We start from the raw sequence: 56885 nt of genomic DNA, 5'->3' as shown, positions 1-56885 counted from the left end.
AGACCAGGCCGACGCTGATGGTGCCCTGCTTGAGGCCGGTCTTGGTGAGCGGGCCGCCAGCGTCGAGCGAGCTGAACTTGCCCGCCTCGAACTTGTAGGTCTCGACGAGGCCCTGCTGGCACTTGGGCCGCTGCGGGCACTCCGGCGGGCCACCGAGGACGGTCGCCGCACCCGAGCACTTGGCCGCGAGGTCGGACAGGGTCTTGACGCCGTACTTGGTGGAGAAGGCCTCCGTGGTGGCGAAGGCGTTCTGGTCCTGCGCCGTGGAGGGCTTGCCGAAGACCAGGCCGACCTTGTCGCCGAGGGCGGTCAGGTTGGTCATCGTGGTGTCGAGCTGCGGCGAGGACGGGTCCTTGGCGTTCTTGCCGTCGACCTTGCCGGACAGGAACGTCGCCAGGGTGGCCGCGTACTCCGGGACGACGTCGATGTCGCCCTTCTCCAGGGCCGGCTCGTACAGCTCGCGGTTGCCGATCTGCTGGACCTTGACCTTGTAGCCCGCGGCCGTCAGCGCGATGTTGTAGAGCTCGCCGAGGGTCGCGTTCTCGCTGAAGTTGGCCGCGCCGACCGTCAGGTCGCCGCCGGGGCCCTTCTCGATGCCGGTGGTGATGGAGTTGGCCGTGGCGAACTCCTCGGCGGCCGCCTTGGACGACTTGCGGTCGATGTCGACGGCCTTGTTGAGCTCGATCAGCTTGGTCGTGTCGAGCGCCGCGGAGACCTTGTCGAGGGCGGCGATGAGCTGCGGCGACGAGGACTTCTTGTTGATCGCGGGGACGATGTTGTCGGTGTTCTGCAGGTTTTTGTCGTCGGTGAGGACGACCAGCTTGTCGCCGGCGACGGGGGCGCAGCCGTTGCCCGCGGCGGAGCTCGCCGGGGCCTCCGTGCCGGAGGAGCCGGACTCGCCGCAGCCGGCGAGGATGACGGCGGCGGTCATGAGGGTGCCGGCCGTCAAGAGCAGGTGTCGACGCATACTGCCGCCTTCTGTGTCCCGGCACGGCCAGGGGCCGCGCCGCGTGTCCGACGGGCAGTCGGTGTCCGATGCCCGTGTGTTTTCAGTTTGTCGGGCCCGCTGAGCGGCCCACGTTCATTCCTACTCGCAGGGTGTGACAAGTTTCGTAACGATGCGAGACCATTACCCGGCCGGGGCCGCCGCGGTGGGCCGGCGGCGCCGATCCGTCCGGAGCGCGGCCGGTGTCACCAGCCGTTGTACGCCTGCGAGCACCGCTTCCACCAGCAATGCGAGCAGCGCCACAGCGATGCCGCCCGCCACGATCTGCCCGCCGCCGCCGTTGCTCATCCCGATCCCGAAGCCCGCGGAGATGATCTCGCCGAGCCCGCCGCCGTTGACGAACGCGGCCAGCGCTGCGGTCGCCACGACCTGCACGGCCGCGGTGCGCAGCCCGGCCGCCAGGTACGGCACCGACAACGGCAGCTCCACCCTCCGCAGGACCTGCCCGCCGGAGAGCCCCATCCCGCGCGCCGCCTCCCGGGTCTCCGGGTCGATCTGGCGCAGCCCCGTGTACGCGTTCGCCAGCAGCGGCGGCACCGCGAAGACGGCCAGCGCGACGACCACCGGGGGCTGGCCGAAGCCGAGCGGGGTCAGCGGCAGGATGGTGAGCAGGGCCAGGGTGGGTATGGCCAGCGTCAGGTTGGCGAAGGTGAGCACCGCCCCGCCGCCCCGGCCGCGGTGGCCGAGCCAGATGCCCAGCGGCCAGCCGATGACGCAGCCCAGCAGCACCGCCCACAGGCTGATCAGCAGGTGTTCCTGGAGGCGGTCGAACAGGCCGCCGGGGTTGGTCCAGTTGAGCGGGTCGTTGAGCCAGACGAAGCCCTCTTGGAAATAGTTCACGAGCTGCGCTCCCGCGCCCACGGGGTGAGCAGCCGGCCCACTCCGGCCAGGGCCAGGTCGAGGACCAGCGCCAGGCCGACGCAGAGCAGCGTCCCGGTCATGATCTCGGCTTTGTAGAAGTTGTTCCGGAAGCCGCCGAGGATCATCTCGCCGAGGCCGCCCTTGCCGATCAGCGAGCCGACTGTGACCAGGGCCACGGTGGAGACGGTGGCCAGGCGCAGGCCGGTGAGGATGCCGGGCAGCGCCAGCGGCAGCTCTATGCGCCACAGCCGGCCGAAGCGCCCGTAGCCCATGCCGGCCGCCGCGTCGCGGACTTCGGCCGGGACCTGCGTGAGCCCGGCCAGCGAGTTGCGGGTGAGCACCAGCAGCGCGTACAGGACGAGGGCGATCAGCACCGACGTGTCGCTGGTCGTGCCGACCGCCGGCGCGACCAGGGCGAGAAGTGCCAGCGACGGGATCGTGTAGAGGACGCCCGAGAGTGCAAGAATCGGGCCGGTCAGTGGTCGCCACCAGTAGGAGACGACCGCGAGCGGCAACGCGACGATCAGCGCGATGATCACCGCACGGGCGGTGAGACCCGCGTGGAACTGCAGTGCGGACAGGATCTCGGCGGCGTTGTCGTGGACATAGCGCCACGAGAACCACGGATTTCCCGGCCCGTCATCGGCGGGGGCGGCCAGCTCCCGGGGAGCAGCGAGGGGCCACGCAGGCACCGGGGCCCTCGACAGGAAGGACATACGTGGACGCTACCGCGATCAACGACTCCGGCGCTGGCCGGACCGCGGCGTCTATCACGCTCGAGAACGTCGGGAAGGTCTATCCGGACGGGACCGTGGCGGTCGGCGACATCAGCCTGGAGGTGCGGGCGGGCGAGCTCGCCGTGCTGATCGGGCCGTCCGGGTGCGGCAAGTCCACCGTGCTCCGCATGATCAACAGGCTGATCGAGCCGTCCAAGGGCCGCATCCTGATCGACGGCGCGGACGTCTCGCAGCAGGATCCGGTCGAGCTGCGCCGGCAGATCGGCTACGTGATCCAGAACGTCGGGCTGTTCCCGCACCAGAGCATCCGCACCAACATCGGCACGGTGCCGCGGCTGCTGGGCTGGAACCGCAAGCGGATCAAGGACCGCGCGGAGGAGCTGCTCGAGCTGGTCGGGCTCGACCCGAAGCGCTACGGCGGCCGCTATCCGCACGAGCTCTCCGGCGGTCAGCGCCAGCGGGTGGGCGTGGCCCGGGCCCTGGCGGCCGACCCGCTGGTGCTGCTGATGGACGAGCCGTTCTCGGCGGTCGACCCGATCGTGCGCGGCCGGCTGCAGGAGGAGTTCCTCCGGCTCCAGGAGGCGGTCCGCAAGACCATCGTGCTGGTCACCCACGACATCGATGAAGCCGTACGGCTGGGCGACCGGATCGCGGTGCTGGCCGAGGGCGGCCGGCTCATGCAGTACGCGACCCCGGCCGACCTGCTCAGCAAGCCCGCGTCGGCGACGGTGAGCGAGTTCGTCGGCACCGACCGGGGAGTACGGCGGCTGGCGGTGACCCCGGTGCGCGACGCGATGCGCCCGGTCGGGCAGATCGAGGAGATCGAGCGCCTGCCCACGGTCGACGTCTCGGGCACCCTCTACGACGCGCTCGCCGTGATGCTGACCAGCGACTCGCTCAACGTCGTGGTGGTCTCCGACGGCAAGCCGGTGGGTGCGGTGTCCCGCTCGGCCCTCTTCGACGCGCCGAACGCGCAAGCAACGGCCCCGGCCTGACCGCGAGCCGCGGCCTGACAGCGGCAGCGCCGGCCTGACAGCGAGCCGCGGCGTGACCGGAGGACGGGGGATCGTCCGGTCACGCCGCGGGGTGTCGCGGCGGTGCGGTGCCCGCGGGGGCGGCGGTCACCTGGTGCCGCGGCGGGCCGGGGTCGTACGGCGGCGCGGGACGCCGAACGGCCGGGCCGGAACGAGGCTCTAGCGGGTGCCGCGCCGGCCGCCGAGGGTGGCGAGTCCGATGATCCAGCCGATGAAGAGGCCGTAGGTGGCGCCCTCTCCGGCCGTACGGAACGCGCCCAGCAGCGACGGGTTGGCCAGGAACAGCGTGGTCAGCAGGGCGGCGAAGCCACCGGCGAAGATGTAGGACGCCCAGCCGGCGAAGAACTGGCTGATCGTGCCGCGGGCCCGGGCCAGCTGCGAGCCGGGCAGCAGGTAGAGGAAGACCAGCGTCAGCACGACCACCAGAATCGCCTTGAGGTCGCCGATGATGATCGAGCGCAGCGAGTCGTCGGAGTCGAAACGCCAGTGCGGCCAGGCCAGCAGGCGCAGCCACCAGCCACCGGCGGTCTCCGGGTTGGTGTTGTCCTGGGCCCAGTCGGCGTACCACGGGCTGCCGAAGACCAGGACGAGTATCAGCGCGGCTATCGTGCCCGCGCCGGGCGCAGTTTTGTAGCGGTTGGTGAGAGCCATGGACCCGCTATTTCCCTGCGGATTCCGCTCGCCAAACGCGCCGGAACTGATATCCGTGAATGTGTGCCTTGCGGTGGTGTCAGTGCTTTTGCAGGTAATCGATGAAGGCTGCCCGAAGCAGCGGCTCCTGCTCCCCGTACCCGTGTCCGGTCAGTTCACGCCACAGCGCGACCGCTTCTTCGATCGTCGGGCCCACCGTGTTCGGCGCGCCGTCCAGCGACGCCGCCTCGTCCGCGTCGGGCAGGTGCTTGAACACGGACCAGAAGAAGCTCAGGTCGCGGCGCTCCCGGGCCTTCGCGAAGGCCCGCTCACGCAGCTCCTCGGTGGGCAGGGCGTCCAGTTCGGCGAAGGTCGAGTCGGTCATGACTGCCAGCATAGGGCGCAACGGCGCGCCCTCAACGGGCACTGCCCCAGGGCCCCTCGTCCCAGCGCAGGGGCTTGCTGTCCGGCGGTTCGGGCGAGGTGGACCAGGTCTGCGGCATGTCCGGGGTCCACGTGGTGCCGGCCGAGGCCGCGGCGTTCCAGTCCGCCGCCGCGGGCACCAGCAGCGGGCGCCCGTACGTCTCGACCAGCCGGGTCACGATCAGGCCGCCGCCGACCGCGCAGGCCGCGATCGCGAACAGCGCGATGTCGAAGTCGCGGCGGGCCGCGTAGTCCAGGAAGAGCGTCAGCCCGGCCACCGCCAGCAGGGTGCCGAAGATGCCGCCGCGCCGGCCGTACGCGCTGGTGCCGGCGAGCAGGGCCGCGCCGAAGGCGAGGCCGGTCCACTCCAGGCCGGTGCCGGGCGCGATGGGCGCGGTGGACTGGGCCGCCATGAGGATGCCCGCACCGACCGCGAAGACCGAGGACAGCACCAGCGCGGCGGTCACCGGGAACGCCGCGGCCACCCCGCGCCGCTGAGCCGGGTCGCCGGCCGGTCGCTGCCGGCCGACCAGCCGCCGGATCGGCATCACGGTGCCCAGCGCGCCGCCGATGACGGCCAGCAGGGCGAAGCCGCCGAAGAGGTAGAACGCCTGGTTGGCCGGGTCGTAGCCGGCCTGGACGGTGACCGGCGCGGTGCGCAGCTGGTCGTAGACGATGACGCCCATGGCCCCGCCGAGCGTCGCGGCCCAGCCGGGCACGTGCAGCACGAGCACGAAGACGGCCACGATCAGACCACCGGCGGCGGCCACGATCAGCGCCGGCACGGCTGCCTGGACCAGGCCCTCGTCGCCGTTCTCAGCGAAGTGCAATGCGGCGCCCAGGGCGATCGGGCCGACCGCGAGATTGGGCACGCCGGCGCGCAGCGTCAGGCCGGCGCCGAGGGCGAGCAGGCCGATCGAGGCACCGGTGATGAGCAGCGTGTCCAGCGCCGGGCGGCGCAGGCTGGCCGGGTCGAGCCGATAGAGCAGGTACGCGATCGCGGCGACCGCCAGCAGCAGCACGATCTCCCAGCCGATGTGGATGCCCAGCCGGTCGCGCCCGTCGTCGAAGTCCCCGCCGCGGCGACCGGTGTCACCGGCCGGCTCGACGAGCTGCACACCCTCGCCCTCGTCGGGATCGAGGTCGCGCCGCCGGGCCCGGAAGTCGGTGGCCGCGATGCCGGCCCGGTACGCCGCCGGGTCACTTTCGCCCTGGTCACCGGCATTACGCCGATATGTGGTCTCGTCGTAGGCCATCTCGCACACCTCCTTCGCCGCCGGCACAGCATACGGAAACGAGGGGCCCTCAGTTCAAGTCCCGGATCGGACTCGATCAGGACCGTCCGGCCTGCCGTCCCGGGCCGCCGCTGTCCTTCTCTTCGGGTTTCTCCGGCACCCGGCAGGAGCGTTCCAGCCACAGCGCCGCGCCGACGAGCGCGAGCGCCGCGACCACCCCGGCGATAGCGGCCGGGACGTCGTCGCGGGCAGCTCTGGTCGGCTCCAGCGCCAGCCAGGCCAGCAGCCCGGCGGAGAAGCCCCCGAACAGCGCACCGGCCAGCGACGACGCCTTGGCCAGCACGGCGTACCGGGCGACGGCCAGCGGGTCGACGCGGGGCGCGCCGGGCTTGCGCTGGATCCGGGCCGCGGTGTTCTGCGCGAGGGTCGCCTCGACGACGGCCAGCGTGCCGAGCACGATGATCGGCAGCCAGGGCAGCCGGGGCATCTGCGAATACAGGGCGCTCAGCAGCAGCCAGCCGACCGCGGCGGCGGCCAGCCCGGCGACCACCAGGACGGACAGGCTGGTCGGCCGCATCGACGGATCGGGTGCGCCACCGCCGGGGTTACTGCTCACTCTTGTGACTCTAACGGCAGATCGGGCCGCGGGGTCAGTGCGTTCGCGTCGGCGGTGAGCTCCGGGGCGTTCAGCAGATCGGTGACCCAGCCGTGCCCGGGCAGCTGGGCGTAGGGCTGCAGATCGAGCCAGGGTTTGAGCACGAACGCCCGCTGGTGGGCCCGGGGATGCGGCAGGGTCAGCTCGGGGTCGTCACTGAGCACGGGCGTGCCGTCGTCCTGCCACACCGCGATCACGTCCACGTCCAGCGTGCGGGGGCCGAAGCGCCGCTGCGGGTCCCGGATGCGGTCCGCCGCCTGCTCGGCCGCGCGGACCCGGGTGAGCCAGCCGGCCGGATCCGCCGCCGGGTCCACGGCCAGGACCACGGCATTCAGGTACGCCGGCTGGTCGACGTCACCCCAGGGCGGCGTCTCGTAGACCCCCGAGACCAGGACGACGCTCTCGCCGAGCCGCTCCACCGCACTTTTGAGGTACGCGTACCGGTCGCCGAGGTTGCTGCCCAGCGAGAGGATCGCCCGGGTCATCGGGCCCGCCGGACGGTGACCGCCACGTCGGCGAACTCGAGAGGGATCGGTGCCTGCGGCTTGTGCACGGTGACCGTGGCCGCAGTGACCCGGGCGTCGGCCAGGCAGACCGTCGCGAGCCGCTCGGCCAGCGTCTCGATCAGGTTGACCGGCTCGCCGGCGATCACCTCGGCCAGCCGGCCGGCCAGCTCGCCGTAGTGGACGGTGTCGGTGACGTCGTCGCTGGCCGCCGCCCTGGTGAGGTCGAGTTCCAGCTCGACGTCGACCACGAAGTCCTGGCCGTCGCGCCGTTCGAAGTCGAAGACCCCGTGGTGGCCCCGGACGCGCAGGCCCTGCAGGGAGATGCGGTCGCTCACGGCGTACCCCCGGTTGATCGTGAAATGCGCGGGCTGCCGGTGGCGCGCCACACGGCCAGGGCGTCGACGGTCGCGCGTACGTCATGGACCCGGACGCCCCAGGCGCCGGCCGCGACCGCGAGCACCGACGTGGCGATCGTCGCCGCTTCGCGGCCGTCCACGGGCCGGGGCTCGCCGTCCGGCCCGGCGAGCAGCCGGCCGAGGTAGGTCTTGCGGCTGGCCGCGAAGAGCACCGGATGACCGAGAGCGATCAGCTCGTCCAGGTGCGCGCTGAGCGCCCAGTTGTGTTCGGCGCGCTTGGCGAAGCCGATACCGGGATCGAGGATCAGCCGCCCGCGGTCGACGCCCGCGGCGACCGCGGCGTCCACCCGCTCCAGCAGCTCGGCGCGGACCTCGGCCACGACGTCGTCGTAGTGCGCGAGGTCGAGCATCCGGCGGGAGTGCCCGCGCCAGTGCATGAGGATCCACGGGCAGCCGGCGTCGGCCACCACGGCGGCCATGCTGGGGTCGGCCAGCCCACCCGAGACGTCGTTGACCACCACAGCTCCGGCGGCCAGGGCCGCGGCAGCCACCTCGGCCCGGGTGGTGTCGATGCTCAGCGGTACGCCGGCGCCGGCCAGCGCCTTGATCACGGGCAGCACCCGCGCGGTCTCGGTCGGACCGTCCACCCGATCGGCGCCCGGCCGGGTGGATTCGCCGCCGATGTCGATGATGTCGGCTCCGTCCCGGCGCAGCGCAACGGCGTGCTTGACAGCGGCGTCGACATCGGCATACCGCCCGCCGTCGGAGAAGGAATCCGGGGTCACGTTGAGCACGCCCATCACGACCGGGTGATCTTGCTGCAGCAGCGGATCGCCGCTGACCTGCGCGGTCGTTGCGATACCGGTCGGATCAGTCACGGGAAGAAGGTACCGGGCCTGAGGTTTTAGAACATGTGTACGATGCCACGTGACTCATCTTCAGTCATGTCTTTACCTTGGGTAACGAATCAGGCAGCTTGTAGGTAAGAAGTACGGCCCGTACTCTTCGGAACTGGGCATCATTGAAGGACCGAAGAGAGCAGACGGGCTTTGGGTAGGACAGGAGCGCCCTGAACAGCTCACTCGACGCGGTGAGCTGGAAGTAGCACCATATGGGCGTTGCCGTCAGCGAGGCTTTACAACTGCAGTGTGCTCGGCGCCCTCACGCCGGGCACCCGGGAGGTTTACCGATGATCGCCACAGAGTTCGCCACGCAGGTCGTAGCGGCCCTGCAGCAGGGCACCCTGGCCGCCCCCGAGCCCAAGGGCATCAACACCGAGGGCGTCGTCACCTTCTTCGCCAGCAACATCGCGCCGATCCTGCTCGCCGTCCTGGGCATCATCTTCATCGGACGGGCCAGCCGCGGCGAGATCTCGAAGGTGCTCACCAGCTCCGCGATCGCCATCGTCGGCCTCGCGTTCATCGCCGGCGCCGCGACGTTGTTCTTCGTCGGCGACTACCTCATCAGCCTCATCTTCGCCTGAGGCCGCGGGCGGACACATGCGGCTGCGCACCGATGACGACATCTACCGGGCACGCCTTGTCTATCTGGGCCCGCCCGGCTACACGCTGCCCATGCATCTGCCGTATGCGCAGTATGGGATGTTCGTCCTACTAGTGCCTTTGTTCGTGTTTCTGCACTACCTCATCACGTTCGAGATCGACGCCTTCCCCGCCTGGGAGATCGCGCTGGCCATGGTCACCACCTCCTACGTGTTCCGGCACGTCGACCCCGATCGGCCGGCCCGGATGGTCATCCGCACCGCGCTGACCGACTGGCGCCGCACCCGCGAGCCGGCCGTCGAACAGCGCGACCCGAGACTTGTCGCCACGCGCATCAGGGTTCGGGAGGAGTTGGTATGACCAGTTTCGCCAATCTCGTCGCATGCCCGAACGGGGCCCGTTCATGACCGCTACCCCACCGCCCGGGCATTCCCGCGCGGAATCGTCCCTCCCGGGCAGGCAGAGTAACGCTGTGCGACCGGACAACCACTCTCCGGATGAGAGCGCTGATCAGGTGCCGGGTCCGGGCCACGGCGCAGTCGCGGTCTTCCAGGCCCCGCAGCCGGTACGCCCCCGCGCCAACGGCGCTCCGCCGGTCGACCCGATGGACATCGATTCGCCGTTCCTCGATCTCTTCGGGGGCACGCCGGCCCAGCCGGCGGCGCCGGCCGCCGAGCCGGAGCCGCCCGCCGACGACCCGGATGTCGATTTCGACTTCGGATTCGATTTCGACGGCGCGGACGCGAGCAAGCAGACCTCCGGGGCACCGGCGTCCCCGGCAGCTCCTGCTTCCCCCGAACCCGAGCCGGCGCCCACAGAGCCCACCACCGTTCCTGGCGCGTTTGTGGCGGCTTCCAACGGCTCTGTTTCGGCTCTGGCGGGACCGGAGGCGAGCGCCCAGAACGCCGCGTCGGGTCCTGAGGCGAGCGCACCGGCATTCACCGAGCCGTCCTCCCGGATCAACGGGCAGCCTTCCGGGATCAACGGGCAGCCGTCCGGCCTCGCTGCGGACTCGGCGATCGCGCTGCCGTCCGTACCGTCGTCGAACGGTGCCGGGCCCGGCACCACGCCGGCCGACGCACCGGTCTCGCCCTTCATGCGGGCGCCGGCCGGGCCGCAGGCCGATTTCTACGACGAGCGCGAAGCGCCGGAGTCCGACTTCGAGGACTGGCCCGACGACGTCCATCCCGGAATTGCCCCGGCCACGGCACCGCAGCCGGTCCAGAGCGCACCGCTGTGGCAGAACGCCGCGGCGCCCGGGGTGACTCCGGTGGCGGCCGTCGAGGCGTACCACCCGGGCGCGCCGGCCGAGGCCGATGCCCGCACCGACCTGCCCGCGCCGATGCCGGAGAAGGTGCCCGCCAAGCGCCGCGGCCGCCGCAAGGAGCCGGCCAACCTGCCGGCCGTGCGGCCGAAGAAGAACGAGGTCAAGGCGGCGCCGCTGCGCCCGCACAAGCTCAAGTTCAGCGACCGCGACCCCAGCATCGAGCTGGAGATCAGCGAGATCGCCGGGCACCTGACGTTCACCCAGAGCACGGTGACCGCGTGGTATTCGCTGCCTGAGGTCCGCTGGGCGTTCCGCCCCGACGCCGAGCGCGAGGCGCTGCTCTCCGCCATCTCCGAGCAGTACGCGGGCCTGGCCGGCTTCCGGCTGCACCTGCGGCGCACCAACCGGCCGTTCCCCGCCGACGAGTGGGCCCGCACGGTCGACTCGCACACGGCCAAGCCGCTGCCCGACGTCGCGGGCGCCACCTCCTGGTCGGACCACCTCGTGGCAGCGCAGCGGCACCTGCTGTCGGTGAACCACGCCGAGGGCCAGACCTACCTGGGCGTGACGTTCGCCCGGCGCTCGCTCGGCGACACCTTCTCCGAGCGCATCCTGCGGATGTTCGGCAAGGGCACCTCCGACGGGGAACGACGCAAGCTCGGCCGTACGGTCGAGCAGTTCGACGAGGTGCTGAACGCGTTCGGTATGCGCGGCCGGCGGGTCACCCCGCAGGAGCTGGAATGGCTGCTGTTCCGTTCCGTCGCGCTCTGCATGTCCCCGCCCGGCCCGCTGTCGCCGATCTCGAACGGCCACTGGGAGCGCGGTGACCTGCTCGCGCTGACCGAGCAGGTGGAGCGCTACCGCACCCCGTACGGCTCGACGGTCAAGCTGGTCAACCGGATGACCGGCGAGGAACGGCACGTGGCCGTGCTGTCCGTGGGCCGGATGGAGCCGCTGGAGATCCCGGAGAAGCACGAGCCGTGGATGCACTTCCACGAGCGGCTGCCGTGGCCGATGGAGCTCTCCTCGCGCATCGACATCCTCGGCTCGAACAGCTCGTTCAAGAACCTCGAGCACCGGCTCCGGATGATCCGCTCGCAGCAGCTGGACTACGCCGAGCACGGCATCGACGCCCCGCCCGAGCTGGAGCGTCTGGCCAAGCGCGCGCTGGTCATCGGCGACGAGATGACCACCGGCCTGCCGGTCGAGTCGGCCCGCGCGCACGGCTGGCACCGGATCGCCGTCGGTGGCCGCACCCGCGAGGAGTGCCTGGAACGGGCCCGCCGCCTGATCCAGCTCTACTCCCGTGAGCTGCGCATCTCGCTCCAGCACCCGAAGAACCAGGATCAGCTGGCCCGCGAGTTCATCCCGGGCGAGCCCATCGCCAACACCGGCTACGTGCGCCGGATGCCGGTGAAACTGCTGGCCGCGGCGCTGCCCCAGGCCGCGTCGACGGTGGGTGACCGGCGGGGAGACCTGATCGGGCGTACGTCGGGGACGTGCCGCCGACCCGTCTTCCTGGACCTGCACTTCCCCATGGAGGTCCGGGAGCGCTCCGGCCTCGGCGTCCTGGTCGCGGAGCCCGGCGGTGGCAAGTCGACGCTGATGGGCGCGCTGGGCTACCTGAACGCGCGCCGCGGTGTGCAGGTGACACTGCTCGACCCGTCCGGCCCGCTGGCCCGGCTGTGCGCGATGCCGGAGCTGAAGCCGTACTCACGGGTGCTGAACCTGACCGGGTCGGAGCAGGGGACGCTGGCGCCGTACGCGCTGATCCCGACCCCGGTCCGCAGCGAGTTCGCGGCCGGCCCCGGCGGCGACCGCGAGTACGAGATCGCGGTCTCCAACGCCCGGGCCGAGCGCCGCATGCTGGTCCAGGACATCTGCTCGATGCTGGTCCCACCGCAGGTGGCCAAGGAGGCGTCCACGGCGACGCTGCTGCGGCACGCGGTCCGCCAGGTCCCGGCCGAGGAGACCTCCACCCTCGACGACGTCATCGCCTGCCTGCAGGGCCTCGACGACGACGGCAAGGAACTGGCCAACCTGCTCCTGGACACCGCCGAGATGCCACTGGCCCTGCTGTTCTTCGGCCGGCCGCCGGCGCACCTGCTCAGCGCCGACTCGGCCCTGACGGTCATCACGATGGCGGGCCTGCGCCTGCCGGACATGAAGATCGAACGCGAGTACTGGTCGGCGGAGGAATCCCTGGCCCTGCCGATGCTGCACACGGCCCACCGCCTGGCCGTCCGCCGCTGCTACGGCGGCTCGATGGCCTCCCGCAAGATGGTCGGCCTGGACGAGGCCCACTTCATGGAAGGCTGGCGCTCCGGCCGGTCGTTCCTGGTCCGCCTCGCCCGCGACTCCCGCAAGTGGAACCTGGCGGCCTTCGTGGCCTCCCAGAACCCCCGCGACATCCTCGGCCTGGACGTGCAGAACCTGGTGTCGACGGTCTTCGTGGGCCGCATTGCCGAGGACCAGGAAATCGCCTCGGAAGCGCTCCGCCTGCTCCGGGTCCCGGTCCACGACGGCTACGAGGCGACGCTGGCCTCCCTGTCGCAGGCGGACACCTCATCGTCGGCCCGCCTGGGCTTCCGCGAATTCGTGATGCGCGACGTCGACGGCCGGGTGCAGAAGGTCCGGGTGGACGTGTCGTACGTCGACGGCCTGCTGGACTACCTCGACACGACCCCGGCAGCCGCGAAGGCGACGCCGACGGCGATTCCGTCCTTGTCCGACCTGGAGGTCTGAGATGGTACGGCGGGGATGCGCGCTGGTGCTGGTGATGCTCGTGGCGGTGGTGGCGAGTGTTGCTTGGGCGGTGGCCGCGCCATCAGCCGCTACGGCGGGGCCGTTGCAGGCCCCGGGCGGCGCCTGCAACGTCGAGGAGTGGAACAAGGACCTCAAGGGCTGTGTCGGCCGCCTCACTGTTGAGGTGGAGAACGGCGTGACCTGCGTCAAGGCACCCACCCCGAGCGCGCCGAACTCCGGCTTGGCCGGCTGGTTCGCCGAGCGGCCCGCGTCCTCCACGCTGAACGGTCCCCAAGGCATCTACAGCCAGTACGGCTACGCCGGTTACAACTTCACGACCTACGATCTCGGTGGTTGTGGCGGCACCCTGGTCGAACCGGCGAGCAAATTCGAGACCACGGTCGCCAACGGCGAATTCATGATCGCCACCGCTGTCATTGGTGCCTCCAACGCCCTGCGGGAACGCGCCTGGGATCCGCAGGCCCTGTGGGGCTGGGCCGACCCGCTTGTCGACCAGGCCACCAAGGCGGTGTACGAGAAGGTCTTCAGCGTCTTCGGCGTCATCACGCTCGCCGTCGTCGGCCTCTACCTGATCTGGCGCTCGCAGCAGGCTGACATGGGCGCGGCGACGACGACAGCGGGTTGGGCCATCTTGATCATGGTCGCCGTGACGGCCATCGCAGCGTGGCCGGTGAAGTCGGCGAACCTTGCTGACCAGACTCTGATCACCACCCTCGGTGTGGTCCACGACGCAGTGGGTCCACGCGCGCAGGACGGCGACACCTCTGGCTGCAAGCTGGGCAAGCCGGACGCTTGCAAGGACAACCGCCCGCCGGCCGTTCGCGCCAGTGACACGGTCACGGAGACCATGCTCTACCGCAACTGGCTCCGCGGGGTCCTCGGCTCGGCGGACAGTCTCACGGCGCAGAAGTACGGCCGAGCTCTCTACGACGCCCGGTCCTATACCTGGGACGAAGTGCAGAAAATGCGCGACAACCCGGACACTCGACCGACGACCCTCGCCTCGAAGAAGGACCAGTGGGAGAAGGTCGCCGAGACGATCAAGACCGAGGACCCGGAAGCCTACGAGTACCTCCAGGGCGCCAACGGTATGGATCGAATCGGCGCGGGCTTCATCGCCGTGTTGGCCGCTTTCATGTTCGCGATGTTCGACCTGACCGCATCGCTGCTGGTCCTGCTCGGATTCTTGATCTTCCGCTGGGCGGTCATCGCTGCCCCGATCCTCGGCACAGTGGGCCTGCTGCGGCCGGCCAGCTCGGGCATCCGCCGCCTCGGCAACGCCGTGGTGGCAGCGATCTTCAACATCGCCATCTTCGGCACCGGCGCCGCGATCTACCTCTTCGCGGTGGACCTGATCATGAATACCGCCAGCCTGGCCGGCTGGTTGCAGGTCGTGCTGGTCTGGCTCGTCGGAGTGGTCGGCTGGCTCCTGCTACGGCCGTACCGGCGGATCACCCAGCTCGGCGGCAAGGACGGCACCGCGGCCATCACCTCCGCCGGCTCCTGGCATCGCCGGTTCTTCCGGGACATGCGGGAGGCCGCCAAGCTCGATGTAGCCGAACCGGGCGGCACGAACGAACCTCTCATCGGCAAGGGGCGCACGGTCTACGTCGACCAGAGCAACCTCCGGCCCGAGGCGCGGCTGGAGGATCCCTCGCACGGTTCGGCCGGACGTAGCGGCCAGACGTTGGTACCGGGGTCGGACCGCGGCGGCGCGGCTCCGGCGGCGCGGCCGGACGGCAACGAGACGATCCGCGAGAGTGCCGAGCCGGGCGACCGCACCCCGGTCCCGGTGACAGCATCCGCGATGCGGCAGCGCCGGTCGTCCACCTGGACAGAGCCGGATGTGGCTGAGCGGCCCGCCTCCTTCGCCATCTATCGACCGGAGACCGGGAACACGACCCGGGAAGAACCAGCGTCCCCGCGGGTACGCACCGAGGCGAAGTGATCGCCGATGCCGAGATTCCTCGAACGAAGCCTCACCGGACTCTTCCGGTCCCGGTGGGGAGTCGCCCTGGTGATCGCCGTGCTGGTGCTGGCCATCGTCGGCGTCGGCCGGATCTTCTCCGACGGCAACACTGCCGCCCCGATCACCGACCGGGTCTCGCCCGGCCCGACGGCGTCGATCGATCCGAGCCAGGACGACGACGGGGTCATCGTCGACGACGATCCGCCACCGTCGCCGACCACCAGACCGGGCAGCGCCGAACCGGAGGCGGTCGCGTATGCGTTCGCCGCCGCGTGGGTCGACCACAAGAACGTCTCGGCCGACACCTGGCACAACGGTCTGGTGCCGAATGCGACCAAGGATCTCTCCGACGAGTTGGACGGAGTCGATCCGGCTGACGTGCCCGCCGACAAGGTCGTCGGCCGGCCCACCCTGGTGCCGATCGGTGACGGTCTAGTCAACGCGGTCGTCAAGGTGAACTCCGGAGAACTGACGTTGCAACTGGTGGCCCCGGACGGGCGGTGGCTGGTGGACGACATCGATTGGAAGGGTCCGTGAACGTGCCGCGGCCGCGGGGGGTCGCTCTGCTGGTCGCTCTGACCGCCACGCTCGCCTTGCTCTGTTGCGGCGGCGCTGTCAGTGCTCTGCTGGTGGGTGAATTCGACGACAAGGAGGAGAACCTGAGCCTCCTCAGCGCCAACTGCGGCGTCGGCGGCCCCATGGATCCGGAGGCGGATCTGCCGGACATCGGGTCGTACAGTCCGGAGCAGATCAAGAACGCGGCGATCATCATCAACGTCGGCAAGCAGCTGAAGCTCCCGCCGCGCGCCTGGGTGATCGCGGTGGCAACGGCGATGCAGGAATCCAACCTGAGGAATCTCGGTCACCTCGGAAAGCGCAATGACCACGACTCGCTCGGCCTTTTCCAGCAGCGGCCGAGCAGCGGCTGGGGATCGCCGGCACAGGTCACGGATCCGGTCTACGCGGCGACCAAGTTCTACGGAAAGCTCCGGAATGTTAAGAACTGGGACAGGCTGGCTCTCACCCGGGCCGCTCAGCGGGTGCAGATCAGCGCCTATCCCGGTGCCTACGCCAAGCACGAGCCCGTCGCCACACAGATCGTGAACATGCTCGCCGACGGCGCAGCGAACGCGGTCGGCAACTCGCTCGCCATGACCTGCCCCGAGATCGGCGAGGTGTCCGCTTCCGGCTGGACCAGCCCGCTCGCCGCCAGCGGCAAGGGCCTGAAGAGAAGCCAGAAGATGGTCGTGGGCTCCGGCTTCCGCACCGCGAGCCGGCCGCGTCACCAGGGCGTGGACCTCATCATCGGCACCGGCAACCCGGTACGGTCGGTGGCCAGCGGGGTCATCTCCCGGATCAAGTGCGACGAGACGTTCAGCGGGAGGCAGGACTGTGACGTACCGGGCTATCCCGGCAAGGGCGGCTGCGGTTGGATGCTGGAGATCCGGCACCCTGGCAAGATCATGACTCGCTACTGTCACCTGGTCCGCCGGCCGGACGTTCAGGTGGGTCAGAAGGTCGCCGCCGGCCAGGTCGTGGCGACCAGCGGCACCAGCGGCAACTCCTCGGGCCCGCACCTGCACTTCGAGGTGCACCTCAACAACGACCGGTCCAGTGCCAGTGCGGTTGATCCGGTGCAGTTCATGGCCCAGCGTGGCTCACCGCTGGGAGCGGAACAGTGACCGGTGGCGCGATGCCAGACCCGTTCACCGGCTCAGAGTGGACCCCCGACCCACCGCGCCCGGTGGTGCCGACGGCAGCGATCATGGCCGGTCAGATGCGTGGCCGCCGGGTGCTCATCGGACTGCCCGGTCACGGTTGGCGGGGGGACCTGCGGGCTGACGAGAAGGTCGTGCAGGGTAGCCGGACCTACGTTCCGGTGATGCCGGAGGCCGAGTGGTACCGCGCCGAGGCGGAGCAGACGGAGGTCTTCGCGCCTCTCGTTCCGGTCGAGCGGGTCTGGGTCGAGGAACTCGGGATGGCGGCCCTCAACGCCGCGCCTGGCGACGTCGTGTCCAGGCTCGTATCGCTCGACGAGCCGCCGCGCCGGAATCCGGTCGCCGCGCTGGACGCAGCCGCTCTCACCGGACGGCGAGTTGTGCAACTGCTGGAGGACGGCGGTGAGCGACGCGATCTACGGGCGGTCACTGAGCTGCACACCAGCGATGAGGGTGACATCTGCGCGCGCGTGACGACCGAGCTGGACTGGTATCGCTGGGGCTGGAGCGGGCGGGCGCCGAGCACGCTCGAGATTCCGGTCCACCTGCTCTGGGTGGAGTGAGCGTCAGACCACGGGAGCGGCGTTGCAGACCCGCCACCCGTCGTCGTCGACCATCGAGAACTGCCAACGGTCCGTCGTGCGCTCGCTGCCGTCCGCGATCGTCCGGCGGATGTCGGTGCTGACCGTCGTCCTACCGCCTTGCTCTGAGATCGTGAGGCTCGTCCAGTCGACCCGGATGCCGATCGTGAAGCGTTGCTCGCGGCTCTGTATGTCCGTTCGGAAGGCGTCGAGCCGCGAGAGCTCCAATCCCTGCTTACAGGTGAAGAGCTCTGCTTCCTTGTCGTCCCGGTTTACCAGGTACGCGCGGAGGAACTGGTCCACCACCGCGTCCGGCTTGCTTCGTTCGATTTTTGTCGCCTCGTCGTAGAACGAGATGAACACGCCGACCCCGCCCAGGCACAGCAGCGCCAAAATCCCCGCTCCCATCGCGAGAATGAGCCGGAGTCGCCGGTTTCGCGGCTTTCCTGCCGCGGGCGGTGGCGCCGCGGGCTGCGGGGTCGGGTTCGGGGGCTGCACCCCTATGAGGTTAGTGCGTTCCGCTGTGGACGGGCGGTGGGCAGCCCGCCGGGCGGTGGGCAGCCCGCCGGGTGGTGCGCTCCGCCCGTACTGGGAGAATTGCGCATCGGCTGCGCGACGTGGTCCTGCGGCCGCTGCAAGGTACGGTTTGAGCGCACACACGGAGGTGAGGCGGTGGAGTCGACGCGGCGCATCGATCAGGCCGCTGCCCTGCACCGCCAGGCGGAGGCCACCGTTGAGGCGGCCGCCGCGGCGCTGGAGTCGCAGGCGCCGTCCGCTGTCGACCCGCTCGAGCAGCATCATCTGGCCGAGGAGTTGCGGGCCGCCGCGAGTGAGCTGGCTCCCGGCTGGCTCGGCGCGCCGCTTGATGCCCAGTCGGCGACCACGCCGTTGGGTGGTTCCTATCCGCCGCAGTTCGTGCGGCTCGGGATGGCGCAGCCGCTCGACGACGCCCGTTTTCCCGCTGTCATCCCGCTGCTCGGCACCGGGCATCTCACCGTCGACGCCGACGCCCGCGACCCGCGGGTCGCCGGACTGCTGCGCTGCCTGCTGCTGCGCCTGCTCGCGACGGCGCCCGCCGGGTCGCTGCTGGTCCGCGCCGTCGACGGTACGGGCGGAGGTACCGTCTTCTCCCCTTTTGCCGCACTCGCCGACGCGGGTCTGCTGTCCCCGACCGCCACCGACCGCGCGCAGCTGCGGGATGTGCTCACCGAGGCCGAGAAGTGGCTGCGGCCCGTTCGCGGGGGTGCGGTTCGCCGGGGCCGGCGGGACAGGATGATGTTGCTGGTCATCGCCAGCCTGCCGGAGCTGACCGAGGGCGCCGATCTCGTGCGGATCGCCGCGCTGGCACAGCAGGGGCCCGAGTCCGGTCTGCACCTCATCGTGGCCGGCTGGCCGCCGCCGCCGTTGACCGCGGAGACGACCCAGGCGCCGCTGCCCCGCACCACCCAGGTTTCGCTGCGTAACCCGTACGCGGTGGTCGGCGACCCGCCCGGGGCGACCTTCGGGTCCATCCCGGAGGCCCTCTGGTTGAATGCCCCGGTTTTTCTCGACGACGATCCGCCGCCGCACCTGGTCGACGCGGTGTGCCGGGAGCTGGCCGCGCATTCCGCCGCGGCTTCGCAGGTGACGCTGGCCGATCTGCTGCCCGATCCCGGTGAGGAGATCTGGACCGGTGACGCCGCAGACGGGATCGGCACCACGGTCGGTCACGACGGCGACACACCATTGGTCCTGTGGTTCAACGATCTGACTCCACACTGGATGGTCGGCGGACGGTCCGGCGCCGGCAAGACGGCCTTGCTGATCAATGTCCTGTACGGGCTCGGCACCCGTTACAGCCCCGACGAGCTCGGTCTCTACCTGCTCGATTTCAAGGAAGGCGTCTCGTTCGCCGAGTTCGTGCCGACCCAGCGGGACCGCACCTGGCTGCCGCACGCCCGGGCCGTCGGCGTCGAGTCCGACCGGGAGTACGGCCTGGCCGTGCTGCGCGAGCTGGACGCGGAGATGACCCGGCGTTCGGTGGCGTACAAGCGGGCCGGGGTGACCCGCTTCGCCGATCTGCGCGCGGTCGCCGTCGAGGAGGGCCGCGGCCGTCCCATGCCCCGCATCCTCTGCGTCATCGACGAGTTCCAGGTGCTGCTGGCCGGCAACGACCCGATGGCCGGCGAGGCGGTCCAGCTGCTCGAGTCACTCGCCCGCAAGGGCCGCTCGTACGGCATCCACCTCATCCTGGCCAGCCAGACCGTGCTCGGCGTGGAGGCCCTGTACGCGAAACGCGACTCGATCTTCGGTCAGTTCCCGGTGCGGATCGCGCTCCCGGGCGGCGGCGATGTCCTGGAGCCGACCAACGACTCCGCGGCCGGCCTGCCCCTGGGCACCGCGGTGGTCAACACGGCCGGCGGGCTCGGCGGTCCCCGGGGCGCCACCCGGGGCCACGAACGCATCGTGCGCTTCCCGGATCCGCACGCCGACCGGGCCGTGCTCAGCGACCTGCGGCACAAGCTGTGGGGCGCCCGCGACCCCGAGGCCGCCCCGCCGCGCATCTTCGCCGGTTATGCCCGCCAGCACCTCGCCGACGACCCCACCTACCGGGCCGCGCTCGCAGGTCGTGGTGGACGCCCGGCGGCGCTGCTCGGCCGGGTCATCGACGTCGGCCTGTCGTCCGCGGCGTTTCCGCTGGACTCGTCGCCGGGGCGGCACCTGGCGGTGTTCGGCTCGCGTCCGGACGGTGCCGAGGTGCTGGAGGCGGCCGCCCGCAGTGTCGCGGCGTTCCACTCACCCCGTACCACCAGGTTTGTCATCTCCTCGCTGGTCGCCGAGGGCGACGAGATCGCCAAGGCCCTCGCCGTCGAGATCGGCCACCGCCAGGAGGTGGTCGTGGTCGATGCGGCCGGCCTGGCCGCCGAGATGGATCTTGAGCGGCCCGGCTATCGGGTGGTGTTCGGCATGGACGCGATCAGCCCGGGGACGCTGCCGTCGCTGCGCCGGGTGCTGCGCGAGGGGCCGGGGCGCGGCGTGCACCTGCTGTCGTGGTGGCGCGGGCTGCGCCGGTTCAGCGAGGAGACCGGCGGCAGTGCGGGCCGGGAGGACGTGGCCGGCCTGGTATTCCTGAACGTGCCGCAGCAGGACGTCTGCATGATGGTCGGCAAATCGCTGGACTGGCAGCCGCGGGAGAACCGGGCGCTGCTGCACGACCGGCACGCCGACCGTACGGTGACGATCGTGCCGTTCGTCGAGCCCGAGAGTGACCAGGCATGACCGACCGCAGCGAGGGTGTGACACCGGAGGCTGTCGCCGGGCCGTGGGCCGCGTATCTGGCCGCTGCGCAGCGTCTTGACGCGGTGCGCCGGGCTGCTAGTTCGGCGGCCGGCGAGCAGGCCGCCACCCTGCAGGCCGCGCAGCAGGAACTGGTGTCGGTCCGGGCCCGGCTGGCGCCGCAGCGCGCCCGGCTGGTGCAGGACCTGGGCGTCCCGGTGGCCTCGCTGACCGCACAGCCCGGCGAACGTGCCCTGGCCGCGCAGAGCGTCGCGGCCGGCCCGGAGGCGATCCTGGCGGCGCTGCGGCAGGCGCGCGGCACCGCGGACGCGGCCGACGCCGCCATGCTCAACGGGGCCGGGCCGGCGGCGCCGTGGCGGCCGTGGGCCCGCAACCTGCTGGTGTACGGGCCGTTCGCCGCCGCCGTGCTGATCGTCCAGATCGTGCTCTACCTGATCGCTCCGTCCGGTTCCCTGCCCACGTACGCGCTGCTGTGCGGGCTGAGCATGCCGTTGCTGGCGTTCGGGCTGGGCTGGCTGACGATCGGCTTCGTCTACGGCGGCGGCCCCGCGAAGGTGGACCGCACGCCGATCGTCGGCGCGATCGCATGCCTGACGCCCGTGCTGCTGACCTGCATGGGCGTCGGCCTGCTCGCGTTCATCCGGTGAGGAGGGGCTGACATGGCCAGCGTCGAAGAGGTCAAGGCGAACGTGGCGGCGTCCGTGGACGGCACGCAGCGGGCGGTGGCGAGCATCCAGCAGGTCACGGACCAGCTGGACGATGCGCTGGCCCTGCTGCGGATGACGGCCATCGGATCGTTCCATCCGTCGGTGGCCACCGCGATCGCCCAGCTCGAACAGGCCCGCACCCGGCTGGACGAGGCCCAGACCCTGGCCCGGTCGGCGATGGACAGCGCCGACGCCTACCGCATGATCGTGTGACGCTCAATCAGGCAGGGCTGCGGTGAGGTCGATCTCGACGAGCTGGCCGCCGAAGCCGAGCGCCGCCACTCCCAGCAGCGTGCTCGCCGTGGTGAACGCGGGGGCCAGCTCCGAGGCCATCAGCCTGTCCCACACGCCGGCCAGCACGGCCGATTCCGTGCTCACCACATAGATCACCGAGCGGGCCACGTCGGACGGCTTCGCACCGGCCGCGGCGAGCACGGCCAGGCAGTTGGCGATGACCTGGTCGGTCTGGACCGCGTAGTCGCCCGGGCCGACAACCTTGCCCGTGACGTCGAGGGGGCACTGGCCCGCCAGGTGGGCGAGGCGGCCAGCCGACGTGATCGTGACGTGGCTGTAGCCGGGCGGTTCGTGCACACCGGCGGGGTTGAACTTCTCGAGCATCGCGCCAGTATCGCGAATCGGCCGGCGATCAGCGCGCGTTTATCAGCGCCATCGCTTCGGCGCGGACCTTGCCGTCGCTCTGGAACGCGCCGCGGACGGCCGAGGTGACCGTGCGGGCGCCGACCTTGCGGATGCCGCGCATCTCCATGCACATGTGCTCGCACTCCAGCACCACGATGACGCCCCGGGGTGCGAGCTTCTCCATGAGCAGGTCGGCGATCTGCGAGGTGAGCCGTTCCTGCACCTGGGGGCGGCGGGCGAAGACCTCGACCAGCCGGGCCAGCTTGGACAGGCCGGTGATCCGGCCGTCGACGCCGGGGATGTAGCCGATGTGCGCGACACCCTTGAACGGCAGCAGGTGATGCTCGCAGAGACTCATGAGCTCGATGTCGCGGACGAGCACGAGCTCCTCGTGGTTCGCCTCGAACGTCGTGGTCAGCACCTTGGCCGGGTCGACCCGCAGACCGGCGAAGAGCTCCGCATAGGCCCGGGCCACGCGGGCCGGGGTGCGCTGGAGACCGTCGCGGTCCGGGTCCTCACCGATGGCGATGAGGATCTCCCGGACCGCTTTCTCGATGCGGGCCAGGTCGACGGCCTGCTCGACCGGGGTTCCGGTGAGCTTGCCGTCGACCAGACGCGCGGCGAGGTAGTCAGGCTCGTCGGAGTCGTTGGGCTCCGTCGAGCTGCCGTCGGTGATCAGTGGTTGCCTTCCACCGAGCCGTTCGGCGTGCTGCCCGCACTCGGGTTGACGCCCCCCACGGCGACCTGGCCGTCGGCTTCCGCCTGGGCCTTGAGCTTGTCCCGCTCGGCGGGGGTGAGGACCGGCGGCGCCTCGGACGGGAGCCGCTTGCCGAAGCCGTTGAACGGGGCCATCGGCGGCCGCTTCTGCACCCGGGCGCAGATGCGGTTCATGTCCTCCTGGGTGATGGTCTCCTTCTCGATGAGCTCGAGGACCATGTTGTCCAGGACGTCGCGGTACTCGACCAGGATCTCCCAGGCCTCGTCGTGGGCCAGCTCGATCAGGGCCCGGACCTCGGAGTCGATGTCGGCGGCGACCGCGTCCGAGTAGTCCTTCTCGTGGCCCATGTTGCGGCCCATGAACGGCTCGTCGCCGCTGGTGCCGTACTTGACAGCGCCGAGCTTGGAGCTCATGCCGTACTGGGTCACCATGGCGCGGGCCAGGCCGGAGGCCTTCTCGATGTCGTTGCCGGCACCGGTGGTGGGCTCGTGGAAGACGAGCTCCTCGGCCGCCCGGCCACCCAGCGCGTACGCCAGCGTGTCGATCATCTCGGCGCGGGTCTGGGTGTACTTGTCCTCGGTCGGCAGGACCAGGGTGTGCCCCAGCGAACGGCCACGGGGAAGGATCGTCACCTTGTGCACGGGCGCGGAGTGCGGCAACGCGTACGCCACCAGCGCGTGCCCGCCCTCGTGGTAGGCGGTGATCTTCTTCTCGTTGTCGCTCATCGCGCGGGAGCGCCGCTCCGGGCCGGCGATGACCCGGTCGATCGCTTCCTCGAGGTAGAAGTTCGAGATCGCGCGCTTCTCGTTACGGGCGGTCAGCAGCGCGGCCTCGTTGATCACGTTGGCCAGGTCGGCACCCGAGAAGCCGGGCGTGCGGCGGGCCACCGAGTCGAGGTCGACGTCCGGCGTGAACGGCTTGCCCTTGGCGTGCACCCGCAGGATGGCCTTGCGACCCTCCATGTCCGGGTTGTCCACCGGGATCTGCCGGTCGAAGCGGCCCGGGCGCAGCAGCGCCGGGTCGAGGATGTCCGGCCGGTTGGTGGCGGCGATGAGGATGACGCCACCCTTGGTGTCGAAGCCGTCCATCTCGACGAGCAGCTGGTTGAGCGTCTGCTCGCGCTCGTCGTGACCGCCGCCCATGCCGGCACCACGGTGCCGGCCGACCGCGTCGATCTCGTCGACGAAGACGATCGCCGGGGCGTTGGTCTTGGCCTGCTCGAACAGGTCGCGGACGCGGCTCGCGCCGACACCCACGAACATCTCGACGAAGTCGGAGCCGGAGATCGAGTAGAACGGCACTCCGGCCTCACCCGCGACAGCCCGGGCGAGCAGGGTCTTACCCGTGCCCGGCTGGCCGAAGAGCAGCACGCCCTTGGGGATCTTGGCGCCCAGCGCCTGGTACTTCGCCGGGTTCTGCAGGAAGTCCTTGATCTCCTGGAGCTCCTCGACGGCCTCGTCGGCCCCGGCCACGTCCGCGAACGTGGTCTTGGGCATGTCCTTGGTCAGCATCTTGGCCTTGGACTTGCCGAAGTTGAGCACGCGGGAGCCGCCGCCCTGCATCTGCGACATGAACAGCAGCAGCAGGATGACGAGGATGGCGATCGGCAGCAGGTTGACCAGCAGGCTCAGCAGGATGCTGTCGCCGGAGACGGTGGCGTTGACCGTGCCGGTGATCCGGCCGGCGGCCTTGGCCTCCTGGACGTCGGCCCAGATCTCATCCGTGAGTTCGTACGGATACTGGGTCTCGATCTTGTCCGTGGACTTGCCGTCGAACCGCTCCGGTGTCGCCAGTTCGAGCTGGAGCGTCTGCTCCTTGTCCTCCTGGATGACCTTCTTGATGCCGGGCTGGTTGAGTCGTTCGAGGACGACGGAAGTATCAACTCGCTGGTAGCTCGGACCACTGGTGAAGAATGAGCTCAGCGCAATCGCACCGATGATCACCAGAATGATCCAGACCACCGGGCGGCGGAAGAAACGCGTACGTTCCATACTGTTGTCGGGCGCCTGATGCGCCCGGACCCTCCTGATCGGCGTCCTGGTCACCTGGGTTGACTTGCCTCCGCCACCGGGCGCCGATGAAGGCTTTCCCCGCGGTGGAGACACTGCCGCATCGGTAACCTGAAGCCGCTCCGGCAAACCCCACCGGTGCGACCGCTACCGATCCGACCCCTCCGGCGCTTGTGACACTGCGCCATCGGTCACTCGACCGTACACCGTGGCCGCCTCTTGCGACTGGTCCAGCCCGGCCTCCGCGACCCCTCCGGTCACCCCTTGTTCACGCCGGAGCCCCGGCTAAACAGGCACAGAATCGGACAATACAGCCCGGTTACGGACCATGCCGCCGATTCCTGAGAGTCGGCTGGGAGACCGTTCAGCTACGGGCGTACACCTCTGGCTTGAGCACTCCGACGTACGGGACCTCGCGGTAACGCTCCGAGAAGTCCAGTCCGTAGCCGACCACGAACTCGCTGGGGATGTCGAAGCCCACGTACTTCGTCGGCACCGGCACCTTGATCGCGTCCGGCTTGCGGAACAACGCCACCACCTCGACGCTGGCCGGCTGCCGGGACTGCAGGTACTTCATCAGCCAGGACAGGGTCAGGCCGGAGTCGACGATGTCCTCGACGATGACCACGTGCCGGCCGGTGATGTCGCGGTCCAGGTCCTTGAGGATGCGCACCACCCCGGAGGAGGTCGTGCCGGAGCCGTAGGACGAGACGGCCATGAACTCCATCTCGGAGGAGGGGCCCTGCCGGCCCAGCGCACGCGCGAAATCCGCCATGAACATGACCGCGCCCTTGAGCACGCAGACCAGCAGAATGCCGCCCTCGGCCTCCGCGTAGTCCGCGGCGACCTGCTTGGCCAGCTCTTCGGTCTTCTCGCGGATCTGCTCCTCGGAGATGATCACGCGGTCGATGTCGGCGTCGTACCATGAGCCGTCTGCCATGCGCCTAGCGTGCCGCATCAACGTGGCCGGTCGTGGCCGGGGGCAGCGGTCCGTGCCCGTCCAAGCGCTGGTTATGGGGCGAATCAGGCCCCGGCGTCCGGACCGGGAGCACGGACAGTGACAACTGTCACAAGGCGGCGGGCACCAGGTCACCCGCTCGGCGACCCACGACGATCCCCCCGGGCAGCGACGCGGGGCCCTGGCCGTGCCAGTCGGTCACCAACGCGTCCAGCGCGAGAACGTGCCGGTGCGAGAGCGCGGCGCCCGGCGCACCCAGCTCGCGGGCCCAGGCGTGCAGCACCCGGCTCCGGATGGCCGCGGGCAACGCGGCCAGGGCGCCCACCGAGAGACCGGCGCCCGACCGGCACGCGTCGAGGGCCTCCGCGGCGACCCCGTCGAGGTATCCGACGTCGGTGGCGACCAGCGAGGCGGTCCGCGCCAGGTTGGCGACCACCGCGGGGCCCAGCGCCGCGATCAGCGCCGGCAGGGCGTCGGCCCGGACCCGGGACCGGGTGTACGCGGGGTCCGTGTTGTGCGGGTCCTCCCAGGCCGCGAGGCCGAGAGCGGCACAGGCCTTGCGGGTGTCGGCCCGGGTGACGTCCAGCAGCGGCCGGACGAAGACGCCTTTCCGGTACGGCATCCCGGACAGTCCCCGCGGCCCCGCACCCCGGGCCAGCGCGAGCAGCACGGTCTCGGCCTGGTCGTCGCGGGTGTGCCCGAGCAGCACCGTCGCGGCGCCAGTTCGAGCCGCGACGGCAGAAAGTGCCTGGTAGCGGGCCTCGCGGGCGGCGGCCTCGGGTCCGCCGGAGCGGCCGGCCACGTCGACCGTGGCGATCTCCACCGGGGCCAGCCCGGCCGACCGCGCCCAGTCGGCGACGGCGGCGGCCCGGGCCGCGGAGCCTTCCTGCAATCCGTGGTCAACGGTCACCAGCCCGGCACGCAGGCCGAGCCGGGGCGCCACGAAGGCCGTCGCGGCAGCGAGAGCGAGCGAGTCGGCCCCACCGGAACACGCGACAAGAACAAGCTGCCTAGAACCCGGCTGCGACGCCACGCCGGTCCCGGAGGCCGTCCCAGCCGACGTTTCCGAGACCTCGCGCGGTCCCGCGCCGCCAGCTGCGACCGCGCCGGACCCCGCGCCGGAGCGCAGTGCCCCGCGGACCGCGTTGCGGACGGCCGCGACCGACGCCGCGATCCTGGCCACGGCCGGTACCGCTAGGAAGCCAGCCCGACCGGCCCGTGCACCCGGGCCACCCAGGCGTCCGGGTCGCCCAGTTCGTCCAGCCGGGGCAGGGTCAGCGGCGAGTCGAAGATCTTGTTGAAGCCGGCCATCCCGACCCGTTCGACCACGCCGTGCACGAACTTGTGGCCCTCCGCGTACTGCCGCATCTTGACCTCGATGCCGAGCAGCCGGCGGATCGCCTTCTCCAGCGGGTTGCCGCTCTCGCGGCGCTGGTTGAACTTGGCCCGGATGGACTCGACCGAGGGGATGACCTCGGGCCCGACCCCGTCCATGACGAACTCGGCGTGGCCCTCCAGCAGCGTCATCAGCGCGGTCAGCCGGTCCAGGACCGCCTTCTGCGCGGGGGTCTGCACCAGGTCGATGACCGAGGAGCGGCTGTCCGGGTCGCGCAGGGCGTCGGAGAGGGTGGCCACTCCGCGGCGCATCCGTTCGAGGATGTGCTCGCCGTTCTGCGAGGCGTCCACGAACGCCTGGACCTCGCCGAGGAAGTAGCCGCGCATCCACGGCACGGCCGTGAACTGCGTGCGGTGGGTGACCTCGTGCAGGCACACCCAGAGCCGGAAGTCGCGCGGGTCGGCGCCGATCTTGCGCTCCACCTCGACGATGTTCGGGGCGTTGAGCAGCAGCTGGCCCGGCTCGGCGGAGAAGACCTCGTACTGGCCGAGGACCCGGCCGGAGAGGTAGGCCAGCACGGTGCCGGCCTGCACGCCGGTGACCCGGGAGCCGATCGCGTCGGCGACCGCACCGGGCTGTTTGTCGCCGGAGAGCCGGGTGACCAGCGGGATGATCACCTGCTTGAGGCCGGCGATGTTGACCGCCGCCCAGTCCTTGCGGTCGACGACCCGCACCGGCGGGGCCTCGACCTGGGCCGTCAGCCCGGTGTAGGCCGCGACGTGCCCCGCGGCCTCCTCGGTCAGATCGCGCAGCTGCGCCACCACCTGCGTGGCTTCCTCGTAGGACACCGCGGGTCCGGATTTCGACAGCGCGCCCGCGGTGGCGGCGGCCAGATCCCAGTCAACGAACTGCGCCATGCCGTCCACCGTACCCGCGTCCGACCAGCCGCCTGCCCTGAGAAATCCCCTAGGTGCAGCCGCAGGTGACCAGCTTGGCCGCGATCCTGTCGAGCGCCTGCCGGGCGGCGACCGACTCGCCGGTGCGGTCGGCCATGATCGCGAAGACCAGCAGCCGGCCGTCCGCGGTGACCAGCTGGCCGGAGATCGTGTTGACCCCGGTCAGCGTGCCGGTCTTGGCCCGGACCAGGCCCTGGCCCACCCGGTTGGGCGCCGGCGTCACGAAACGGGTCCGCAGCGTGCCGGACCAGCCGGCCACCGGCAGCCCGCCGAACATGGCGCTGAGCTCGGGATTCTTGCCACTGGCGGCCAGCTTCAGCGTCTCGGTCAGCAGGTTCGGGCTGATCCTGTTGCGCCGGGACAGGCCGCTCGCGTCGGACAGCGCGGCCTCGTCGGCCGGCAGGCCCAGCTCGCCCAGCTTGGCCACCATCGCCTCGGCCGCCCCTTCGAAGGACGGCGCCTGGCCCGCGGCCAGCGCGACCTGGCGGGCCAGCGCTTCGGCGATCACGTTGTCGCTCTGCTCCAGCATCCAGTCGACCACGTGCACCAGCGGCGGCGATTCGACTTTGCCCAGCTCCGCGCCGGGCGCCGGGGCCGCACCGGCCGCGGCGGACGGCGCGGCCGAAGGTGTGCCCGACTCGACGGCGGCGGGCGCTTTGCCCTTGCCCACCTTGCCCGGCGCGAGGCCGAGCTGCTTGGCGAAGGCGCGGCCAGCGGCCAGCGCCGGGTCCGAGAAGCGGGGGTCGCCGCCGAACTCGTTGTGCACCGGCTCGATCCGGCCGGCGTTGGTCATCAGCGGCTGGATCTTGGCCACCTGCCCGCCGCCGATGACGTCGCCGTCCCAGCCGAGCGCGGTGAGCGGCCCCTCGTACAGCGAGGTGTCGATGGTGACCTTGGTCGGGGCCTGCCCACCCAGCGCCGTCTTGACCTGGGCGGCGAGCTTGTCCAGCCGGGCCGCGCCGGGGAACTGGCCCTTCGCCCCCACCGACATGGTGGGGTCGCCGCCGCCGATCAGCACGACCTCGCCCGGCTGGGCGCCGGCCACCGCGCGGGTGGCGAGCCGGTGGGCCGGTCCCCGGGCCGCCAGCACGGCGGCCGCGGTGAGCAGCTTGGTGGTGGAGGCCGGCGTGGTCATCGTGTCCGCGTTCTGCTCGAACAGGGACTCCCCGGTCGCGACGTCGGCGATCGACACGTTGACCTGCGGGCCGAGCGGCCCCGCCTTGAGCAGCGAAGCGATCGCCGCGCGGACCCCGGCGGCGGTCGGCGCGCTGCCCGAGGTGTCCGCCGCGGCCAGCACGGGCGTCGGCGTCGGGTCGGGAGTGGGGGCCGCCGAGGGGGTCGAGGCGGGGTCCGCGGACAGCCAGCCGTCCACCGGACCGGGCCGGACCACCAGCACTCCGGCCGCGGCGACCACGACCAGCACGAGGGCTGCAAGAACCGACAAGACGACGGTACGCCGCGACTTACCCGTACCCGGCTCCGCCGCTGCCGGTACCCCGGCTGGGGGAACGGCCGGGCCTGGTGCCGGACTTCCGGGCTGACCCGGCGGGTCGGCCGGGGGTTGCGCCAAGGGTGGGGTCACCGGGGCCGGCTGGGGCGCAGGGGCCCCCTGAGCAGCCTGGGGCTGCGGATGAGCGATGTTCAGCGGCACCGAGGCGCGGCCGTAGGTCGTCCCGGCGGGACGTGGCGCCGGCGGTGTCACCGGCGCTGCGGCCGGCGGCACACTGGCCCGCCCTACCGGCGAATGACCGTTTTCCGGTCCTGACACGCCGTCGTACTCAGGAGTGTTCTGTGAATCTTGCCTCCCCACGAGCCCCTCCTCCGTACGTGGCGTCAGACTTAGGGGAGACTACAAACATCCGGCACACCGGTGCGCGCGGATCCTCGGGGCCGATTCCTGCTCCCGCTCCGTCGCCACGCCCTGCCGGGTCCGACTGCGGGGCTAACAAGGGAGCGAACGATGGATTTCGACGTCTTGGTTGAGATCCCCAAGGGCCAGCGGAACAAGTACGAGGTCGACCACAAGACCGGCCGGATCCGACTGGACCGGACGCTCTTCACCGCGACGCAGTATCCGGCTGACTACGGGTTCATCGAAGGCACTCTGGGGCAGGACGGCGACCCGCTGGACGCCCTGGTGCTGATCCAGGAGCCGACCTTTCCCGGCTGCCTCGTGCGGGCCCGGGCGATCGGCATGTACCGGATGACCGACGAGAAGGGCCGCGACGACAAGGTGCTCTGCGTGCCCTACGAGGACCCCCGCCAGGAGCACCTGCGCGACATCCACCACCTCGGCGAGTTCGACCGGATGGAGATCCAGCACTTCTTCACGGTCTACAAGGACCTCGAGCCCGGCAAGTCGGTCGAGGGCGCGACCTGGACCGGCCGCGTCGAGGCCGAGGAGGAGATCCGGGCGTCGTTCAAGCGCGCGGAGGCCGCCGAGCACCACGACGAGGGTCACTGATCTGACAGGACGCGGCGGCCTGGTCGCTCGACCGCCGCGTTTTTTCGTCGCCCGGGTCAGATGCTGAGGTTGCTGGCCATGCCGTAGAGGCCGATGACCGCGCACGCCACCGGGATGACCGCCACCACCGCGAGGGTGTCCAGCAGGTCGGCGGCCCGTCCCAGGTACGGCGACGGGGGCCGGCGGGTCCAGGTCGCACCGGCGCCGACCGTGGCCAGCGCGACCAGCAGGACCGTGACGCCCAGGCCGAGCAGCATCGCCTCGCCCGCACCCCAGAGCAGGTCCACGCCCAGGGTGAAGAGGCCGAACAATCCGGCGGAGATCAGTGGCAGCCGCTGGCGCAGGGTGACGAACAGCCGGCAGCGCAGCAGCAATGCCGCCACGGCGAGACCGGTCAGGATCTGCGCGGACAGGCCGCCGGCGGACGCCAGCACCACGAAGGCGCCCACGCAGAGCAGGGCGTGCCCGATCAGCAGGCCGGTGAGCAGTTCCTCGGTGCGGCTGACCGCGGCGAAGACCCGGGCCCGGTCCGGCCGTTCCCGCGCCGCGTCCATCGCTGAGCTGCGGGCCGGGGCGCCGGTGAAGCTCTGCTCCGCCTCGCTGCCGGTGGGCAAGGTCACCGGCGGCGTGGGCATCTTGCCCAGGCGGATGGCCAGCAGCGGCAGCGCGCCGATGCCGCAGACCAGCGCGGAGAGCAGGATCGCCGCGGCGCCGGCGGCCGAGGTGAGCAGGGCGACGAGGGCGGTCAAGGCCCCGAACAGGCCGATCATGATGCCGGCGGTGAAGATTCGCAGGGATGCGGCCACGCCGACCGCACCCAGGGCGGCGACCAGCAGCAACGCCACCGAGCCGGTCAGCAGCTCGGGCCCGCCGATCCAGGGCAGCAGCGCGAAGACGCCGACCGGGTCACCGGAGGCGATCAGCACGGCGCCGCCGATGAACGCGTACGGCAGCGCGCAGCCACCGAGGACCGCCCCGGCGCGCGCGTCCCCGTACGCCCGGGAGGCCGTGATGCCGGCCAGCGCGAGCAGCAGGCCGACGCCGAGCCCGAAGAAGGCCGCGCCGCCCCAGGCGGGTCCGGCCGCGAGCACCGCGAGCAGGCCGACGGCCAGCAGCACCGCGCAGCCGGCCAGAGTGGCCGTGCGGGTCGAGGCCGGCGACCAGATCGTGCCGCGGCGCCGGGCGCCCTCGGCGATCGCCTCGACGACGTCGTCGTACTCCAGCTCGGGCCAGTTGTCCCGGGCCGGCACCAGGTGCAGCACCTCGCCGTCGCGCACACCCTGCGGGAACAGGCCCTGGGCGGTCGCCAGCGCGACGCCGTCGGTGCGGCGCAGCAGCCAGCCGCCGTGCTTCTCACCGTCGTCGGCCAGGCCCTCGCCGGCGTGCCGGAGGACCTCGGGCAGCAGCTCGGCCAGCGGTACGTGCTCGGGCAGCGCCACGTCGACCCGGCGCTGCGGCGCGCTGATCGTGACTCGGGCCAAGCCCACGCTCATGACAGCGCCACCTCTCGCATGCGCTTCCGGCCCTCGCGGTCGCGGCCGTCGCCCACGATCTGCGGGCGGCGCTCGGTGCAGGCGGTCATGCCGTTATTCCCATCGATGGTGAGGAGGCTGCGGAACTGAGGGGACTTTACCTACCATGAGCCCTGCGCGGTGACCGGTCGCTGGTCATGCGGACGGGGCACAGCCACCACCCGCCAAAGTGGATGATGTGCGCAAGGCGGGTGGTTGCGGATGAAAGGGACACTCTCGGTATGAGCACGGTGGTGATCAAGCGGGCTGCCCGGCGGCCGGCGCCGGAGATCCCGACCGGCGAGCTCGCCGTCGATCCACCGCCCGAGATCCCGCAGGCGGTCGGCGGCCGCTGGACCCAGGCGATGATGGTGCTGCCGATGCTCGGCGGCTCGGTCGCGATGGCCATGATGATGGGCCGCGGTGGCGGTGGCGCGTTCTCCTATGTGGTCGGCGGCCTGTTCGGCGTCTCGTCGCTGGCCATGCTGGCCACGTCCTTCGGCGGCAGCGGCGGGCCCAAGAAGGCCGAGATGATGGCCGCCCGCCGGGAGTATCTGCGGCATCTGTCCGGCCTGCGCCGGCGCGTGCGCGACACCGCCAGCAAGCAGCGCATCGGCCTGTTCTACCGCCACCCCGACCCGCAGCAGCTCTGGTCGACCGCCGAGAGCCACCGGGTCTGGGAGCGCCGCTCGGCCGACCCGGACTTCGGGGTCGTGCGGCTCGCCGTCGGCCCGCAGACCCTGGCCACGCCGCTGATCCCGCCGGTCACCCGGCCGCTGGAGGATCTCGAGCCGATGACCGCCGGCGCCCTGCGCCGGTTCCTGGACGCGTACTCGGTGGTCCCGGACCTGCCGGTGGCGGTCTCGCTGCGGGGCTTCGCCCGGGTCTTCATGCGCGGGCAGGGTCCCACCGGCGAGGCCGACGCGCGCGCCCTGACCCGGGCCGTGCTGGCCCAGCTCGCGGTCTTCCACGCCCCGGACGATCTGATCATCGCCGTCTGCGCCGGCCCCGAGCGCCGTGCGATGTGGGAATGGGTCAAGTGGCTGCCGCACAACCTGCACCCGTCGCGCACCGACCGGCTCGGCCAGGTCCGGCTCGTCGCCAGCGCCGGTCCCGACCTGGAGAAGCTGCTCGAGGACGTGATCGGCAACCGGCCCCGGTTCAACCCGGCCGGCAGCAGCGGCAACGGCCCGCACGTGGTGATCGTGCTCGACGGCGCCGACCTCAAGGGCGCGACCCAGCTCGACGACGGCATCGACGGCGTCACGGTGCTGGACCTCGACGACGTACCACCCCGGCTGCTGGACCGCTCACTGCTGGTGCTGGAGGTCAAGCCGGGCAGCGGCAAGCACGAACTGCACACGTACGCGATGGATCACGCCGCGGATGTCGGCACGCCGGACCGGCTCAGCGAGGAGGAGGCCGAGGCCGTCGCCCGCCGGCTGGCACCGTTGCGCCTGGCCGCGATGTCGCGTTCCGCCGACACCCCGATGGCCACCGAGATGGGCCTGGCCGAGCTGCTCAACCTGGGCGACCCGGACTCGTTCAGCGTCGCCCAGGCCTGGCTGCCCCGGCCCAACCGGGACAAGCTGCGGGTGCCGATCGGCCTCGGCGCGGACGGCGGCGCCATCGAGCTGGACCTCAAGGAGTCCGCGCAGGACGGCATGGGCCCGCACGGCCTGCTCATCGGGGCCACCGGCTCGGGCAAGTCGGAGCTGCTGCGCACGCTGGTGCTCGCGCTGGCCGCCACCCACTCCTCCGAGACGCTGAACTTCGTGCTGGTCGACTTCAAGGGCGGCGCGACCTTCTCCTCGCTGGACCGGCTGCCGCACACCGCCGCCGTGATCACCAACCTGGCCGACGAGCTGCCGCTGGTCGACCGCATGGTGGACGCCATCGACGGCGAGCTGCTGCGGCGCCAGGAGCTGCTGCGCAAGGCCGGCAACTTCGCCAGCCTGCGCGACTACGAGAAGGCCCGGGCCGGCGGGGCGGCGCTGTCACCGCTGCCGTCGCTGCTGGTCATCTGTGACGAGTTCTCCGAGCTGCTCTCCGCCAAGCCGGACTTCATTGACCTTTTCGTCCAGATCGGACGGCTGGGCCGCTCGCTCGGCGTGCACCTGCTGCTGGCCAGCCAGCGGCTCGAAGAGGGCCGGCTGCGCGGCCTCGACACCCATTTGTCGTACCGGATCGGTCTGCGGACCTTCTCGGCGCTGGAGTCGCGGGCCGTGCTCGGCGTGCCGGACGCGTACGAGCTGCCGCGCTCGCCCGGCCACGGTTACCTCAAGTTCGGCACCGAGCCGCTGGTGCGGTTCAAGGCCGCGTACGTGTCCGGGGCGTTCCGCAAAGCCGGCGGCGGCGGTCCCGGCGCGACCCGCGACGGCTCGGCGCCGCAGGTGCTGTCCTACTCGACGCACTACGTGCCCGCGCCGAAGCCGGTCAAGCCGACCAAGCCCGTGCCCGAGGAGACGCCGGCCGGCGAGAGCCTGCTCGACGTCATGGTGGCCCGCCTCAACGGTCAGGGTCCGCCGGCCCACCAGGTATGGCTGCCGCCGCTGAACCAGTCGGCCGCCCTGGACGAGCTGCTCGGCCCGGTGACCGTCGACCCGGTGCGCGGCCTGGCCTTCGCCAACCCCGAGCTGCACGGCGCCCTGCAGGTGCCGATCGCGCTGATCGACAAGCCGCGCGAGCAGCTGCGCGACGTCATGTGGTTGCAGCTCAGCGGCAGCGCCGGGCACGTGGCTGTCGTCGGCGGCGCCCAGTCCGGCAAGTCCACCGCGCTGCGCTCGCTGATCTGCGGGCTCGCGTTGACCCACACCCCGGCCGAGGTGCAGGTCTACTGCCTCGACTTCGGTGGCGGTTCGCTCGGCACGCTCAAGGACCTGCCGCACGTCGGCGGCGTCTACGGGCGGCTGGACTCGGTCGGCGTACGGCGTACGGTCGGCGAGGTCTCCACCCTGCTCGCCGAGCGCGAGGCCCGCTTCGGTGAGCTGGGCATCGACTCCATGTCCTCGTACCGGCGGCGCCGCGCGGCCCAGGCCGGGCTCAACAACGGCGCCGACACCGACCCCTTCGGCGACGTGTTCCTGGTGGTCGACGGCTGGACCACGCTGCGCAAGGACTACGACGAGCTCGAGGGCGTCATCACCGACATCGCCACCCGCGGCCTCTCGTACGGCATCCACGTGGTCGCGAGTGCACCGCGCTGGATGGACTTCCGGCCGGCGATCCGCGACCTGTTCGGCTCCCGGGTCGAGCTGCGCCTCGGCGACCCGACCGACTCGATGGTGAACCGGCGCGCGGCGGTCAACGTGCCGGAGAAGGCCGGCCGTGGCCTCGTCGAGCACCCCACGGACAAGAACAAGAGCCTGCACCTGCTGACCGTGCGGCCCGAGCTGAGCGGGGCCGGCGAGACGGCCGAGCTGGTCAAGATGATCGCGACCAACTGGACCGGGCCGGTGGCGCCGCGGGTGCGGCTGCTGCCGCCGTCATTGCCGTACGCGGACATCGACGTGGCCCGTTCCGCCGGCCTGCGCCTGCCGATCGGCATCGCCGAGTCGGATCTCCAGCCCGTCGAGATCGACTTCGCCGGTGACCCGCACTTCCTGCTCTTCGGCGACGCCGAGTGCGGCAAGTCGTCGTTCCTGCGGGCGCTCGCCACCACCGTGATGCGCCGGTTCCGGCCCGAGGAGGCCCGGCTGATCCTGGTCGACTACCGGCGCAGCCTGATGGACCTGCCCGAGTCCGACCACCGGATCGGCTACGGCATCCAGGCCGCGAAGACGCTGGAGCTGATGGAGTCCGTGGCGGGTTACATGGAACGCCGGCTGCCCGGCCCGGACGTCACCGCCCAGCAGTTGCGCGAGCGGTCGTGGTGGACCGGCCCGGAGCTGTTCGTGCTGGTCGACGACTACGACCTGGTCGCGTCCGGCCCGACCAACCCGTTGCAGCCGATCGTGGAGTACCTCCCGCAGGCCCGCGACGTCGGCCTGCACCTGATCGTCACGCGGCGGGCCGGTGGCGCCAGCCGGGCGATGTACGACCCGGTTATCCAGCGGCTGCGCGAGCTGTCGTCGCCGGGACTGGTGATGTCCGGGCCGAGCGACGAGGGCGCGCTCATCGGACCGATCCGGCCGACCCTGATGCCACCAGGGCGTGGTCGACTGATGACACGGCGTGAGGGAGTGCGGTTGATCCAGCTGTCTCATCTGCCGCCGTACTAGGCCTCGACCTGCGCCGTCACACCTGTGGTGCGATCCGCATCGACAGACCCCAGCGACAACGCGCCGATTCGGAGTAATCTCCCAGCATCGACCGTCCATCATCAGAATGGTCATGCCGCCAGTGAGCGCTGTGAGCGAAGCACCGCGTGCGTCCCGCCGATCGAGGCGCGACGATGCCGTACGCCGTCGGGCCTGCGGCGGTGCCCGTTGGTGAACGCCCGGCACCTGCCCGTCCGGCTCGCCGCCGCCACCAGCGTCGCGGGCCTGTGCATCGGCCTCAGCGGCGGGCCCGCGTTCGCCGCCAAGGCCGAGATCGAGCCCACCGCCACGGCCCCCAGCACGCTCAACGGCCCGCTCACCGAGCCGGAGCCCTGGCTCGGTGACTCGGTCCGAGCCGAGCAGTGGCATCTCAAGACGCTGAACGTGGCGGGCGCCTGGACGTACGCGTCCGGCGCCGGCGTCACGGTCGCCGTGATCGACTCCGGCGTCGACTCCGGCCACAAGGACCTCCAGGGCCAGGTGCTGCCCGGCCTCGACCTGGTCGACTCCGGCGGCGACGGCGACACCGACCTGGTCGGGCACGGCACCACGGTCTCCGCCCTCATCGCCGGCCGCGGCGACGACGAGGCGGGCGTGGTCGGCATCGCCCCCAAAGCCAAGATCCTTCCGGTCCGTGTCCTGGACCGCGAGAACCGCTACGACGACGCGCTAATCGTCGCCAAGGGCGTGCGCTGGGCCGTCGACCACGGCGCCCGCGTCATCAATCTGTCCCTCGGCGGCAACGGCAGCAGCCCGGCCCTGGCGGCCGCCCTCGACTACGCCTTCGCCAAGGACGTGGTCGTGGTGGCCTGCACGGGCAACGCGAACGCGTCGACCTCGTCCGGCGTCTGGTATCCGGCCCGCGAGCCCGGCGTGATCGCGGTCGCGGGCATGGAGAAGGCCGGCGACGTGCTGTGGTCGGGTTCGATCACGGGCAAGGAGACGGTGGTGACCGCCCCGGCGACCCAGCTGGTCGGGGCCCGCCCGGGCGGCTACTGGCGGGTGCAGGGCACCAGCTTCGCGGCCCCGATGGTCTCCGGCACCGCGGCGCTGGTCCGCTCCCGCTGGCCCACGATGTCGGCGGCCGAGGTCGTCAACCGCATCATCAAGACGGCCAAGGACCGCGGCCCGACCGGCCGCGACGGGCAGTACGGCTACGGCCTGGTCGACCCGACGGGCGCACTGACCGCCGAGGTCCCGGCGGTGCTGCGCAACCCGCTGGACACGACGGCCTCACCGGGCATCGCCGGCTTCGGCAACGCCCCGGCCTCGGGCCAGGCCCAGTCGGCGCCGAACAACGCGGTGGTGGGCGCTCGCGTCCCGGGCGCTCACGGCACGGCGGCCCGGGCGGGGGATGCCCAGCCTTCGACCTCCCCGCGCGGCTGGGGAGTGGCGGGCCTGCTGTTCATGGTGTCGGTGGTGGCGGCGATCCTCACGTTCCGCCGCTTCGCCCGCGTCGTCTGACCAACCGCGGTTTCAGTCGCCCAGCGTGCCGTCGGGGCGTCCCGCGGGCCCGATCCCGCGCGGCTCCGGGTCCTGGGGCGCCGAGGCGGCGAACGCGGCGATCGTCTGCCCGAAGAGCCCGTTCACGATCCCGCAGTCGCGGCAGACGAAGTCGTCGTCGAGCCGGCCGGTCGCACAGTGCGCACAGCTCCCCCGATCCCGCTGGTCGTGGTAGCCGCGCAGCGCCTCGGTCAACGCCCGGGCCACCGGCACCCGCAGCGGCAGCCGCTCCGTCTCGTCCCCGAGCCCGACCACCAGCTCACCGACCAGCGGCGCCGCCGGATCCAGCCCGTCGAGGCGGGCCACAAAATCGCGTAGGGCCGCCAGAACCTCGGCGGAGTGCGGCGTCGACATGCCGCACACCCTACTTTTACTCCAGTACTAGAGTAACGGCATGGGTCGCGAGCTCACCCCCGCCGAACTCCTCGTCATGGGCCTGCTGGCCGAGCGCCCGCGACACGGCTACGACCTCGACCAGGTCATCGCCGCCCGCGGCATGCGGGAGTGGGCCCCCATCGCCTTCTCCTCGCTCTACTACCTGCTGCGCAAGCTGGAAACCGACGGCCTCATCGCCCCGGTCACCGGCGGCAGCCCCCGCCGCCGTGTCTACGCGCCGACCAGCGCCGGCCGGCAGCTCACCGCCGAGGCCACCCGCCGAGCGCTGGCGACCCTGTCCCCGCCGCACCCACCGGTGCTGATCGGCCTGGCCAACGCACCGATGCTCGATCCGGCGACCACGGTCGAGGCCCTGCACGCCCGCGGCCACGCGATCACCGCCGAGCTCGAACGGCTGACCGCACACCGCGACCAGCAGGCTGCCGGCGCCCCACCGGTCGTCGCCGCCCTCTTCGACTACGCCCTCGCCATGCTGGACGCCGAGCACGGCTGGGTCCGGCGCACCATCGAGTCCCTGGAGGCCCCGGATGTCCAAGGTTGACCTCAAGCGCGACCAGCGGGCCCTCTACGCCCCGCCGACCGGCCGGTACGCCGAGGTGGACGTCCCGGTCATGCGCTACCTGGCCGTCGACGGCAGCGGGCGCCCGGGTTCCGAGAGCTACCAGCAGGCCGTCGAGGCGTTGTTCACCGCGTCCTACGCCGCCAAGTTCCTCAGCAAGAAGCTGGACCGCGACTACGTCGTCATGCCTCTCGAAGGCCTGTGGTGGTCCGACGACATGACGACCTTCCTGACCCGCGAGAAGCATCGCTGGGCGTGGCGCATGCTGATCCGCCAGCCGGACTGGCTCGACGAGCAGCTCCTGGCCGCGGCCGTCGAGCAGGCTCAGGCCAAGGGCCGGGATCCCGAGGGCCTGCTGCGGGTCGTCGAGCTCAATGAGGGCCGCTGCCTGCAGACCCTGCACCTCGGCTCGTACGACGACGAGGGCCCGATCCTGGCCCACCTGCACGACGAGCTGCTGCCCAGCCGGGGACTACGCCCGGTCGGTCTGCACCACGAGATCTACCTCAGCGACGCCCGCCGGGTGGCCCCGGACAAACTCCGCACGATCCTCCGCCAGCCGGTGGCCGCCCTCGACGGCTAAGCGCAGTCGCCCGTCTTGACGCCGCGGGTGCGTTCGATGCCCAGCCGGGCCGTGCCCGAGGCCTCCGCCGCCGTCAGCGCGAAACCGACCGTCTGGTCGTCGGCCGCCGCCGCGAAGATCACGCCGAGCACGTCGCCGTTCGGGGCCACCAGCGGGCCGCCGGAGTTGCCGCTGCGGACCTTCGCGTAGATGGTGTAGATCTCCCGGGTCACGTCGCCCGAGTCGTAGATGTCCGGGCCGGTGATGTTGCTGACCTCGCGGACCCGGGCCGACTGCGCGTCGTACGGGCCGTCCAGCGGGTAGCCCAGCACGACCGCGTTGGCGCCCGTCCCGGCCGGCTTCTTGACGAACGGCATCACCGGCGCCCGCAGGCCCGGCACGTAGATGACGGCCAGGTCGCGTTCCGGGTCGTAGACCACGACCTTGCCGTCCAGCCGGTCGTTCGTGGTCTCCACCTGCACGTTGCGGGTGCCCGCGACCACGTGCGCGTTGGTCATGACGCGCTCGTCGGCGTACACGAAGCCCGAGCCCTCGATGCGCCGCGAGCAGCTGGGCGCCGTGCCCAGCACCTTGATCACCGACTTGCGGGAGTTGACCACCACCGGGGCCTTGGCCAGCGCCGGGTCCGGCGCGGCGACCTCGCGGGCGTTGGTCCGGGCCAGGCCGCCGAAGACGTCCGGGAAGCCGTTGGTGTTCAGCGACTCGCGCAGCCCGGCGGAGAGCGCCTGGGCCTGCTCCGGCATCAGCGAGTTGATGCCGTTGAGCACGGCGCTGCTGCGGACCTGCTTGTTGATGCCCGGGAAGGGCGTCGACCCCAGCGGTACGGCGATCAGCCAGGCCACCAGCAGCACGGCGACGAGCGAGACCACCGCGCCGCCGGCGTCGTCCAGCCGCTGCAGCGGCGGGCTGCTGATCGAGCGGCGCAGCCGGGTGCCCAGCCAGCCCGCCAGGGTCTGCCCGAGCACGGCCAGCGCGAAGATCGACACCAGCGAGACGACCAGCCGGACCGTGCCGTCCGCGAACTGGTTCGCGATCAGCGGGCCCACCTGGAGGCCGATCAGCACACCGCTGAAGAACCCGCCGAAGGACAACGCACCGATGACGAAACCCTGCCGGTAGCCGCTGATCGCGAAGACCAGCATGAGCAGGATCAGGATTCCATCGACCACAAGCACTCGCTCAGAGTAGAAGTGACGGTCACGAGACCACCTCGTCGGAGGCGGCCGGCACGGCGACCGGGGTGTCGGGCAGTTCCATGAGCCGGCCGGGCTGCCACGGGCGGCTCCAGCCGGCCATGTCCAGCAGGGCGGAGACGACCCCGGCGGTGAAGCCCCAGACGAGCATGCCGCGCACCTGGAACGCCGGGCCCACCCAGCCGCTCGGGTGCCGTACCCGGATGCGGTTGGCCGGGTCGACCAGCTCGGCGACGGGCAGCCGGGCCACGTGCGCGACCTCGGCGGGCTGCCGCACGTGCACCGGGTGCGGGGCGTGCCACCAGGCCAGCACCGGGGTCACCACGAAGCGGCTGACCGGGATGTAGAGCTCCGGCAGGGTGGCCAGCACGGTCGCACTGGCCGGGTCGAGACCGACCTCCTCGTTCGCCTCGCGCAGGGCGGTGGCCGCCGGGTCGGCGTCGGTGGGATCGGCCGCGCCGCCGGGGAAAGCCGCCTGCCCGGCGTGGTTGCGCATGGTGGCGGCCCGCTGCAGCACCAGCAAATCGGGCTCGCCCGGCTGTTGCTCGCCGAGCAGCACCAGGACCGCGCTGGCCCGGCCGCCGTCGGCCGGTGCGCGCAGGGCGGTGAAATCTTCGGTACGGGCAGAGCCGACCCGGGTCAGCAGCGGCTCCCACCAGTCGGGGAGCCCGTCCGGACGCCCGCTCACCCGGTCACCGTCACGCCGGTGTGGGTCCGCACGAGAGCGCCGAGGGTGGGCTTGTCGAGGGCCTTGCCGGTGTAGAGCTCGCGGCTGCCGTCAGCGCCGATGAACACGGTGACCGGCAGGGCGACCTTGCCCAGCGCGGTGAGCAGCTGCTGGTCGGGGTCGAACAGGGTCGGGAACGAGACGCCCCGGCCCGCGGCGAACGACGCCCCGGCGTCCCGGGAGTCCCGGGTGTCGACGCCGATCACCCGCAGCCGGCCGGCGGTCGCATCGGCCAGCGCTTGCATGACGGGCAGCTCCTCGCGGCACGGCCCGCACCACGAGCCCCACAGGTTGATCACCGCGGGCCCGCGCAGGGCGGTGAGCCGGACCGGGGTGCCACCGGTGAAGCACGGCAGCGAGACATCCGGCAGATCAGCAGCGGGCCCGGTCCCCACCGGATCTGCCGAGTCGGACGGCCCCGCAGACGGCAGGCTCGCGGAATCCAACGACCCCGCGGAGTCGGCCGAGGCCGCCGAGGCCACGGAGGCCGCCGAGGCCACGGAGGCCGCCGAGGCCGGGGACGGCAGGGCCGCGGACGACGCCGAGGCCGCGGAGTCCGCCGAGGCCGCGGAGTCCGCCGAGGCCGGGGACGGGAAGGCCGCAGACGACGCCGAGGCCGCGGAGTCCGGCGTCCCCGCGGAAGAACGCGAGGCCGCGGAAGAACGCGAGGCCGCGGAAGAACGCGAGGCCGCGGAAGACGGCAGGGCCGAGGAAGACGGCGCTGCCGAGGAAAGCAAGGGCGCGGAGAGCGCAGCGCAGTCGGTGAAGGGTGACGCTGCGTCCTCGGCGGGTGACGATGGTGGCACCTCGGTGGCCGTGCACGCGGCGAGCAGCAGCGCCAGGGGTGGCGTCAGCCACCGCGCCAGCACCGGCCCGCCCCGGACTCGGCTCACGGGGCCTCCGGCGTCAGGACGGCTGCGTCCGGCACCAGGTCGGGGTCGACGCCCGCCTGGGCCGCCAGCTCCTTCGCGCGCGGGCCCTTCAGCAGCTTCGCCGCCGGGGCCGCCTCGGTCGGGCCGGTGCCGTACGAGGGGCACATCGTCGCCAGGGTGCACGCCCCGCACGCCGGCTTGCGGGCGTGGCAGACGCGGCGCCCGTGGAAGATGATGCGGTGCGACAGCATCGTCCAGTCGCGCTTCTCGATCAGGTCCGCGACCAGGAACTCGATCTTGACCGGGTCCTCCTCGTGGACCCAGCCGAAACGGTTCACCAGCCGGCGGAAGTGGGTGTCGACCGTGATGCCGGGGACGTCGAAGGCGTTGCCCAGGATCACGTTCGCCGTCTTGCGGCCGATGCCCGGCAGCGCCACGAGCTGGTCCAGCCGGCCCGGCAGCTCACCGTCGTGGCGTTCGAGCAGGGCCTGACCGAGCTTGATCAGCGAGTCGGTCTTGGCCCGGAAGAACCCGGTCGGGCGCAGGATCACCTCGAGCTCGGCACGGTCGGCGGCGGCATAGTCGGCCGCCGAGCGGTATTTGGCGAAGACCGTCGGGGTGACCTCGTTGACCTTCTTGTCCGTGCACTGCGCCGACAGGATGGTCGCGACCGCCAGCTCCAGCGGAGTGCTGAAGTCGAGCTCGCAGTGCGCGTCGGGGTGGGTCTCGGCCAGCAGTCTGGCCATCTTGCGGGCCCGGCGTTTGCGCCCGATCGGGGTCTCCCCCGCGAAGCGCTTGACCGACCGGGCGAGCACGGCCGCACCTGCGGTGGCGGCGACGACGGGACGACTCACGCGAGCAAGAGTACGTCGCACCCACGACCGCCCCGGGTCACATACCCGTCACCGGGGCGCCGCGATGGATCCGTCCTCACCGATGGTCGCGGCGGTGTCACCGAAGTCGTCCGCCGAGAGCTCCCGGACCCGGGCCAGACCGCGCTCCTTGTCGCTGTCCCGGACCGGCTTGCCGGTGCTGTCCAGGTACGTCGACAGGAACTTTCCGCCGGTGAAGCCCCCCTCGCGGGTCAGCGTGACGTGCAGGATGCCGCCGTACTTGAGGACGCCGTCGCTGCTGAGCGTCTTTCCGCCGCCGGCGAAGTTGCCCAGGCTGTACGCGATCAGCTTGCCCTTGTAGAACTGCATGCCGCGCAGCACGTGCGGCCCGTGCCCGACGACGACGTCAGCGCCCGCGTCGATGACCGTCTTGGAGAACTTGATCGGGTCGCCCCGGTTCTCCCCGAAGAAGGTCTCGTTGCCCGGCCGCACGTGGATCTTGTCGGAGCCCTCGGCACCCATGTGCACCTGCACCACCACGACGTCGCTCTGTCCGGCGGCCTCCTCGATCACGGCCCGGGCGGCGTCGAGGTCGTTGAGGTTGTTCGCGCCCGCGTACGAGGAGAAGCCGACCACCGCGACCTTGATCCCCTTGACCTCCACGACGGTGATCTGTCCCTCGGCCCCGGTGTGCTCGAGCCCGGCCGTCTCCAGCGCCTTGACCGTGTTCTTGTAGCCCTGCGCGCCGAAGTCCTTGGAGTGGTTGTTGGCCGTGTTCAGCAGCTCGAAGCCGGCGTCGACCAGGTGCTCGGCGTACGCCGGCGGGGAGCGGAAGGCGAAACAGTTGGCCCGGGGTGGGCTGCCGCACTTCGACGAGCCGGTGTCGCCGGTGAGCGGCTGTTCGAGGTTGCCCATCACCAGATCCGACTTCAGGCCCTCGCGGACCGAGTCGAAGAAGCCCTTGCCGCCGTTCGCCGGGAGCTTGTTGGGCGCGCTGCCCATGATGATGTCGCCGGTCGCCGAGAACGTGAACGAGTCCTCGACCGGGGCCGATTCCGTCTCCGGCTTCCCGGAGGGGGCCGAAGCGGGAGCAGCGGCTGAGGCGGGCGGCGCCTTCCAGACCGGGGCGGCAGTGTCGGATCTCCGATCGGCCAGGGCCACGCCACCGAGGCCGGCGCCCACGAGCACGGCGACAGCGAGGGTGATCGTGAGGGCGGGGCGGCCGAACAGGCCCGGGCGGCGCGGTGGGGGGTGGGAATTCATCGACGAGGACGATACCGTCGGCCGACAAGCGGGGTCGACCGTCGAACGGCCGGTCCTTGCTCACCGAGAGCGACGATTCTTTCGACGTCCGGGGCACGACCGGTTACGCTGCGAGATCTGGATCGAGGGGTGCCCGCCCGTTTACGGCCCGCGTGCGCCTAGACTGATCGAGCGCGGCGAAGCGCGTATTCGGAGGTACAGCGATGGATGAGGTACTGGCTCGCAGCGGGATCTTCCAGGGCGTTGACCCGGAGGCTGCCGAGGCACTCGCCAAGGAGATGGAGACGATCGAGGTCCGCAAGGGCGACATCGTCTTCAATGAGGGCGAGGCGGGTGACAGCCTTTACATCGTTCTCTCCGGCAAGATCAAGCTTGGTCGCCGGGCCGCGGACGGCCGGCAGAACCTCGTCTCGATCATGGGACCGTCGGACATGCTCGGTGAGCTGTCGCTGTTCGACCCCGGTCCGCGGACGGCCACGGCCACCGCGGTGACCGACACGCGCCTGGCCCGGCTCAAGAAGTCGTCGCTGCGCCCGTGGTTGAACAACCGGCCGGAAATCGCCGAGCAGCTGCTGCGGGTGCTCGCCCGCAGGCTGCGCCGGACGAACGACGCACTGGCCGACCTGATCTTCACCGACGTGCCCGGCCGGGTGGCGAAGAACCTGCTGCAGATGGCGGGCCGCTTCGGCACCCGCGACGGTGGCGTGCTGCGTGTGACGCACGACCTCACCCAGGAGGAGCTGGCGCAGCTCGTCGGCGCCTCCCGGGAGACGGTCAACAAGGCGCTGGCGGATTTCGCCTCCCGCGCCTGGCTGCGGCTGGACGGCAAGAGCGTCATCATCCTGGATCCGGAAAGGCTCGCCCGCCGCGCGCGGGTCTGACCGGCAGAGCACCACGAGCACGACGAGGGGCCGTCCCGATGGGCGGCCCCTCGACGGCGTGTCCACCCACCTGATCAGGGGACAAAGCCGCCCTCTCATGATCCGTGTCGCACCCGGTCGGCCGCTCGTTACGGAGGTGGTCGAGAGGCACTACACGGGTGAGAGGCGCGGGGTTTTGAAGATGGTGGCGGGCGTGCAGCGCAGGGCAGGGCAGAGGTGATCCCGTGACCGTGCTCGAGACCGCGATCGACCCGCGCAACCCGGCCTACCTGCAGAGCCGTAGCGCGATGCTGGAGCGGCTGGCGGAGCTCGAGGCGGCGCTGGAGGCGGCCCGCGCGGGCGGCGGCGAGAAGTGGGTGACCCGGCACCACGCGCGCGGCAAGCTGCTGCCCCGCGAGCGGGTCGAGATGCTGCTCGACCAGGACAGCCCGTTCCTGGAGTTGTCCCCGGTGGCGGCCTGGGGCTCGGAGTTCCCCATCGGGGCCAGCGTGGTGACCGGCATCGGCGTGGTCGAGGGCGTGGAGTGTGTGGTCATCGCCAACGACCCGACGGTGGACGGGGGTGCCGTCAACCCGTACACGGTGGAGAAGATCCGGCGGGCCGCCCGGATCGCCTCGGTCAACCGCCTGCCGCTGGTCAATCTCGTGGAGTCCACGGGCGCGGCCGCCCCGGCCGGCCCGCCGCCGGGCGGGGCGATCGCCCGCGACCTGAGCCAGCTCACCGCCGACCGGGTCCCGACGGTCTGCGTGGTCTTCGGCGCGACGACCGGCGACGCCGCCTACCTGCCGGCCCTCTCCGACTACACGATCATGGTGCGCGGGCACGCCAAGATGCTCACCATCCACCCGCAGCCGGTCCGCGCGGCCGGCGCCAACGGCCGGCCCGCGCCCGAGGTCCGCAGCGCGCCCACAGTGCCCGCCGGGGTGACCGGCCCGGCGGACCAGCTGGCCGAGGACGAGCGCGACGGGCTGCGCCTGGCCCGCCAGTGCGTCCGGCGCTTCAACTGGCGCAAGCGCGGCCCGGCGCCGCGCTGCTTCCCGCCGAACCCGCCCAAGTACGACGCCGAGGACCTGCTGAGCATGGCCGGCGCCGACCCGGCGACGGTGTTCGAGCCGCGCGAGGTGCTGGCCCGGATCCTCGACGGCAGCGACTTCGACGAGTTCAAGCCGACCCAGGGCACCGCGCTGGTGACCGGCTGGGGCGAGCTGCACGGCTACCCGATCGGCGTGCTGGCCAACCTGGGCGGGGCGTTCTCGCCGGCCGAGACGCAGAAGGCCGTGCACTTCATCCAGCTCGCCAACGCGACGGCCACGTCCCTGCTGTTCGTGCAGTACACCGGCGCGCCGGCCGCCGAGGCCCACGAGGCCGCGGACGTGCGGCATGGCGCCCCGCTGGTGCACGCCGTGGCCAAGTCGACCGTGCCGCATCTGACCCTGATGATCGGCGCCCGGCCCGCCGAGGAGGCCGGCGGCATCTACGGCCGGGCCTACGAACCCCGGTTCCTGTTCAGCTGGCCGGTGGAACGGCCGGCGGAGGGTTCACCCCCGCTCGGGAAGCTGCCCGACGACGGCGTCATCGATCCGCGCGACACCCGTACGGTGCTCGGTCTCTGCCTGTCCGCCGTGCACAGCGCGGCTGTCGAGGGCGCCGAGCACGTCGGCGTCTTCCGACCCTGAAGTCCCTGAAAGGTAGACCAGTGATCCGACGTCTTCTGGTGGCCAACCGCGGCGAGATCGCCCGCCGGGTATTCGCCACCTGCCGCCTGGTCGGCATCGAGACGGTCGCCGTCTACTCCGATGCCGACGCCGACGCGCCGCACGTCACCGAGGCCGACTACGCCGTCCACCTGTCCGGCAACACCGCCGAGTCGACGTACCTGCGGGGTGATCTGATCATCGCGGCGGCCAAGCGGGCCGGGGTCAACGCCATCCATCCGGGTGACGGCCGGCTGGCCGAGGACCCCGGGTTCGCCGCCGAGGTGGCGGAGGCCGGGATGATCTGGGTCGGCCCGCCCGCCAAGACGCTGGGCACGGTGCAGAACAAGATCGAGACGAAGGCCATGGTCGCCGAGGCCGGGGTGCCGGTGCTGCCCACGCTGACCGACCCGGCCGAGATCACCGACTTCCCGGTGCTGATCAAGCCGGCGACCGGCCACGGCGGGCAGGGCATGCGGGTGGTCCGGGACCCGGTGACACTGGCCGAGGCGATCTCCTCGACCCGTCAGGAGACCGGTGACACGGTCTTCTGCGAGCCGTACGTGGAGAACGTGCGGCACATCGAGGTGCCGATCATCGCGGACGCGCACGGGGCCGTGGTGCCGTTCGGCGAGCGCGAGTGCTCGGTGCAGCGGCGCTACCAGAAGATCATCGAGGAGACCCCGTCCCCGGCGGTCGATCCGGCGCTGCGGGAGGAGCTGTGCCGGGCCGCGATCATCGCGGTACGGGCCATCGGCTTCGTGGGCGCCGGCGCCGTGGAGTTCCTGCTGGACGAGCACGGCGACTTCTGGTTCCTGGAGCTGACCCCCACTCTCCAGGTCGAGCACGCCGTCACCGAGTGCGTGTCCGGGTACGACCTGGTCCGCCTGCAACTGCTGGTGGCCGAGGGCGGCAGCCTGCCGATGCCCGGTCCGCCGCCGATCCGCGGGCACGCCATCGAGGTCCGCATCTGCGCCGAGGACCCCGCGTACGCGTGGCTGCCCGCCTCCGGCACGCTGCACCGTTTCGCCGTACCGGATGTGGCCGGTTCGTTCCGCCCGCTGCCCCAGCCCGGCCTGCGCCTGGACGCCGGCGTGATGGACGGCACCGTGGTCGGCGTGCACCACGACTCGACGCTGGCCAAGCTCGTCGCCTGGGCACCCACCCGGCAGGAGGCGGCGCGGATGCTGGCATCGGCGCTGACCCGGACCCAGTTGCACGGCGTGGTCGCCAACCGGGACCTGCTGGTCCGCGTGCTGCGGCACCAGGCGTTCCGGGTCGGTGACGTGGACACCGGCTTCCTGGACCGGCACCCGGAGGTCTTCGCCCCGCTGCTGTCCTCGGTGGACGCCGTCCGCATCTCCTGCCTGGCCGCCGCGCTGGCCGGGGCCGCGGCCCGGCGCGCGACCGCCCCGGTGCTGCAGTCGCTGCCGTCGGGCTGGCGCAACGTCCCGTCCGGCTCCCAGACCGCCGTGTACGACGGCCCGGCCGGCCCGGTGGAGGTCGGCTACCGGATGAACCGGCACGGCGAGCTGGCCGGCTGGTGGGTCCGCGCGGTGGACCCGGAGGAGCTGGACCTGGCGGGGCTGGGCCAGGCCCCGACCCTCGACGACCATCCGCCCACGGTGGTGGTGCACGCCGACGGTGGCCGGGTGGACCTGGACGTCAACGGCATCCGGCTCAGCCTCAAGGTGCACCGGGTCGGCGACATCTCCTACGTGGACAGTCCGGAGGGCTCGGTCACGCTGCGCGAGCTCTCCCGCTTCCCGCTGCCGGCCCCGGAGACCACCGAGGGCTCGTTGATCGCCCCGTTGCCGGGCGCGGTCCGCCGGGTTCTGGTGGTCCCGGGTCAGCGGGTGCGCGCCGGTGAGCTGCTGCTCACGCTCGAGGCGATGAAGCTGGAGCACCCGGTGCACGCGCCGTCGGCCGGCGTGGTCGCCTCGCTACCGGTGCAGCCGGGCGCGGAGGTCGACACGGGCGAGCTGCTGGCGGTGCTCGACCCCGAGTAAGGGGTATCAGCCGCGGGCCAGCACCGGCCCGCGGAGCTGGTCCCGGCCCTGACCGGCCAGGCAGCGGAAAGTACGGTCGGCGCTGGTCGGCGGCAGCACCGACAACGCCCACTCGGTGCTGTCGGTACGGGTCGTCGTCCGCCGGAAGGTGGCCGTGCTGCACACCTTGCGCACGATCGGGTCGGTGGTGACCGCGTCCCGGTCGCGGGGCTCCACTCCGGACGGCAGCCGCCCGATCGCGAAGACCTCCCAGCTGTGCGGCCGGGTGCACGAGACCTTGCGGGCGGTCCGGCCGTCGTCGGCCCGCCGCGTGTAGCACTCCACCTGTTCGGGACAGTGCGCGGTGGGAGCGGCGCAGCCGGGGAGCCGGGACAGCGCCACGGGCACAGTGGAGGTCGCCGGTGCGGCCAGCCGGGTGGCGAACGACCGCACCTTCGGGCCGTGCGCGGACGCCAGCCAGGCGCCCCCCAGTGAGGTCGCGACCAGCAGGAACACGCCGAAGCCACCGAAGAGCCACTTGCGTTTGGCCCGCTTGCGGCCCTCGGTGTGCACAGTCGGCGTCTCATCAGCGCCGTGCACCTCCCGGGTGGGTGACACCGGCGGCACCGGCCGCGGGTTGCGCGGCATCGGATGCGGCTCCGGCGGTTGGAACGTCGACGCGCGGTAGACCGTCGGCGGGACCTGGTGGCCGCTGTGACCGAGGTGCACGCCGCCGAGCATCTCGCGCAGCTGCTCCGCGGTGGGCCGGGCCCGGGGGTCGTTGGCCATGCCGTACCGCAGGATCTCGGTGAGCGCGCGCGGCACGCCCGGCAGTTCCGGGATGGGCTGGTTGAACAGGTCCATCAGGGTGATCAGGCTGGGGCTGCGGTCGGACTCCCAGCGCGGCGGGCGGCCGCGCATCACGGCGTAGAGGGTGGCGCAGAGCGCGTACACGTCGACGGCGCCGGACGGCTCGGCGTGCGAGAACATCTCGGGCGGGGCGTACGCCGGCGTGAGCACCTCGAGGGTGACCGACGAGTCGCGCATCTCGCCGAGCACGGCCAGCCCGAAGTCGGCGAGCACGGCCGGGTTGAAATGCGAGTACAGGATGTTCGCCGGCTTGACGTCGCGATGCAGCACCCCGTTGGCGTGCGAGTGCACCAGCGCGTCGGCGATCTTCACGCCCAGGTCGCGGGCCTCGGCGGCGGTGAGCGGGGAGATCCGCATCCGGTCCAGGTACGACCCGTCGCACAGTTCCATGATCAGGTACGGGTGCTGGTCGACGGTCACCCCGACGTCGAAGAGGTCCACGACGTGCGGGTGCGACGACATCCGCCCGGCCGCTTTCGCCTCGCGCAGGAAGCGGGCCTGGTCCCGGGCGTTGTCCAGCGTCCTGTTCTCGACCTTGATGGCGACGTCACGACCGACGGAATCCTGCGTCGCCCGGTAGACAGTGGCGTACCCACCTCGGGCCATAACCGTCAAGCCGGACATGCCAGGCACGTACGGCGCGGGGAGGCGGCCAGGCGGGGTGTCGGTCACGGGTTAGAAAATACGCGACCGGGCGTCAGCTTCATCCCGGCACGTCAGACGCGTACGCGACAGATTCCGGCGGTTCCACGATGGAATGGGCCAGGGCGTCCCTCAATTCCTCCGCCGCGACTCGTTCACTGACCTGTTCCGAGGAGTACGCGAGCAGCACAGCCTCCTCGGCCGCCACCCGCGCGAGGTCCAGCGACCCGGCCGCCGCGTGCACCCGGGCCAGCACCATCGCGGCGACCACTCCGCTGCGGACGTCCTCGGCCGGCACCTCGCGGGCGCGCCGGATCCACGTCGCCGCCGCCTCGACGTGACCGTCGGCGAGCAGGGCGGACGCGTACGACGCCAGTGCGTGCCGGCGGGAGAAGAGCAGCGAGCCGCCGGTGTCACTGGCGATCGGGGCGAGCAGTCCGACCGCGGTGGCCGCGTCACCGGCCCGCAGCCGCGCCTCGGCGAGCAGCACCCGCGGCCCGACCTGCGCCGGCGCCAGGGGGTTGTGCGGCTCGACCGCGGTCATCACCCGGCGCGCGTCCGCCTCGGCGGCCTCCACGCCACCGCGTTGCAGCGCCACGAAGCCGCGCAGGGTGCCGGCCATGCCGAGCAGCAACGGGTGACCGGTCTTGTCGGCGTACGCCAGCGCGTCGGTGAGCAGGTCCTCGGCGTGCTCGGGCTCGTTGAGGCCACGCGCGATGGCCCCGCGGACGACCAGGGCGAGCCCGCGTCCCCAGTCGTCGGAGACCGCGGCGAAGTCCCGGTACGCCCGGCGCGCCTCGCCGTCCGCCTCGGCCAGGTCACCGAGTTCGGCGGCCGCGTACGCCTCGACCGCCCGCAGCGTGCCGACCGCCCAGCCCTCGCCGACCCGGTCACCGAACGGCAGGAAGATCCGGGCCAGCCGGCGCGACTCGTGCAGGCGTCCGGCCAGCAACCGGGCGAACGCCGTGGTGCCGCGCAGCCAGGACCGGCCGACCGGGTCGCCCAGCTCGGCGAACAGGCGGGCGGCCCGGCCGAGCACGGCGTCCGTACCCGCGAAGTCACCCCGGGTGGTGGTCACCCAGGCCAGGTTCTGCAGCGCCCAGGCCTGCCCGTGCCGGTCCCCCGCGGTGAGCGTGACCTGGTACGCGGCCGCGAACCGGCTGCTCGCCTGGCTCAGCTTGCCGGCCAGGAAGTCGGCCATGCCCAGCCGGCGCATCGCGTTGGCGCGTTCCGGGGCCAGCTCGGCCTCGGTCGCCACGTCCAGCGCCTGCTGCCAGGCCGCGACGGCCCGGGACGTGTCGCCCAGCGCCTCCTGCGCCCGGCCGACGACCAGCAACGCCTCGGCCCGGCACACCGGCTCCTCGTCGGCGCTCCCGGCGATCTTCTCGCCGTAGGTCAGAGCCTCGTTGGCACGGCCCAGTCGCAGCAGGGCGCGGGCGTGCACCAGCTGGTCGGAGAGCGGCAGGCCGTCCTTGGCGATGGCGGCGGCCCGTTCCGCGTACGCGATCGAGGCGGCCGGTTCGATATTGGCCAGGGCGCGGCGGGCCATCCGGCCCAGGGCGGCCACCCCCAGCGGTGCCACGTCCCGGGCGGTCGCGTCGGGGCGCAGCCGGACCGCGTCGGCCAGCTCGACCGCGCACTCGGCGTGGGTGGCCACGAACGCGTCCCGCTCGTTCTCGGCGAGGCTGAGCCGGCTGGCCCCGTCGTAGCCCAGCGCCGTCACGGTCTCGGGCGCGGCCCACCGGGCCAGGTACGCATGCCGGTCGGCCAGGTCGGCCTTGCCCAGCCCGGCGTACGCGGCCTCGCGCATCAGCGGGGTGCTGAACGCGTATCCACCGCGGACCCGGTGCAGCATGCGACGTTGCAGCAGCTCGTCGATGGCCCGTTCGAGCTCGACGGCCGCCACCGCACCCGGCCGGGCGTCGGCGGGTGCCCGGCGCTCACGCAGAGCTTCGATGACGCCGGTGGGCACCGTGTCACCGACGACGGCGGCGTCGCGCAGGACCGAGCGCGGCTCGGTCGGCAGCGCGTCGATGCGGGCGGCCAGCACCGCTGCGAGGTCGCGGGAGAGCAGCTGGCTGCCCATCGAACCGTCGGCGAGCTGCCACTTGCCGGCGGCGTTGGCACCGACGGCCGGCATCAGCGCGCCGCGTTCCATCAGCAGCGTGACCAGCTCGGCCAGGTAGAACGGGTTGCCCTGGGCGGTGGCGAGCAGCCGGTCGGCGTCGGCCTGCACCAGCTTGCCGCCGTTGAGGTAGGAGGTGAGCAGCCGGGACGCGTCCGCGCCGCGCAGCGGCGGCAGGGTGTGGATCTCGGCGTCGGCCAGCCGGGTCAGCGCGCCCGCGGTCCGGACCAGCTCCGGGCGGCCGAGCAGCAGCAGCACGACCGGCCCTTCGAGGCGCGACAGCACCCCGCCGAGCGCGTCGATCGTCTCGGCGGTCGCGTCGTGCAGATCATCAACGATGACGACCAGCGGCGTCTCCCGGGCCAGGGCGCTGAGCAGGCCGGCGACCGCGATCGGGATGGTCTCGGTCTCCGGGCGGGTGCCACCGGTGGGCTGATATTCCGCCACCGCGGCCGGGCCGACCGGGTTGGCCGGGGCCTCGCCGTAGCCGAGCAGGGCCAGCAGGCGGTCGATGTCGAGGTCAGGTGGCTCGCCGTCACGGCTGAGCCGGGCGACGAGCTTGCGCAGCCGCTCCTCGACCACCGTGCGGTTCATCGTCGCGGCCACGTCCTTGGGCAGGCCGACGGACTTGCGCACGAGGTCGGCCAGCGGCGCGAAACGGCGGCGCTCACCGAACGCCCGGCACCGCGCCCGCAACACCCGGGCCCCGGTGTGGGTGGCGAAGCGGCCCGCGCCGACGTCGTAGCCGGCCGCCAGCCGCTTGACCTCGCCCGCGAACCGGGTCTTGCCGATGCCGGCCTCGGCCGTCATGACCATCACCCGGGGCGTGCCCGAGTCGATGACCTCGGCGAGCCGGCCGGCGACCCGGCCCAGTTCGGTCTCGCGGCCCACGAACGGGGCCTCGTCGCCGAGACCCGACCGGGTGCCCGGCGCGTCGTGCAGACCGAGCAGCTCGTACGCCGGCACCGGCTCGCGTTTGCCCTTCAGCCGCAGCGCCCGCAGCTGCCGCCAGGATGCGACGTGCCGGGTGCCGGCCGAGGTGCGCGACCCCGCGTAGACCGCACCGACCGCCGCGGCGTCGGCCAGCCGGGCTGCCGTGTTCACCGTGTCGCCGATGACCGTGTACTCGATCGAGGCCTGGATGCCGGCGACCACCTCGCCGGTGTTGAGCCCGACGCGCAGGCCCAGGGGTGCGCCGCCGCCACGCTCGTCGTCCAGCACGCGGCGGACCGCCCGCTGCATGCTCAGGGCGGCGCGGACCGCACGCTCGGCGTCGTCCTCGTGCGCGACCGGCGCGCCGAAGACGGCCATGATCCCGTCGCCGGTCAGCTTGTCGACGTGCCCGCCGAAGGTCTTGACCGCACCGGCCAGCGCGGCCAGCACACGGTCGGTCACGGCGCCCACACGTTCCGGATCCAGGTCCTCGGACCAGGACGTGAAGTCGGAGAGGTCGCCGAAGAGCACGGTGACGATCCGCCGCTCCGCCGCAGGCAGCGTGGCCGCGGCGGGCAGGGCGGCACCGCAGTTGTGGCAGAAACGGGCACCGGGAACGGCGACGGTTCCACACACAGGACAGGTCACAGCGGGTCCAACTGTTCCGGGGTGGGCTGTGATTCCCGCCTCAGGTAAGCGAGTTGCGCGCGCGCCGACCAAACCGCGGCGAAACGGACTCTTGGTGCGATGTCCGGATAGACGACTTCGACGATCGCCTCGGCCGAATCCGCCCCGGCAGCGATCGCGGCGCGGACCTGGCCGAGCCGCTCCTGCCGGTGGGCCAGATAGGCCCGGGCCACCGCGGCACAGTCGGGGAGCGCCGGCCCGTGCCCGGGAAGCATCAGCACACCCTCGTACGCCGCCAGCCGCTCCAGGCTCGTCAGGTACGCCGCCAGGTCGCCATCCGGCCACGCCACCACGGTCGTACCCCGGCCCAGGATGGTGTCGCCGGTGAAGACGGCCCGCTCGTCGCCGCACTCGACGAGGAAGCTGACCGAGTCACGCGTGTGCCCCGGCGTGTCCAGTACCTGAATCTCCAGGCCCTCGGCGCCGAGCTGCTCGTCGCGGCCCAGCGGCCCGGCGAGCACCCCGTGCTCCGGATCAGCCGCCAGGACGTGGGTGCCGCCGAGGAGCTCGGACAGGCGCGCGGCGCCCTCCACATGGTCGTGATGACCGTGAGTGACGAGAATGAACAGGAACGGTCCGTGTCCGGCGATCCGGGCGAGATGTCCCTCGTCGAGCGGGCCGGGATCGATGACGATCCCGTGCTCGGCGCCAGGGGCGCGCAGCACCCAGGTGTTGGTGCCGTCCAGCGTCATCGGCCCGGCGTTGGGTGCACGCAGCAGCGTCACCCACCCCGGCAACTCCACGACCTCGGCGGCCCCCATGCACCGCATCGTACGTCGCGCTGCGCTGACCGTCCGGGGACCGGATGTGCGATCCGGTCACCGGCGGTCACGACGCGGTGGCAAAACCACACGCAGTGGATGGCTCAGGCGATCTCGGCGATGACCTCGACCTCGACCGGCGCGCCCAGCGGCAGCTCGGAGACGCCGACGGCGCTGCGGGCGTGCCGGCCCATCTCACCCAGCACGTCACCGAAGAGGTTCGAGGCCCCGTTGACCACGGCGGGCTGGCCGGTGAAGCCCTCGGCCGACGCCACGAAGCCGGTCAGCTTGACGATCTTCACGAGCCGGCCCAGGCCGACCAGCGCGTCGATCGCCGCGAGGGCGTTCAGCGCGCAGTAGCGGGCCAGCTCGGTGCCCTGCTCCACGGTCACTTCCGCGCCGACCTTGCCGACGTACGGCAGTTTGCCGTCCACCATCGGCAGCTGCCCGGAGACGTACACGTAGTTACCGGACTGCACGGCCGGCACGTACGACGCGAGCGGCGGCACGACCGACGGCAGCGTCAGCCCCAGCTCCGCCAGGCGGGCGTACGCGTCGGCGCCACCCTCACCGGTCACCGGCGTGGTCACGACTTGGCCCGCTTCATGTACGCGATGAGCTGCTCGGAGTTGGGTCCGGGAACGACCTGCACCAGCTCCCAGCCGTCGTCACCCCAGTTGTCGAGGATCTGCTTGGTCGCGTGGACCAGCAGCGGCACGGTCACGTACTCCCACTTCTGCATTGCTCGTCCAGCTCCCTGTCACTCGTACGGGCTGCTCCGGGCGGCTGCCCGGCGACGGCGACAGCCTAGCCAGGCGGCCGGAGCTGCCTCGCGGCTGTCCGGATTTCGTTACGCTGAGCACCGGGGCGGCGCGGCCCCGACTCCGCCGGCCGAGGGGGCACGATGACGCAACCGCAGCAGGGCGAGACGGCACGACCCTCGTCGATCGCCGCCGCGGAGGCACCCGCGTCCGACTTCATCGACGCCCCACCTCCGGCCGAGCTGCCCGAATGGCCGCCGATCGGCGCCTATCCCGGCGAGCCCGGCCACCCGGCTCCCGCTGAGCCCGCCCCGCCTTTCGAGCGGGCCGCCACCTTCGACTCCGCGGCCGAGACGCAGGTCTTCGCGGCGCAGCCGGCCGAGACCGAGGTGCTGATCGGTGAGCCGGTGTGGCATCAGCCGCCGCCGACCGAGCCGTTCCACGCCCGCCACGAGAAGCCGGGCGAGTGGCGCACCGAGCCGCCGCCCCACCTGGCGCTGGAGCACTCGCCGCCGGCCGAGGTCCAGCCCGGCGTGCAGCACGACCAGCCGACCGAGGCCATCCCGCTGAGCATGCTGCCGCACCCGTGGGAGGTGCCGTTCGACCCGCATGCCACCGAGACCGTGCTGCTCGACGCGCCGCGCAAGCACAAGCGCCCGTTCTGGGTGGCGGTGGCCCTGGTCCTCACTCTGCTGATCTTCGGCGGCGGCACGGTCTCGGCCTATCTGCTGCTGCGCGACGCCGAGAGCGGCAAGGGCGCGCCCGACCCGGCCACCGCGGTCAACAGGTTCATGACGGCCATCTACACCCAGCAGGACCCGAAGACCGCGGGGGAAGTCGTCTGCCGCGAGGCGCGCGACGAGGAGAAGCTCAAGGCCCGGGTCGAGCAGATCAAGGGGTACGCGAACGAGTACGACGCCCCCTCCTTCCGCTGGAACGACCCGGCCGTCTCGGGGCAGACCGACGAGAAGGCCACGGTCGGCGTACAGCTCACGATGAGCACCGACGACGAGAAGACGGCCCAGCAGCAGCTGAACTTCACAGTGATCCGCAAGACGGGCTGGCTCGTCTGCGACGTGACCGGCTGAGCTCAGGCCGTACGCTCGATCTGTGGCTAGTAATGAGTGGCCGGCGCGCCTGCACGTCGTGACCGGCAAGGGCGGCACCGGCAAGACGACCGTGGCGGCGGCGCTCGCCCTCGGGCTGGCCGCGGGCGGTCACCGCACGCTGCTCGTCGAGGTCGAGGGCCGGCAGGGCATCGCCCAGCTGTTCGGCACCGACCCGCTGCCGTACGCGGAACGCCGGATCGCGACCCCGGCCCGCGGCGACGGCGAGGTCCGGGCGCTGGCGGTGGACCCCGAGGAGGCTCTGCTGGAGTACCTCGAGATGTTCTACCGGCTCGGGGGGGGGGGGGGGGGGGTGGGGAAGGGGGGGGGGGGGGGGGAGGGCACCACCACCGATCCCCGCCTGCGCGGCATCCCGCTGAACCGCGAGGGGGAAGGGGGGACGACCCCCTCTTTTAGAAGACCGCGGGG

51 protein-coding genes (1 of these 51 running past the window's edge) are annotated in these 56885 nt (G+C 71.8%); 21 read left to right on the top strand and 30 right to left on the bottom strand.

Annotated features, from left to right (window positions below; genetic code table 11):
- From ACZ6S4_RS42960 to ACZ6S4_RS42950, 3 genes are all read right to left on the bottom strand, one after another.
- A protein-coding gene (locus ACZ6S4_RS42960) for a glycine betaine ABC transporter substrate-binding protein (protein ID WP_465480391.1) crosses the window boundary here: on the bottom strand, positions 1–967 show its 5' portion. Its footprint begins 32 nt before the window's first position; only the first 967 of its 999 coding nucleotides appear in the window; it begins with the start codon at positions 965–967; its stop codon lies off the left edge, out of view.
- 162 nt (positions 968–1129) lie between these two features.
- Positions 1130–1846, bottom strand: a complete 717-nt coding sequence (locus tag ACZ6S4_RS42955) for an ABC transporter permease (protein ID WP_360546092.1) — start codon at positions 1844–1846, stop codon at positions 1130–1132.
- The gene (locus ACZ6S4_RS42950) at positions 1843–2583 is read right to left on the bottom strand and encodes an ABC transporter permease (protein ID WP_465480390.1); all 741 of its coding nucleotides are present in this window, start codon (positions 2581–2583) and stop codon (positions 1843–1845) included. The genes ACZ6S4_RS42955 and ACZ6S4_RS42950 overlap by 4 nt, the downstream gene beginning before the upstream one ends.
- 2 nt (positions 2584–2585) lie before the next feature.
- Between ACZ6S4_RS42950 and ACZ6S4_RS42945 the strand changes: the two genes are divergently transcribed.
- The gene (locus tag ACZ6S4_RS42945) at positions 2586–3599 is read left to right on the top strand and encodes an ABC transporter ATP-binding protein (protein WP_465480389.1); all 1014 of its coding nucleotides are present in this window, start codon (positions 2586–2588) and stop codon (positions 3597–3599) included.
- A 198-nt stretch (positions 3600–3797) separates the two neighbouring features.
- Here ACZ6S4_RS42945 and ACZ6S4_RS42940 read toward each other — a convergent pair whose 3' ends face one another.
- The 7 genes from ACZ6S4_RS42940 to folP form a co-directional block, all read right to left on the bottom strand.
- Positions 3798–4289 (bottom strand): hypothetical protein, encoded by a 492-nt coding sequence (locus tag ACZ6S4_RS42940; RefSeq protein ID WP_465480388.1) that lies wholly within the window; start codon positions 4287–4289, stop codon positions 3798–3800.
- A gap of 79 nt (positions 4290–4368) precedes the next feature.
- Positions 4369–4653 (bottom strand): hypothetical protein, encoded by a 285-nt coding sequence (locus ACZ6S4_RS42935; RefSeq protein ID WP_433722851.1) that lies wholly within the window; start codon positions 4651–4653, stop codon positions 4369–4371.
- Positions 4654–4684: 31 nt separating this feature from the next.
- A complete protein-coding gene (locus ACZ6S4_RS42930; protein WP_465480387.1) occupies positions 4685–5947 on the bottom strand; it encodes an ABC transporter permease in 1263 nt (420 codons plus the stop codon).
- A gap of 76 nt (positions 5948–6023) precedes the next feature.
- Positions 6024–6503: a DUF3180 domain-containing protein gene (locus ACZ6S4_RS42925; RefSeq protein WP_465480397.1), complete on the bottom strand. Its 480-nt coding sequence runs from the start codon at positions 6501–6503 to the stop codon at positions 6024–6026.
- A 35-nt stretch (positions 6504–6538) separates the two neighbouring features.
- Entirely contained in the window at positions 6539–7066 is a 528-nt protein-coding gene (gene folK, locus ACZ6S4_RS42920; RefSeq protein WP_465480386.1) for a 2-amino-4-hydroxy-6-hydroxymethyldihydropteridine diphosphokinase, read from the bottom strand.
- Positions 7063–7422, bottom strand: a complete 360-nt coding sequence (gene folB, locus ACZ6S4_RS42915) for a dihydroneopterin aldolase (protein ID WP_465480385.1) — start codon at positions 7420–7422, stop codon at positions 7063–7065. The genes folK and folB overlap by 4 nt, the downstream gene beginning before the upstream one ends.
- Complete coding sequence (folP, locus tag ACZ6S4_RS42910; RefSeq protein WP_465480396.1) at positions 7419–8243, bottom strand: dihydropteroate synthase; 825 nt, start codon at positions 8241–8243, stop codon at positions 7419–7421. Before folP ends, folB begins: the two co-directional genes overlap by 4 nt.
- 389 nt (positions 8244–8632) lie before the next feature.
- Between folP and ACZ6S4_RS42905 the strand changes: the two genes are divergently transcribed.
- From ACZ6S4_RS42905 to ACZ6S4_RS42875, 7 genes are all read left to right on the top strand, one after another.
- On the top strand, positions 8633–8926 hold the full coding sequence (locus ACZ6S4_RS42905) for a hypothetical protein (protein ID WP_360546108.1): 294 nt from the start codon (positions 8633–8635) through the stop codon (positions 8924–8926).
- A gap of 16 nt (positions 8927–8942) precedes the next feature.
- Complete coding sequence (locus ACZ6S4_RS42900) at positions 8943–9305, top strand: hypothetical protein (RefSeq protein ID WP_125811387.1); 363 nt, start codon at positions 8943–8945, stop codon at positions 9303–9305.
- A 112-nt stretch (positions 9306–9417) separates the two neighbouring features.
- Positions 9418–12957 carry an ATP-binding protein gene (locus ACZ6S4_RS42895; RefSeq protein ID WP_465480384.1) on the top strand — a complete coding sequence of 1180 codons (3540 nt, stop codon included), beginning with the start codon at positions 9418–9420 and terminating at the stop codon, positions 12955–12957.
- A gap of 1 nt (position 12958) precedes the next feature.
- The gene (locus tag ACZ6S4_RS42890; RefSeq protein WP_465480383.1) at positions 12959–14926 is read left to right on the top strand and encodes an MFS transporter; all 1968 of its coding nucleotides are present in this window, start codon (positions 12959–12961) and stop codon (positions 14924–14926) included.
- 6 nt (positions 14927–14932) lie between these two features.
- Positions 14933–15484 carry a hypothetical protein gene (locus tag ACZ6S4_RS42885; RefSeq protein WP_465480382.1) on the top strand — a complete coding sequence of 184 codons (552 nt, stop codon included), beginning with the start codon at positions 14933–14935 and terminating at the stop codon, positions 15482–15484.
- Complete coding sequence (locus tag ACZ6S4_RS42880) at positions 15481–16629, top strand: M23 family metallopeptidase (RefSeq protein ID WP_465480381.1); 1149 nt, start codon at positions 15481–15483, stop codon at positions 16627–16629. The genes ACZ6S4_RS42885 and ACZ6S4_RS42880 overlap by 4 nt, the downstream gene beginning before the upstream one ends.
- Before the next feature lie 11 nt (positions 16630–16640).
- Complete coding sequence (locus ACZ6S4_RS42875; RefSeq protein ID WP_465480395.1) at positions 16641–17228, top strand: hypothetical protein; 588 nt, start codon at positions 16641–16643, stop codon at positions 17226–17228.
- Between the two features lie 3 nt (positions 17229–17231).
- Here ACZ6S4_RS42875 and ACZ6S4_RS42870 read toward each other — a convergent pair whose 3' ends face one another.
- Positions 17232–17744, bottom strand: coding sequence for a hypothetical protein (locus tag ACZ6S4_RS42870; protein WP_465480380.1), 513 nt, complete (start codon positions 17742–17744; stop codon positions 17232–17234).
- 174 nt (positions 17745–17918) lie between these two features.
- Between ACZ6S4_RS42870 and ACZ6S4_RS42865 the strand changes: the two genes are divergently transcribed.
- The 3 genes from ACZ6S4_RS42865 to ACZ6S4_RS42855 are packed head-to-tail and all read left to right on the top strand — an operon-like array spanning position 17919 to position 21442.
- On the top strand, positions 17919–20504 hold the full coding sequence (locus ACZ6S4_RS42865) for an FtsK/SpoIIIE domain-containing protein (protein WP_465480379.1): 2586 nt from the start codon (positions 17919–17921) through the stop codon (positions 20502–20504).
- Positions 20501–21169, top strand: coding sequence for a hypothetical protein (locus tag ACZ6S4_RS42860; protein ID WP_465480378.1), 669 nt, complete (start codon positions 20501–20503; stop codon positions 21167–21169). Before ACZ6S4_RS42865 ends, ACZ6S4_RS42860 begins: the two co-directional genes overlap by 4 nt.
- 12 nt (positions 21170–21181) lie before the next feature.
- Complete coding sequence (locus ACZ6S4_RS42855) at positions 21182–21442, top strand: hypothetical protein (protein ID WP_212987844.1); 261 nt, start codon at positions 21182–21184, stop codon at positions 21440–21442.
- Between the two features lie 3 nt (positions 21443–21445).
- Here the strand turns inward: ACZ6S4_RS42855 and ACZ6S4_RS42850 are convergent, their stop codons facing one another.
- The 7 genes from ACZ6S4_RS42850 to dacB form a co-directional block, all read right to left on the bottom strand.
- Positions 21446–21847, bottom strand: coding sequence for a RidA family protein (locus ACZ6S4_RS42850; protein WP_465480377.1), 402 nt, complete (start codon positions 21845–21847; stop codon positions 21446–21448).
- A 28-nt stretch (positions 21848–21875) separates the two neighbouring features.
- The gene (gene folE, locus ACZ6S4_RS42845; RefSeq protein ID WP_465480394.1) at positions 21876–22547 is read right to left on the bottom strand and encodes a GTP cyclohydrolase I FolE; all 672 of its coding nucleotides are present in this window, start codon (positions 22545–22547) and stop codon (positions 21876–21878) included.
- Positions 22544–24577: an ATP-dependent zinc metalloprotease FtsH gene (gene ftsH / locus ACZ6S4_RS42840; protein WP_465480376.1), complete on the bottom strand. Its 2034-nt coding sequence runs from the start codon at positions 24575–24577 to the stop codon at positions 22544–22546. The genes folE and ftsH overlap by 4 nt, the downstream gene beginning before the upstream one ends.
- 382 nt (positions 24578–24959) lie before the next feature.
- Positions 24960–25535 (bottom strand): hypoxanthine phosphoribosyltransferase, encoded by a 576-nt coding sequence (hpt, locus tag ACZ6S4_RS42835; protein WP_360827483.1) that lies wholly within the window; start codon positions 25533–25535, stop codon positions 24960–24962.
- A 127-nt stretch (positions 25536–25662) separates the two neighbouring features.
- Positions 25663–26586, bottom strand: coding sequence for a tRNA lysidine(34) synthetase TilS (gene tilS / locus ACZ6S4_RS42830; RefSeq protein WP_465480393.1), 924 nt, complete (start codon positions 26584–26586; stop codon positions 25663–25665).
- A gap of 161 nt (positions 26587–26747) precedes the next feature.
- The gene (locus tag ACZ6S4_RS42825; protein ID WP_465480375.1) at positions 26748–27806 is read right to left on the bottom strand and encodes a zinc-dependent metalloprotease; all 1059 of its coding nucleotides are present in this window, start codon (positions 27804–27806) and stop codon (positions 26748–26750) included.
- Between the two features lie 49 nt (positions 27807–27855).
- Positions 27856–29289, bottom strand: coding sequence for a D-alanyl-D-alanine carboxypeptidase/D-alanyl-D-alanine endopeptidase (gene dacB, locus ACZ6S4_RS42820; protein WP_465480374.1), 1434 nt, complete (start codon positions 29287–29289; stop codon positions 27856–27858).
- 516 nt (positions 29290–29805) lie between these two features.
- On the opposite strand from dacB, the gene ACZ6S4_RS42815 reads away from it, so the two are divergent.
- Positions 29806–30309, top strand: a complete 504-nt coding sequence (locus ACZ6S4_RS42815) for an inorganic diphosphatase (RefSeq protein ID WP_023562899.1) — start codon at positions 29806–29808, stop codon at positions 30307–30309.
- 56 nt (positions 30310–30365) lie between these two features.
- Here ACZ6S4_RS42815 and eccD read toward each other — a convergent pair whose 3' ends face one another.
- On the bottom strand, positions 30366–31802 hold the full coding sequence (eccD, locus tag ACZ6S4_RS42810) for a type VII secretion integral membrane protein EccD (protein ID WP_465480373.1): 1437 nt from the start codon (positions 31800–31802) through the stop codon (positions 30366–30368).
- 260 nt (positions 31803–32062) lie between these two features.
- Between eccD and eccCa the strand changes: the two genes are divergently transcribed.
- Both eccCa and mycP read left to right on the top strand, forming a co-directional pair.
- Entirely contained in the window at positions 32063–36040 is a 3978-nt protein-coding gene (gene eccCa / locus ACZ6S4_RS42805) for a type VII secretion protein EccCa (protein ID WP_465480372.1), read from the top strand.
- 210 nt (positions 36041–36250) lie between these two features.
- Positions 36251–37543 (top strand): type VII secretion-associated serine protease mycosin, encoded by a 1293-nt coding sequence (mycP, locus tag ACZ6S4_RS42800; protein ID WP_465480371.1) that lies wholly within the window; start codon positions 36251–36253, stop codon positions 37541–37543.
- A gap of 12 nt (positions 37544–37555) precedes the next feature.
- Here the strand turns inward: mycP and ACZ6S4_RS42795 are convergent, their stop codons facing one another.
- The gene (locus ACZ6S4_RS42795) at positions 37556–37936 is read right to left on the bottom strand and encodes a hypothetical protein (protein WP_465480370.1); all 381 of its coding nucleotides are present in this window, start codon (positions 37934–37936) and stop codon (positions 37556–37558) included.
- 40 nt (positions 37937–37976) lie between these two features.
- Here ACZ6S4_RS42795 and ACZ6S4_RS42790 point away from each other — a divergent pair, with 40 nt between their 5' ends.
- The gene (locus ACZ6S4_RS42790) at positions 37977–38519 is read left to right on the top strand and encodes a PadR family transcriptional regulator (protein ID WP_465480369.1); all 543 of its coding nucleotides are present in this window, start codon (positions 37977–37979) and stop codon (positions 38517–38519) included.
- Positions 38506–39120: a GyrI-like domain-containing protein gene (locus ACZ6S4_RS42785; protein WP_465480368.1), complete on the top strand. Its 615-nt coding sequence runs from the start codon at positions 38506–38508 to the stop codon at positions 39118–39120. Before ACZ6S4_RS42790 ends, ACZ6S4_RS42785 begins: the two co-directional genes overlap by 14 nt.
- Here ACZ6S4_RS42785 and ACZ6S4_RS42780 read toward each other — a convergent pair.
- From ACZ6S4_RS42780 to ACZ6S4_RS42760, 5 genes are all read right to left on the bottom strand, one after another.
- Entirely contained in the window at positions 39117–40295 is a 1179-nt protein-coding gene (locus ACZ6S4_RS42780; protein ID WP_465480367.1) for a MarP family serine protease, read from the bottom strand. The two genes, ACZ6S4_RS42785 and ACZ6S4_RS42780, sit on opposite strands and share 4 nt — an antisense overlap.
- A gap of 22 nt (positions 40296–40317) precedes the next feature.
- Positions 40318–41001: an NUDIX hydrolase gene (locus ACZ6S4_RS42775; RefSeq protein WP_465480366.1), complete on the bottom strand. Its 684-nt coding sequence runs from the start codon at positions 40999–41001 to the stop codon at positions 40318–40320.
- Positions 40998–41435 carry a TlpA family protein disulfide reductase gene (locus tag ACZ6S4_RS42770; protein WP_465480365.1) on the bottom strand — a complete coding sequence of 146 codons (438 nt, stop codon included), beginning with the start codon at positions 41433–41435 and terminating at the stop codon, positions 40998–41000. Before ACZ6S4_RS42770 ends, ACZ6S4_RS42775 begins: the two co-directional genes overlap by 4 nt.
- 494 nt (positions 41436–41929) lie before the next feature.
- Positions 41930–42727, bottom strand: a complete 798-nt coding sequence (nth, locus tag ACZ6S4_RS42765) for an endonuclease III (protein ID WP_465480392.1) — start codon at positions 42725–42727, stop codon at positions 41930–41932.
- A gap of 87 nt (positions 42728–42814) precedes the next feature.
- Positions 42815–44008 carry a CapA family protein gene (locus tag ACZ6S4_RS42760; RefSeq protein WP_465480364.1) on the bottom strand — a complete coding sequence of 398 codons (1194 nt, stop codon included), beginning with the start codon at positions 44006–44008 and terminating at the stop codon, positions 42815–42817.
- A gap of 203 nt (positions 44009–44211) precedes the next feature.
- Between ACZ6S4_RS42760 and ACZ6S4_RS42755 the strand changes: the two genes are divergently transcribed.
- From ACZ6S4_RS42755 to ACZ6S4_RS42745, 3 genes are all read left to right on the top strand, one after another.
- The gene (locus ACZ6S4_RS42755; RefSeq protein WP_203768799.1) at positions 44212–44889 is read left to right on the top strand and encodes a Crp/Fnr family transcriptional regulator; all 678 of its coding nucleotides are present in this window, start codon (positions 44212–44214) and stop codon (positions 44887–44889) included.
- Positions 44890–45113: 224 nt separating this feature from the next.
- Positions 45114–46565, top strand: coding sequence for a carboxyl transferase domain-containing protein (locus ACZ6S4_RS42750; RefSeq protein ID WP_360546157.1), 1452 nt, complete (start codon positions 45114–45116; stop codon positions 46563–46565).
- Positions 46566–46585: 20 nt separating this feature from the next.
- Positions 46586–48592, top strand: coding sequence for an acetyl/propionyl/methylcrotonyl-CoA carboxylase subunit alpha (locus tag ACZ6S4_RS42745; protein ID WP_465480363.1), 2007 nt, complete (start codon positions 46586–46588; stop codon positions 48590–48592).
- 6 nt (positions 48593–48598) lie between these two features.
- Here ACZ6S4_RS42745 and ACZ6S4_RS42740 read toward each other — a convergent pair whose 3' ends face one another.
- From ACZ6S4_RS42740 to ACZ6S4_RS42720, 5 genes are all read right to left on the bottom strand, one after another.
- A complete protein-coding gene (locus ACZ6S4_RS42740) occupies positions 48599–50065 on the bottom strand; it encodes a serine/threonine-protein kinase (RefSeq protein ID WP_465480362.1) in 1467 nt (488 codons plus the stop codon).
- 79 nt (positions 50066–50144) lie between these two features.
- Positions 50145–53789, bottom strand: coding sequence for an adenylate/guanylate cyclase domain-containing protein (locus ACZ6S4_RS42735; RefSeq protein ID WP_465480361.1), 3645 nt, complete (start codon positions 53787–53789; stop codon positions 50145–50147).
- On the bottom strand, positions 53786–54598 hold the full coding sequence (locus ACZ6S4_RS42730; RefSeq protein WP_465480360.1) for an MBL fold metallo-hydrolase: 813 nt from the start codon (positions 54596–54598) through the stop codon (positions 53786–53788). The genes ACZ6S4_RS42735 and ACZ6S4_RS42730 overlap by 4 nt, the downstream gene beginning before the upstream one ends.
- A gap of 95 nt (positions 54599–54693) precedes the next feature.
- Positions 54694–55179: a RidA family protein gene (locus ACZ6S4_RS42725; RefSeq protein ID WP_465480359.1), complete on the bottom strand. Its 486-nt coding sequence runs from the start codon at positions 55177–55179 to the stop codon at positions 54694–54696.
- Entirely contained in the window at positions 55176–55331 is a 156-nt protein-coding gene (locus ACZ6S4_RS42720; RefSeq protein ID WP_212987823.1) for a DUF4177 domain-containing protein, read from the bottom strand. Before ACZ6S4_RS42720 ends, ACZ6S4_RS42725 begins: the two co-directional genes overlap by 4 nt.
- 162 nt (positions 55332–55493) lie before the next feature.
- Between ACZ6S4_RS42720 and ACZ6S4_RS42715 the strand changes: the two genes are divergently transcribed.
- A complete protein-coding gene (locus ACZ6S4_RS42715; RefSeq protein ID WP_465480358.1) occupies positions 55494–56438 on the top strand; it encodes an Rv0361 family membrane protein in 945 nt (314 codons plus the stop codon).
- Positions 56439–56460: 22 nt separating this feature from the next.
- On the top strand, positions 56461–56885 hold a 425-nt coding region (locus tag ACZ6S4_RS42710; RefSeq protein WP_465480357.1), incomplete at its 3' end, for an ArsA-related P-loop ATPase.

The organism is Actinoplanes sp. NPDC051405, from assembly GCF_055586185.1.
The sequence above is the reverse complement of the archived record's forward strand: the minus strand, read 5'-3'. Positions and strand labels throughout refer to the sequence as shown.

What these genes read in the sequence shown, in the direction of transcription:
- ACZ6S4_RS42950 (WP_465480390.1), bottom strand. Translation starts at nt 2,583, where the DNA reads ATGTCCTTCCTGTCGAGGGCCCCGGTGCCTGCGTGGCCCCTCGCTGCT.
- ACZ6S4_RS42940 (WP_465480388.1), bottom strand. Translation starts at nt 4,289, where the DNA reads ATGGCTCTCACCAACCGCTACAAAACTGCGCCCGGCGCGGGCACGATA.
- ACZ6S4_RS42935 (WP_433722851.1), bottom strand. Translation starts at nt 4,653, where the DNA reads ATGACCGACTCGACCTTCGCCGAACTGGACGCCCTGCCCACCGAGGAG.
- ACZ6S4_RS42930 (WP_465480387.1), bottom strand. Translation starts at nt 5,947, where the DNA reads ATGGCCTACGACGAGACCACATATCGGCGTAATGCCGGTGACCAGGGC.
- ACZ6S4_RS42925 (WP_465480397.1), bottom strand. Translation starts at nt 6,503, where the DNA reads ATGCGGCCGACCAGCCTGTCCGTCCTGGTGGTCGCCGGGCTGGCCGCC.
- folK (WP_465480386.1), bottom strand. Translation starts at nt 7,066, where the DNA reads ATGACCCGGGCGATCCTCTCGCTGGGCAGCAACCTCGGCGACCGGTAC.
- folP (WP_465480396.1), bottom strand. Translation starts at nt 8,243, where the DNA reads ATGGGCGTGCTCAACGTGACCCCGGATTCCTTCTCCGACGGCGGGCGG.
- ACZ6S4_RS42905 (WP_360546108.1), top strand. Translation starts at nt 8,633, where the DNA reads ATGATCGCCACAGAGTTCGCCACGCAGGTCGTAGCGGCCCTGCAGCAG.
- ACZ6S4_RS42900 (WP_125811387.1), top strand. Translation starts at nt 8,943, where the DNA reads ATGCGGCTGCGCACCGATGACGACATCTACCGGGCACGCCTTGTCTAT.
- ACZ6S4_RS42890 (WP_465480383.1), top strand. Translation starts at nt 12,959, where the DNA reads ATGGTACGGCGGGGATGCGCGCTGGTGCTGGTGATGCTCGTGGCGGTG.
- ACZ6S4_RS42885 (WP_465480382.1), top strand. Translation starts at nt 14,933, where the DNA reads ATGCCGAGATTCCTCGAACGAAGCCTCACCGGACTCTTCCGGTCCCGG.
- ACZ6S4_RS42875 (WP_465480395.1), top strand. Translation starts at nt 16,641, where the DNA reads ATGCCAGACCCGTTCACCGGCTCAGAGTGGACCCCCGACCCACCGCGC.
- ACZ6S4_RS42860 (WP_465480378.1), top strand. Translation starts at nt 20,501, where the DNA reads ATGACCGACCGCAGCGAGGGTGTGACACCGGAGGCTGTCGCCGGGCCG.
- ACZ6S4_RS42855 (WP_212987844.1), top strand. Translation starts at nt 21,182, where the DNA reads ATGGCCAGCGTCGAAGAGGTCAAGGCGAACGTGGCGGCGTCCGTGGAC.
- ACZ6S4_RS42850 (WP_465480377.1), bottom strand. Translation starts at nt 21,847, where the DNA reads ATGCTCGAGAAGTTCAACCCCGCCGGTGTGCACGAACCGCCCGGCTAC.
- ftsH (WP_465480376.1), bottom strand. Translation starts at nt 24,577, where the DNA reads ATGGAACGTACGCGTTTCTTCCGCCGCCCGGTGGTCTGGATCATTCTG.
- hpt (WP_360827483.1), bottom strand. Translation starts at nt 25,535, where the DNA reads ATGGCAGACGGCTCATGGTACGACGCCGACATCGACCGCGTGATCATC.
- ACZ6S4_RS42825 (WP_465480375.1), bottom strand. Translation starts at nt 27,806, where the DNA reads ATGGCGCAGTTCGTTGACTGGGATCTGGCCGCCGCCACCGCGGGCGCG.
- ACZ6S4_RS42815 (WP_023562899.1), top strand. Translation starts at nt 29,806, where the DNA reads ATGGATTTCGACGTCTTGGTTGAGATCCCCAAGGGCCAGCGGAACAAG.
- eccD (WP_465480373.1), bottom strand. Translation starts at nt 31,802, where the DNA reads ATGAGCGTGGGCTTGGCCCGAGTCACGATCAGCGCGCCGCAGCGCCGG.
- eccCa (WP_465480372.1), top strand. Translation starts at nt 32,063, where the DNA reads ATGAGCACGGTGGTGATCAAGCGGGCTGCCCGGCGGCCGGCGCCGGAG.
- ACZ6S4_RS42795 (WP_465480370.1), bottom strand. Translation starts at nt 37,936, where the DNA reads ATGTCGACGCCGCACTCCGCCGAGGTTCTGGCGGCCCTACGCGATTTT.
- ACZ6S4_RS42790 (WP_465480369.1), top strand. Translation starts at nt 37,977, where the DNA reads ATGGGTCGCGAGCTCACCCCCGCCGAACTCCTCGTCATGGGCCTGCTG.
- ACZ6S4_RS42785 (WP_465480368.1), top strand. Translation starts at nt 38,506, where the DNA reads ATGTCCAAGGTTGACCTCAAGCGCGACCAGCGGGCCCTCTACGCCCCG.
- ACZ6S4_RS42760 (WP_465480364.1), bottom strand. Translation starts at nt 44,008, where the DNA reads ATGAATTCCCACCCCCCACCGCGCCGCCCGGGCCTGTTCGGCCGCCCC.
- ACZ6S4_RS42755 (WP_203768799.1), top strand. Translation starts at nt 44,212, where the DNA reads ATGGATGAGGTACTGGCTCGCAGCGGGATCTTCCAGGGCGTTGACCCG.
- ACZ6S4_RS42740 (WP_465480362.1), bottom strand. Translation starts at nt 50,065, where the DNA reads ATGTCCGGCTTGACGGTTATGGCCCGAGGTGGGTACGCCACTGTCTAC.
- ACZ6S4_RS42730 (WP_465480360.1), bottom strand. Translation starts at nt 54,598, where the DNA reads ATGCGGTGCATGGGGGCCGCCGAGGTCGTGGAGTTGCCGGGGTGGGTG.
- ACZ6S4_RS42720 (WP_212987823.1), bottom strand. Translation starts at nt 55,331, where the DNA reads ATGCAGAAGTGGGAGTACGTGACCGTGCCGCTGCTGGTCCACGCGACC.
- ACZ6S4_RS42715 (WP_465480358.1), top strand. Translation starts at nt 55,494, where the DNA reads ATGACGCAACCGCAGCAGGGCGAGACGGCACGACCCTCGTCGATCGCC.